This window comes from Lacrimispora struthionigena (assembly GCF_048627165.1).
Classification (GTDB): Bacteria; Bacillota; Clostridia; order Lachnospirales; family Lachnospiraceae; genus Lacrimispora.
On the sequence record NZ_JBMBWP010000002.1, the window covers coordinates 3,090,001 to 3,147,193 of the forward strand.

General features: G+C 42.2%; 64 protein-coding genes, 1 rRNA gene and 1 other annotated feature (1 of these 66 cut by a window edge). Of the genes, 58 read left to right on the forward strand and 7 right to left on the reverse strand.

The genetic code is table 11. The annotated features are described in order from the left end of the window. The first annotated feature begins 216 nt into the window (after positions 1-216). The 3 genes from ACOAOT_RS23450 (at position 217) to ACOAOT_RS23460 (ending at position 4,923) form a co-directional block, all read left to right on the forward strand. Positions 217-3,108: ribosomal RNA gene (locus ACOAOT_RS23450) — 23S ribosomal RNA — on the forward strand. A gap of 177 nt (positions 3,109-3,285) precedes the next feature. Beyond that, a complete protein-coding gene (locus ACOAOT_RS23455; RefSeq protein ID WP_420219148.1) occupies positions 3,286-4,416 on the forward strand; it encodes a CobW family GTP-binding protein in 1,131 nt (376 codons plus the stop codon). A 39-nt stretch (positions 4,417-4,455) separates the two neighbouring features. After that, entirely contained in the window at positions 4,456-4,923 is a 468-nt protein-coding gene (locus ACOAOT_RS23460; RefSeq protein WP_420219149.1) for a low molecular weight protein-tyrosine-phosphatase, read from the forward strand. A 61-nt stretch (positions 4,924-4,984) separates the two neighbouring features. On the opposite strand, the gene ACOAOT_RS23465 is transcribed toward ACOAOT_RS23460, so the two are convergent. Beyond that, a complete protein-coding gene (locus ACOAOT_RS23465; protein WP_420219150.1) occupies positions 4,985-6,055 on the reverse strand; it encodes an HD-GYP domain-containing protein in 1,071 nt (356 codons plus the stop codon). Between the two features lie 318 nt (positions 6,056-6,373). Between ACOAOT_RS23465 and spoIIID the strand changes: the two genes are divergently transcribed. The 12 genes from spoIIID to ppnP all read left to right on the forward strand — a co-directional run bounded on the left by spoIIID (position 6,374) and on the right by ppnP (position 17,793). Continuing rightward, positions 6,374-6,649: a sporulation transcriptional regulator SpoIIID gene (spoIIID, locus tag ACOAOT_RS23470; RefSeq protein ID WP_104439224.1), complete on the forward strand. Its 276-nt coding sequence runs from the start codon at positions 6,374-6,376 to the stop codon at positions 6,647-6,649. Between the two features lie 498 nt (positions 6,650-7,147). Next, entirely contained in the window at positions 7,148-8,599 is a 1,452-nt protein-coding gene (locus ACOAOT_RS23475) for an aminotransferase class I/II-fold pyridoxal phosphate-dependent enzyme (protein WP_170820520.1), read from the forward strand. A 31-nt stretch (positions 8,600-8,630) separates the two neighbouring features. After that, on the forward strand, positions 8,631-9,488 hold the full coding sequence (gene speE / locus ACOAOT_RS23480; protein WP_420219151.1) for a polyamine aminopropyltransferase: 858 nt from the start codon (positions 8,631-8,633) through the stop codon (positions 9,486-9,488). Further along, on the forward strand, positions 9,485-10,759 hold the full coding sequence (locus tag ACOAOT_RS23485; protein WP_420219152.1) for a saccharopine dehydrogenase family protein: 1,275 nt from the start codon (positions 9,485-9,487) through the stop codon (positions 10,757-10,759). The genes speE and ACOAOT_RS23485 overlap by 4 nt, the downstream gene beginning before the upstream one ends. Positions 10,760-10,761: 2 nt before the next feature. Beyond that, on the forward strand, positions 10,762-11,883 hold the full coding sequence (nspC, locus tag ACOAOT_RS23490) for a carboxynorspermidine decarboxylase (protein ID WP_420219153.1): 1,122 nt from the start codon (positions 10,762-10,764) through the stop codon (positions 11,881-11,883). Positions 11,884-11,907: 24 nt separating this feature from the next. Further along, positions 11,908-13,062, forward strand: coding sequence for an agmatine deiminase (gene aguA, locus ACOAOT_RS23495; protein ID WP_420219154.1), 1,155 nt, complete (start codon positions 11,908-11,910; stop codon positions 13,060-13,062). Beyond that, the gene (gene aguB / locus ACOAOT_RS23500) at positions 13,010-13,894 is read left to right on the forward strand and encodes an N-carbamoylputrescine amidase (protein ID WP_420219155.1); all 885 of its coding nucleotides are present in this window, start codon (positions 13,010-13,012) and stop codon (positions 13,892-13,894) included. The genes aguA and aguB overlap by 53 nt, the downstream gene beginning before the upstream one ends. A 142-nt stretch (positions 13,895-14,036) precedes the next feature. After that, positions 14,037-14,420, forward strand: a complete 384-nt coding sequence (locus ACOAOT_RS23505) for a protease complex subunit PrcB family protein (protein WP_242980329.1) — start codon at positions 14,037-14,039, stop codon at positions 14,418-14,420. A 135-nt stretch (positions 14,421-14,555) separates the two neighbouring features. Next, the gene (gene cysE / locus ACOAOT_RS23510; RefSeq protein WP_420219156.1) at positions 14,556-15,215 is read left to right on the forward strand and encodes a serine O-acetyltransferase; all 660 of its coding nucleotides are present in this window, start codon (positions 14,556-14,558) and stop codon (positions 15,213-15,215) included. Positions 15,216-15,294: 79 nt separating this feature from the next. Beyond that, positions 15,295-16,866: a DUF3794 and LysM peptidoglycan-binding domain-containing protein gene (locus tag ACOAOT_RS23515; protein ID WP_420219157.1), complete on the forward strand. Its 1,572-nt coding sequence runs from the start codon at positions 15,295-15,297 to the stop codon at positions 16,864-16,866. A 281-nt stretch (positions 16,867-17,147) separates the two neighbouring features. After that, complete coding sequence (locus tag ACOAOT_RS23520; protein ID WP_420219158.1) at positions 17,148-17,402, forward strand: GIY-YIG nuclease family protein; 255 nt, start codon at positions 17,148-17,150, stop codon at positions 17,400-17,402. A gap of 73 nt (positions 17,403-17,475) precedes the next feature. Then, a complete protein-coding gene (gene ppnP / locus ACOAOT_RS23525) occupies positions 17,476-17,793 on the forward strand; it encodes a pyrimidine/purine nucleoside phosphorylase (RefSeq protein ID WP_420219159.1) in 318 nt (105 codons plus the stop codon). A 63-nt stretch (positions 17,794-17,856) separates the two neighbouring features. On the opposite strand, the gene trhA is transcribed toward ppnP, so the two are convergent. Then, entirely contained in the window at positions 17,857-18,504 is a 648-nt protein-coding gene (gene trhA, locus ACOAOT_RS23530; protein WP_277405751.1) for a PAQR family membrane homeostasis protein TrhA, read from the reverse strand. A gap of 202 nt (positions 18,505-18,706) precedes the next feature. Between trhA and ACOAOT_RS23535 the strand changes: the two genes are divergently transcribed. The 9 genes from ACOAOT_RS23535 (at position 18,707) to ACOAOT_RS23575 (ending at position 29,020) form a co-directional block, all read left to right on the forward strand. Continuing rightward, on the forward strand, positions 18,707-19,462 hold the full coding sequence (locus ACOAOT_RS23535) for a nitroreductase family protein (RefSeq protein WP_420219160.1): 756 nt from the start codon (positions 18,707-18,709) through the stop codon (positions 19,460-19,462). Continuing rightward, positions 19,452-20,153, forward strand: coding sequence for an RluA family pseudouridine synthase (locus ACOAOT_RS23540; RefSeq protein ID WP_420219161.1), 702 nt, complete (start codon positions 19,452-19,454; stop codon positions 20,151-20,153). Before ACOAOT_RS23535 ends, ACOAOT_RS23540 begins: the two co-directional genes overlap by 11 nt. A 97-nt stretch (positions 20,154-20,250) precedes the next feature. After that, on the forward strand, positions 20,251-21,366 hold the full coding sequence (locus ACOAOT_RS23545; RefSeq protein WP_420219162.1) for an AI-2E family transporter: 1,116 nt from the start codon (positions 20,251-20,253) through the stop codon (positions 21,364-21,366). Further along, a complete protein-coding gene (locus ACOAOT_RS23550) occupies positions 21,363-21,941 on the forward strand; it encodes an HD domain-containing protein (protein WP_420219163.1) in 579 nt (192 codons plus the stop codon). Before ACOAOT_RS23545 ends, ACOAOT_RS23550 begins: the two co-directional genes overlap by 4 nt. Continuing rightward, positions 21,934-23,022: a M20 metallopeptidase family protein gene (locus ACOAOT_RS23555; RefSeq protein ID WP_420219164.1), complete on the forward strand. Its 1,089-nt coding sequence runs from the start codon at positions 21,934-21,936 to the stop codon at positions 23,020-23,022. The genes ACOAOT_RS23550 and ACOAOT_RS23555 overlap by 8 nt, the downstream gene beginning before the upstream one ends. Positions 23,023-23,447: 425 nt before the next feature. Beyond that, the gene (proS, locus tag ACOAOT_RS23560; RefSeq protein WP_420219165.1) at positions 23,448-24,881 is read left to right on the forward strand and encodes a proline--tRNA ligase; all 1,434 of its coding nucleotides are present in this window, start codon (positions 23,448-23,450) and stop codon (positions 24,879-24,881) included. A gap of 35 nt (positions 24,882-24,916) precedes the next feature. After that, on the forward strand, positions 24,917-26,122 hold the full coding sequence (locus ACOAOT_RS23565) for a CCA tRNA nucleotidyltransferase (protein WP_420219472.1): 1,206 nt from the start codon (positions 24,917-24,919) through the stop codon (positions 26,120-26,122). Between the two features lie 104 nt (positions 26,123-26,226). After that, a complete protein-coding gene (locus tag ACOAOT_RS23570) occupies positions 26,227-27,204 on the forward strand; it encodes a spore coat protein CotS (protein WP_420219166.1) in 978 nt (325 codons plus the stop codon). A 79-nt stretch (positions 27,205-27,283) separates the two neighbouring features. Further along, the gene (locus ACOAOT_RS23575) at positions 27,284-29,020 is read left to right on the forward strand and encodes a phospho-sugar mutase (protein ID WP_420219167.1); all 1,737 of its coding nucleotides are present in this window, start codon (positions 27,284-27,286) and stop codon (positions 29,018-29,020) included. A gap of 44 nt (positions 29,021-29,064) precedes the next feature. Here ACOAOT_RS23575 and ACOAOT_RS23580 read toward each other — a convergent pair whose 3' ends face one another. Continuing rightward, entirely contained in the window at positions 29,065-29,949 is an 885-nt protein-coding gene (locus tag ACOAOT_RS23580; RefSeq protein ID WP_420219168.1) for a putative ABC transporter permease, read from the reverse strand. 172 nt (positions 29,950-30,121) lie between these two features. Between ACOAOT_RS23580 and ACOAOT_RS23585 the strand changes: the two genes are divergently transcribed. From ACOAOT_RS23585 to rplL, 16 genes are all read left to right on the forward strand, one after another. Next, positions 30,122-31,678 carry an ABC-F family ATP-binding cassette domain-containing protein gene (locus ACOAOT_RS23585; protein ID WP_420219169.1) on the forward strand — a complete coding sequence of 519 codons (1,557 nt, stop codon included), beginning with the start codon at positions 30,122-30,124 and terminating at the stop codon, positions 31,676-31,678. A gap of 411 nt (positions 31,679-32,089) precedes the next feature. After that, a complete protein-coding gene (locus tag ACOAOT_RS23590; protein ID WP_349667511.1) occupies positions 32,090-33,100 on the forward strand; it encodes a rod shape-determining protein in 1,011 nt (336 codons plus the stop codon). An 82-nt stretch (positions 33,101-33,182) separates the two neighbouring features. Next, a complete protein-coding gene (gene recD2, locus ACOAOT_RS23595; protein WP_420219170.1) occupies positions 33,183-35,408 on the forward strand; it encodes an SF1B family DNA helicase RecD2 in 2,226 nt (741 codons plus the stop codon). Between the two features lie 66 nt (positions 35,409-35,474). Then, on the forward strand, positions 35,475-36,185 hold the full coding sequence (locus ACOAOT_RS23600; RefSeq protein ID WP_420219171.1) for a double zinc ribbon domain-containing protein: 711 nt from the start codon (positions 35,475-35,477) through the stop codon (positions 36,183-36,185). A gap of 53 nt (positions 36,186-36,238) precedes the next feature. After that, entirely contained in the window at positions 36,239-36,730 is a 492-nt protein-coding gene (locus ACOAOT_RS23605; RefSeq protein WP_420219172.1) for a GNAT family N-acetyltransferase, read from the forward strand. A gap of 38 nt (positions 36,731-36,768) precedes the next feature. Next, complete coding sequence (locus ACOAOT_RS23610; RefSeq protein ID WP_420219473.1) at positions 36,769-37,950, forward strand: MerR family transcriptional regulator; 1,182 nt, start codon at positions 36,769-36,771, stop codon at positions 37,948-37,950. Positions 37,951-38,035: 85 nt separating this feature from the next. Continuing rightward, positions 38,036-38,917 carry a glucose-1-phosphate thymidylyltransferase RfbA gene (gene rfbA / locus ACOAOT_RS23615; protein WP_349667485.1) on the forward strand — a complete coding sequence of 294 codons (882 nt, stop codon included), beginning with the start codon at positions 38,036-38,038 and terminating at the stop codon, positions 38,915-38,917. Positions 38,918-38,929: 12 nt separating this feature from the next. After that, the gene (gene rfbB / locus ACOAOT_RS23620; protein WP_420219173.1) at positions 38,930-39,952 is read left to right on the forward strand and encodes a dTDP-glucose 4,6-dehydratase; all 1,023 of its coding nucleotides are present in this window, start codon (positions 38,930-38,932) and stop codon (positions 39,950-39,952) included. A gap of 25 nt (positions 39,953-39,977) precedes the next feature. Then, a complete protein-coding gene (gene rfbD, locus ACOAOT_RS23625; RefSeq protein WP_420219174.1) occupies positions 39,978-40,823 on the forward strand; it encodes a dTDP-4-dehydrorhamnose reductase in 846 nt (281 codons plus the stop codon). Positions 40,824-41,054: 231 nt separating this feature from the next. Beyond that, positions 41,055-41,204 (forward strand): 50S ribosomal protein L33, encoded by a 150-nt coding sequence (gene rpmG, locus ACOAOT_RS23630; RefSeq protein ID WP_013271142.1) that lies wholly within the window; start codon positions 41,055-41,057, stop codon positions 41,202-41,204. Between the two features lie 19 nt (positions 41,205-41,223). Beyond that, positions 41,224-41,427 carry a preprotein translocase subunit SecE gene (gene secE / locus ACOAOT_RS23635; RefSeq protein WP_420219175.1) on the forward strand — a complete coding sequence of 68 codons (204 nt, stop codon included), beginning with the start codon at positions 41,224-41,226 and terminating at the stop codon, positions 41,425-41,427. A gap of 23 nt (positions 41,428-41,450) precedes the next feature. Beyond that, positions 41,451-41,966 (forward strand): transcription termination/antitermination protein NusG, encoded by a 516-nt coding sequence (gene nusG, locus ACOAOT_RS23640; protein ID WP_104439195.1) that lies wholly within the window; start codon positions 41,451-41,453, stop codon positions 41,964-41,966. An 85-nt stretch (positions 41,967-42,051) separates the two neighbouring features. Continuing rightward, entirely contained in the window at positions 42,052-42,477 is a 426-nt protein-coding gene (gene rplK / locus ACOAOT_RS23645; RefSeq protein WP_097002672.1) for a 50S ribosomal protein L11, read from the forward strand. A 156-nt stretch (positions 42,478-42,633) separates the two neighbouring features. Next, positions 42,634-43,329, forward strand: a complete 696-nt coding sequence (rplA, locus tag ACOAOT_RS23650; RefSeq protein WP_104439194.1) for a 50S ribosomal protein L1 — start codon at positions 42,634-42,636, stop codon at positions 43,327-43,329. Positions 43,330-43,369: 40 nt separating this feature from the next. Then, positions 43,370-43,513 (forward strand) — a sequence feature (ribosomal protein L10 leader region). Positions 43,514-43,667: 154 nt separating this feature from the next. Then, positions 43,668-44,162 carry a 50S ribosomal protein L10 gene (rplJ, locus tag ACOAOT_RS23655; protein WP_277405759.1) on the forward strand — a complete coding sequence of 165 codons (495 nt, stop codon included), beginning with the start codon at positions 43,668-43,670 and terminating at the stop codon, positions 44,160-44,162. Between the two features lie 122 nt (positions 44,163-44,284). Beyond that, a complete protein-coding gene (gene rplL / locus ACOAOT_RS23660) occupies positions 44,285-44,656 on the forward strand; it encodes a 50S ribosomal protein L7/L12 (RefSeq protein ID WP_104439192.1) in 372 nt (123 codons plus the stop codon). A gap of 34 nt (positions 44,657-44,690) precedes the next feature. Here the strand turns inward: rplL and ACOAOT_RS23665 are convergent, their stop codons facing one another. After that, on the reverse strand, positions 44,691-45,818 hold the full coding sequence (locus ACOAOT_RS23665) for a tyrosine-type recombinase/integrase (protein WP_420219176.1): 1,128 nt from the start codon (positions 45,816-45,818) through the stop codon (positions 44,691-44,693). Positions 45,819-46,158: 340 nt separating this feature from the next. Between ACOAOT_RS23665 and ACOAOT_RS23670 the strand changes: the two genes are divergently transcribed. Then, positions 46,159-46,302, forward strand: coding sequence for a hypothetical protein (locus ACOAOT_RS23670; RefSeq protein ID WP_420219177.1), 144 nt, complete (start codon positions 46,159-46,161; stop codon positions 46,300-46,302). Between the two features lie 29 nt (positions 46,303-46,331). Here the strand turns inward: ACOAOT_RS23670 and ACOAOT_RS23675 are convergent, their stop codons facing one another. The 3 genes from ACOAOT_RS23675 to ACOAOT_RS23685 all read right to left on the reverse strand — a co-directional run bounded on the left by ACOAOT_RS23675 (position 46,332) and on the right by ACOAOT_RS23685 (position 47,840). Next, positions 46,332-46,934, reverse strand: a complete 603-nt coding sequence (locus ACOAOT_RS23675) for a hypothetical protein (protein WP_420219178.1) — start codon at positions 46,932-46,934, stop codon at positions 46,332-46,334. Between the two features lie 24 nt (positions 46,935-46,958). Then, positions 46,959-47,369, reverse strand: coding sequence for a helix-turn-helix domain-containing protein (locus ACOAOT_RS23680; RefSeq protein ID WP_420219179.1), 411 nt, complete (start codon positions 47,367-47,369; stop codon positions 46,959-46,961). A 195-nt stretch (positions 47,370-47,564) separates the two neighbouring features. Beyond that, positions 47,565-47,840, reverse strand: coding sequence for a helix-turn-helix domain-containing protein (locus ACOAOT_RS23685; protein WP_420219180.1), 276 nt, complete (start codon positions 47,838-47,840; stop codon positions 47,565-47,567). A gap of 51 nt (positions 47,841-47,891) precedes the next feature. On the opposite strand from ACOAOT_RS23685, the gene ACOAOT_RS23690 reads away from it, so the two are divergent. The 17 genes from ACOAOT_RS23690 to ACOAOT_RS23770 form a co-directional block, all read left to right on the forward strand. Then, the gene (locus tag ACOAOT_RS23690) at positions 47,892-48,104 is read left to right on the forward strand and encodes a hypothetical protein (RefSeq protein WP_420219181.1); all 213 of its coding nucleotides are present in this window, start codon (positions 47,892-47,894) and stop codon (positions 48,102-48,104) included. A 35-nt stretch (positions 48,105-48,139) separates the two neighbouring features. Further along, positions 48,140-48,325 (forward strand): hypothetical protein, encoded by a 186-nt coding sequence (locus ACOAOT_RS23695; RefSeq protein ID WP_420219182.1) that lies wholly within the window; start codon positions 48,140-48,142, stop codon positions 48,323-48,325. Positions 48,326-48,339: 14 nt separating this feature from the next. Beyond that, positions 48,340-48,516: a hypothetical protein gene (locus ACOAOT_RS23700; RefSeq protein WP_420219183.1), complete on the forward strand. Its 177-nt coding sequence runs from the start codon at positions 48,340-48,342 to the stop codon at positions 48,514-48,516. Positions 48,517-48,772: 256 nt separating this feature from the next. Then, positions 48,773-49,558, forward strand: coding sequence for a rolling circle replication-associated protein (locus ACOAOT_RS23705; protein ID WP_420219184.1), 786 nt, complete (start codon positions 48,773-48,775; stop codon positions 49,556-49,558). Between the two features lie 12 nt (positions 49,559-49,570). Then, positions 49,571-49,801, forward strand: coding sequence for a hypothetical protein (locus ACOAOT_RS23710; protein ID WP_420219185.1), 231 nt, complete (start codon positions 49,571-49,573; stop codon positions 49,799-49,801). After that, complete coding sequence (locus ACOAOT_RS23715; protein ID WP_420219186.1) at positions 49,783-50,040, forward strand: hypothetical protein; 258 nt, start codon at positions 49,783-49,785, stop codon at positions 50,038-50,040. The genes ACOAOT_RS23710 and ACOAOT_RS23715 overlap by 19 nt, the downstream gene beginning before the upstream one ends. A 120-nt stretch (positions 50,041-50,160) precedes the next feature. Beyond that, positions 50,161-50,349, forward strand: coding sequence for a hypothetical protein (locus ACOAOT_RS23720; RefSeq protein WP_491711672.1), 189 nt, complete (start codon positions 50,161-50,163; stop codon positions 50,347-50,349). Continuing rightward, positions 50,349-50,708, forward strand: coding sequence for an RNase H family protein (locus tag ACOAOT_RS23725; RefSeq protein ID WP_420219188.1), 360 nt, complete (start codon positions 50,349-50,351; stop codon positions 50,706-50,708). The genes ACOAOT_RS23720 and ACOAOT_RS23725 overlap by 1 nt, the downstream gene beginning before the upstream one ends. A gap of 41 nt (positions 50,709-50,749) precedes the next feature. After that, on the forward strand, positions 50,750-51,211 hold the full coding sequence (locus tag ACOAOT_RS23730; protein ID WP_420219189.1) for a hypothetical protein: 462 nt from the start codon (positions 50,750-50,752) through the stop codon (positions 51,209-51,211). Further along, positions 51,208-53,103: a PcfJ domain-containing protein gene (locus ACOAOT_RS23735; RefSeq protein WP_420219190.1), complete on the forward strand. Its 1,896-nt coding sequence runs from the start codon at positions 51,208-51,210 to the stop codon at positions 53,101-53,103. The genes ACOAOT_RS23730 and ACOAOT_RS23735 overlap by 4 nt, the downstream gene beginning before the upstream one ends. Before the next feature lie 12 nt (positions 53,104-53,115). Continuing rightward, entirely contained in the window at positions 53,116-54,522 is a 1,407-nt protein-coding gene (locus tag ACOAOT_RS23740) for a hypothetical protein (RefSeq protein ID WP_420219191.1), read from the forward strand. After that, on the forward strand, positions 54,515-55,657 hold the full coding sequence (locus tag ACOAOT_RS23745; protein ID WP_420219192.1) for a DUF4317 domain-containing protein: 1,143 nt from the start codon (positions 54,515-54,517) through the stop codon (positions 55,655-55,657). The genes ACOAOT_RS23740 and ACOAOT_RS23745 overlap by 8 nt, the downstream gene beginning before the upstream one ends. After that, on the forward strand, positions 55,657-55,905 hold the full coding sequence (locus ACOAOT_RS23750; RefSeq protein WP_420219193.1) for a hypothetical protein: 249 nt from the start codon (positions 55,657-55,659) through the stop codon (positions 55,903-55,905). The genes ACOAOT_RS23745 and ACOAOT_RS23750 overlap by 1 nt, the downstream gene beginning before the upstream one ends. Positions 55,906-55,953: 48 nt before the next feature. Next, positions 55,954-56,139: a hypothetical protein gene (locus tag ACOAOT_RS23755; RefSeq protein WP_420219194.1), complete on the forward strand. Its 186-nt coding sequence runs from the start codon at positions 55,954-55,956 to the stop codon at positions 56,137-56,139. Further along, a complete protein-coding gene (locus ACOAOT_RS23760; RefSeq protein WP_420219195.1) occupies positions 56,102-56,548 on the forward strand; it encodes a single-stranded DNA-binding protein in 447 nt (148 codons plus the stop codon). The genes ACOAOT_RS23755 and ACOAOT_RS23760 overlap by 38 nt, the downstream gene beginning before the upstream one ends. Positions 56,549-56,775: 227 nt before the next feature. Beyond that, on the forward strand, positions 56,776-56,967 hold the full coding sequence (locus ACOAOT_RS23765; protein WP_420219196.1) for a hypothetical protein: 192 nt from the start codon (positions 56,776-56,778) through the stop codon (positions 56,965-56,967). A 33-nt stretch (positions 56,968-57,000) separates the two neighbouring features. Continuing rightward, positions 57,001-57,193, forward strand: the 5' portion of a protein-coding gene (locus ACOAOT_RS23770; protein WP_420219197.1) for a hypothetical protein. 290 nt of this gene lie beyond the right edge of the window; 193 of the gene's 483 nt are visible here — the first part of the coding sequence; its start codon is at positions 57,001-57,003; its stop codon lies beyond the right edge, outside the window.

The following is a 57,193-nucleotide window of genomic DNA, read 5'->3' on the forward strand; positions in this document are numbered from 1 at the left end:
GCATGTACCTTGAAAACCACATATTGAAATATATCTAGATAGAGTCTTTGCAAAAAGACAATATCAAGACATCCGAGGTGTTACATCGAAAGATGTAACCAAATAAAAACTCGTTCAATTACCGTGACGTACGGTAAACGAACAAACCTAAGACCATAAGATACAACGCTATGTATCTTAGATGAGTAGCCCGCACCCGCAGGTGAAAGTCGTATTGGTTAAGCTATAAAGAGCACAAGGTGGATGCCTTGGCACTAAGAGCCGATGAAAGACGTGATAAGCTGCGAAAAGCTTCGGGGAGGAGCAAATATCCTTTGATCCGGAGATATCTGAATGGGGAAACCCAGCTGAGCAAACCTCAGTTGTCGTATGGTGAATCCATAGCCATACGTCGGGAACCCGGGGAACTGAAACATCTAAGTACCCGGAGGAAAAGAAAGAAAACTCGATTTCCAAAGTAGCGGCGAGCGAAATGGAAAGAGCCTAAACCAGCGTGCGTGCATGCTGGGGTTACGGACTGCAATAAGTGAGACGATTTGTTACCAGAACGGTCCTGGAAAGACCGGCCATAGAAAGTGAAAGCCTTGTATGGGAAAACAATAGTCAGCGAGCAGGATCCAAAGTACCACGAGACACGAGAAACCTTGTGGGAATTCGGGGGGACCACCCCCCAAGGCTAAATACTACTTAGTGACCGATAGCGCATAGTACTGTGAAGGAAAGGTGAAAAGGACCCCGGGAGGGGAGTGAAAGAGAACCTGAAACCTTGTGTTTACAAGCTGTGGAACCACGTTTAAAGTGGAACCGCGTACTTTTTGTAGAACGGTCCGGCGAGTTACCGTTACTGGCAAGGTTAAGCACTGAATGTGCGGAGCCGAAGGGAAACCAAGTCTTAATAGGGCGTTAAGTCAGTAAAGGTAGACCCGAAACCGGGTGATCTACCCATGTCCAGGTTGAAGCTGCCGTAAAAGGCGGTGGAGGACCGAACGCACATCCGTTGAAAAGGGTGGCGATGAGGTGTGGGTAGGGGAGAAATTCCAATCGAACCCGGAGATAGCTGGTTCTCCTCGAAATAGCTTTAGGGCTAGCCTCGTATTAGTCTGCCGGAGGTAGAGCACTGAATTTCCTAGGGGGCGTCAAAGCTTACCAAAGAATATCAAACTCCGAATGCCGGTCAGATGATGTACGGGAGTCAGACTGCACGAGATAAGTTGGGCAGTCAAAAGGGAAAGAGCCCAGACCACCAGCTAAGGTCCCAAAGTGCGTGTTAAGTGGAAAAGGATGTGAGATTTCAGAGACAACTAGGATGTTGGCTTAGAAGCAGCCACACATTCAAAGAGTGCGTAATAGCTCACTAGTCGAGAGGTCTTGCGCCGAAAATGTCCGGGGCTAAAACACGACACCGAAGCTGTGGAATGTATCGTATGATACATTGGTAGAGGAGCATTCTTAATGCGCAGAAGCATTACCGTAAGGAGATGTGGAGCGTTAAGAAGAGAGAATGCCGGAATGAGTAGCGAGATGGAAGTGAGAATCTTCCAGGCCGAATATCTAAGGTTTCCAGAGTAAAGCTGATCTGCTCTGGGTAAGTCGGGACCTAAGGCGAGGTCGAAAGACGTAGTCGATGGACAACAGGTTGAAATTCCTGTACCGCATATTATCAGAACTGTGGGGACACAGAACCGAGAGAGAACCCGGGAATGAAAAGACCGGGGCAAGCATTGGACTGGTTAAGATGGAAAATCCGCTTAACAACAGGAAGGTGTGACGCGTACCGAACAAAAGTAGGGAAGTCTCTGTAGGGGCTGTCAAGAAAAGCCGCTATTGTGTAATATGTGCCCGTACCGTAAACCGACACAGGTGGATGAGGAGAGAATCCTAAGGCCGGCGGGAGAAGCATTGTTAAGGAACTCGGCAAAATGACCCCGTAACTTCGGGATAAGGGGTGCCTGAGAAATCAGGCCGCAGAGAATAGGCTCAAGCAACTGTTTAGCAAAAACACAGGTCTATGCAAAACCGAAAGGTGAGGTATATGGGCTGACGCCTGCCCGGTGCTGGAAGGTTACGAGGAGGGGTTAGCGGCAACGCGAAGCTCTGAATTTAAGCCCCAGTAAACGGCGGCCGTAACTATAACGGTCCTAAGGTAGCGAAATTCCTTGTCGGGTAAGTTCCGACCCGCACGAAAGGCGTAATGATTTGAGCGCTGTCTCGACAATGCACCCGGTGAAATTGAAATACCAGTGAAGATGCTGGTTACCTGCGCCAGGACGGAAAGACCCCATGGAGCTTTACTCCAGCTTGATACTGGGATTCGGTGCTGCATGTACAGGATAGGTGGGAGGCAACGAAGATAGGACGCCAGTCTTATCAGAGCCGATGTTGGGATACCACCCTTGCGGTATTGGATTTCTAACCTGCAGCCATAACCTGGCTGGGGGACAATGTCAGGCGGGGAGTTTGACTGGGGCGGTCGCCTCCGAAAGAGTATCGGAGGCGCTCAAAGGTTCCCTCAGAATGGTCGGAAACCATTCGAAGAGTGCAAAGGCATAAGGGAGCTTGACTGCGACACCGACGGGTGGAGCAGGTAGGAAACTAGGACTTAGTGATCCGGTGGTATAAAGTGGGATTGCCATCGCTCAACGGATAAAAGCTACCCTGGGGATAACAGGCTTATCACTCCCAAGAGTTCACATCGACGGAGTGGTTTGGCACCTCGATGTCGGCTCATCGCATCCTGGGGCTGTAGTAGGTCCCAAGGGTTGGGCTGTTCGCCCATTAAAGCGGTACGCGAGCTGGGTTCAGAACGTCGTGAGACAGTTCGGTCCCTATCCGGCGTGGGCGTAGGATATTTGAGAGGAGCTGTCCTTAGTACGAGAGGACCGGGATGGACTGACCTCTGGTGTATCTGTTGGTGATCAACACCATGGCAGAGTAGCCAAGTCGGGAAGGGATAAACGCTGAAGGCATCTAAGCGTGAAGCCCCCCTCAAGATGAGATATCCCATCGCAAGAGTAAGACCCCTTGAAGACGACGAGGTAGATAGGGCAGAGGTGGAAGCATGGTAACATGTGCAGCTGACTGTCACTAATAGGTCGAGGGCTTAACCAGGTTGGTTTAGGTAAGAGGAAGAACGGATGAAAGATATATAACAATGTGTGGTTTTGAGGGTATATGTATTATATGTAATACTGCTTAAAATAGGAATGCGTAAATCCAGGTGTGGGTTTGCGCTTTTTTTGCTTTTGAAAGAACTGTTACCAATCATGGAAAAGTGAGATGATTAGAATGAATAAAAATGTAAATAAGAAAATCCCTGTCATATTGATTACAGGATATCTTGGTTCAGGGAAAACCACACTGCTCCAGGGATTGCTGGAAAGCGGTGATAACAGCGGTCTTGCACTGGTTATTAATGATATGGGCAGTGTGAATGTGGATAGTAAGCTGATAAAAAATGAAGATTCTTCACAACAGACTGCAAAAATGGTGGAATTGCAGAATGGATGCATCTGCTGTACTTTGCGGGAAGAATTTATGAACCAGATAGAAGAACTTTCTAAGGATCAAAGGGTGGAAAAAATAATAGTGGAGGCATCTGGAATCAGCAATCCAGCGTCCATAGCGGAGGGGTTTCTGATGTCTGAAGAAGAACCAGATTCTTCAGGTGTATACTTACAATCCATTATTACAGTCGTGGATGCGCATCGGCTTTATTATGAATTCCTGGATGAGATGGAAGAACAGATGAATGAGGAGGGGGAAGAGGAACCTGATATCATTAACCTGGTTATGGATCAGATTGAATTTTGCAGTACAATTATTTTAAATAAGTGTGATTTATTGAATTCTATTAAAATAGAACAGGTAATTAGTACAATAAAGCAGATTCAGCCTGAGGCAGAAATTATTCGGACTGCATGGGGAAAAGTAGATACCAGGCTCATATTTGATGGGAAAGAGTTCGATTATGACAGAGTTATGAATTCTTCCTCTTTACAAAAAGCACTTGCCAGAGAGAAGCAGCTTGATGATTCTGGTACAGATGATTATGGAGTTACTTCTTTTGTTTATGAAGAAAGAAGGGCGTTTAAACGGGAAAGTTTTATGGAATTACTGGAAAATAATTATCCGGAAACAATCATACGGGCGAAAGGTTATATCTGGTTTTCTGATGATTCAGTACATGCCCAGCTGTTTGAACAGGCGGGAAAAAATGCTTCCGTTTCAGAAGCTACCAGTTGGGTGGCGGCACTTCCAAATGACGAGAAAGAGGAGATCTTTTACAATTATCCGGATGTGTTAGGAGATTGGGATGAGATCTATGGTGACCGTATGAATCAGATCGTATTTATTGGCAGGAATTATGATAAGTTAGAGATGATAAGCGTTTTAAACAGTTGTATTGATAAAGAATAATAAAATTATACCAGAGCGTAGTGGAAGGAGAAATATTGGATGATCAAAGTACTATTCGTCTGTCTTGGTAATATTTGCAGATCACCTATGGCAGAGTTTGTAATGAAGGATTTGGTAGAAAAGGAAAATTTAGCATCAGAATTTTATATTGCATCCGCGGCTACCAGTTCAGAAGAAATTGGCAATCCGGTTCATCATGGTACGAGGAATAAATTAAAGGAATTAGGGATTTCAACAGCAGGCAAGTGCGCGGTTCAGCTGAAAAAGAAAGACTATGAAGATTATGATTATATATTGGGAATGGAGCAGAGAAACATTGCCGGAATTATGAGAATTATAGGGAGTGACCCAAAGAGGAAAATAAAGAGGCTTCTTGATTACTCTCCCAATCCAAGAGATATTGCTGATCCGTGGTATACCGGTGATTTTGATGTAACCTATACCGATGTAAAAGAAGGCTGCGAAGCATTACTGGATACGATTCTTAAGGCTGAAGGCATCAGGTAAACATAAAGCAGGTGGCGTTTCCCGGATTCTTTGGTGAACGTCCACCTGTTTCATTTATTTGTTAATCATCCATGTCTATAATGGTGATATTTAGGGCTTCACTTGATAAATTGATTTCCTTGCCTGCCACACCGTCAGGATTAATGAATCGGATGATTGGCCGGAGTGCAAATCCTGGAGTATTATCTTTGACGACAGCCGTGCTTCCATCGCTTAATCTGACAATTGTACCAATAGGGTAGGCAGAAACACATTGGAAAAAGGCGGATAATAGTTCCGGATCAAAATGGGAATTACAGCAGCTGGTCAGATAATCAAATATCTTTCTTGGATTCCATGCTTTTCGGTATGGTCTCGTGGCACTTAAGGCATCATAAACGTCTGCAATAGCAAGGATACGTCCGTATAGCGGAATATTCTCCCCTGCAAGACCAAATGGATAACCGCTTCCGTCATATTTCTCATGATGGGTCTGAATTCCCTGAAGCACTGCCTGGGAGATGGAATTACAGTCAAACAGCTTATCATAGGAAAGGCTGGGGTGCTGCTTCATAACCTCATACTCTTCGTTGGTCAGAGGCCCTGGCTTATTGGTGATTTCAATTGGAATATCAGTCTTTCCGATATCGTGGAGAAGTCCGCACAGAGCCAGGTCATTCAGCTTGGATATAGGGAGTCCGATATAACGCCCGATGAGTACACTTAAAATTCCCACATACAGGCTGTGAGAATAGGTATAGCTGTCATAGTCTCTGATGTCAATCATCTGAAAAAGATACTTGTCCATGTTTAAAACATTCATAACCACGGTTTTGGCTACGTTGGCAATATTCTCATATATCTGTCTGCTGGTCTGAAAGGTGACTTTTTTCAGGCTTTCTTCAAATGTTTCCTGTATGCTGATCAGCATTTTGGCCTTTAATTCAGGTTCCACAATATCTACTGGCTCAATTCCTTCAGTCAGTTCAGTCTGAATATAAGCCCCCTGAATTCCAATACTCATCATTCTGTTTATCGTGCGATCATTCAGGACGTAGCCAGTTACGGCGAAAGGCAGCATTGGGTTTAAACCTGGTATGTTGCGGGCTAATTCCATACCTGCAGTCAATTTCTCAATTGGTAAATAAATCAATTCTTTGCACCTCAACAGACTATATGGCAGTCTCTTCTTTCTGTTCAGTAGTTTCCTTTATGTGTTAGAATTAGAAATAATTGTATATTAATATCTTAAATTATAGTTGGATTTGCCAAATGCGTCAATGAAAATTTGCTATCTGACAGGCGGATTATTGTAGAAAATTGTGGTTTCATTTTATACAATTATATTATACGGTGGTAAATTATGGTAATTTTAATATAAAATTAATTCATAAGAAATTAAAATAGAACCATTCATACTTGACCGTCATCCTGCATAAGTATGTAAAAACGTCCTAGCAGGGGGATTTTCTTGAAGGAATATATTGAAGAACGCGCGGTTGCGATCGCCAACTACATCATAGACTACCATGCAACCGTTAGGCAGACAGCAAAGAAATTTGGGATATCCAAATCTACGGTACATAAGGATGTGACAGATCGTTTAGAGCACATCAATCCGTCCCTGGCAGCCCGGGCCAGGGTCATCCTGGACATTAACAAATCCGAGCGCCATATCAGAGGCGGCCTCGCCACCAAGGAAAAGTATCAGCACCGCCTTCAGATGTGCAGTAAAAAAGATTTATAAACAAAAGAGTGGGGAGACAGCCGCTGTTTGAGAAATGGTAGACGTTCTCAGACAGCGGCTGTTCTATTTCATGAAAGACAAAAATTTTACAAAAAACTGGTTGACATGAATCCGTAAAATATGTTATTCTTTACCCCAGTATGAAGAGACATTATCGTTTTCATGCAAATATTGACCACTTCGTAAGAAGTTAAGCCCAGACGGACAGGCGGGTCAGCTGCCGAACGTGGGAAACCACATTATTGATTGAGTTAGAAGCTCAAATTTTATAAGTTGATTACTTTATAATCAGTGCATCTGCACATCATCTTGTGAAACGATCAATAATAGCAGGGACAGTATATTTGCTATGTAGACTCGAAAACGGTAATTGTCATGAATAGAAAGCAGACGGAGGCTGACTCCGTTAAAAGATTCATGAAATTTCAGGCAGGTGATGTACATTCACCTGCTTTTTTTGATTGTAAGGAATTTTATTGCAGAGAGGTAATTTGCCATATGAACAGAGACGATCAGATGAGAGCTCCGATTTATGATGCTCTTGAGACATTTAGAAAGAAAAGAGTAGTGCCCTTTGATGTACCCGGGCATAAACGGGGAAGAGGAAATCCGGAGCTGGCACAGCTTCTTGGTGAGCGTTGTGTGGGGCTTGATGTGAATTCCATGAAGCCGCTTGATAATTTATGCCATCCCGTGTCAGTGATCCGGGATGCGGAACGACTGGCTGCAGAGGCTTTTGGAGCGGCAGATGCGTTCTTGATGGTAGGAGGAACTACTTCGGCAGTACAGAGCATGATTCTATCTGTCTGCAAAGCCGGAGATAAAATTATTCTTCCGAGAAATGTCCATAAAAGTGCGATTAACGCTTTAGTGCTTTGTGGAGCAGTTCCTGTTTATGTTAATCCAGAAGTAAACAGTATGCTTGGGATTTCCCTGGGAATGGAGATCAGCCAGGTTGAGAAGGCAATTGAGGAAAATCCTGATGCAGTGGCGGTGTTTGTGAACAATCCCACTTATTACGGAATCTGTTCCGATATCCGTTCCATTGTGCGTCTGGCTCATGCACATGGTATGAAGGTTCTGGCAGATGAAGCTCACGGAACCCATCTTTACTTCGGTAAAAACCTGCCTGTTTCCGCTATGGCGGCAGGGGCAGACATGGCCGCAATTTCCATGCACAAATCAGGAGGAAGTCTGACTCAAAGCTCACTTCTCCTGCTAAATACCGGTGTGAACGGGGATTATGTGCGTCAGATCATTAACTTAACACAGACGACCAGTGCGTCCTATCTTCTTCTTTCCAGCCTTGACATTTCCAGACGGAACCTGGCGCTCAGAGGAGAAGAATCCTTTGCAAAGGTGACAGAAATGGCAGAGTATGCCAGGGAAGAAATCAATTCCATTGGGGGATATTATGCATATGGCAGAGATTTGATAAATGGTACCAGCATCTTCGATTATGACGTGACCAAGCTTTCCGTTTATACCCTGGGAAATGGTCTGGCAGGAATTGAAGTGTATGACCTCCTTCGGGATGAATATGATATTCAGATTGAATTCGGAGATATCTGCAACATCCTTGCCTATATTTCCATTGGAGACAGAATACAGGATATAGAGCGCCTGGTAGGTGCTCTGGCAGATGTAGAGCGTCTTTATAAAAAAGACCGGACAGGTATGCTATCAGGAGAGTACATAGCACCAAAAGTGGTGATATCTCCCCAGAAGGCATTTTATTCAAAGAAGGTATCTGTTCCGGTAAAAGAGTCAGCTGGCAAGATCAGCGGAGAGTTTGTGATGTGCTATCCGCCTGGAATCCCGATTTTAGCGCCTGGAGAGATGATTACGGAAGAAATTGTGGAATATATCGTATACGCAAGAGAGAAGGGATGCTCCATGCAGGGAACAGAAGATCCGGCAGTGGAGAATTTAATGGTACTGACAGAGTAATTTCCGGTAAGTGGGAAAGATGGAGGAAAATATGGAGATATGGTTTTCGGAATTGCATACATCCAATGTTAAGCTTTCCGTCCGGATTGACAAGCAGCTTTTTTCCGGCGAAAGTGAATATCAGAGAATCGATGTATTTGAATCCCAGGAATTCGGAAAGTTTGTGGCTCTTGACGGAGACATTGTTTTTTCGGACAAAGATGAATTTATTTATGATGAAATGGTTACCCATGTACCCATGGCAGTTCACCCCGATGTTAGGAATGTGCTGATTATCGGTGGAGGTGACGGAGGTGTGGCGAAGGAGCTTTTACAGTATCCTTCCATTGAATCCATTGATGTGGTTGAAACAGATAAACTGTTTGTAGATGTATGCCGGGATATATTTCCTGAGGTGGCATGTGGTCTGGATGATCAGAGGGTAAAGGTTTATTACGATGACGGACTTCGTTTCCTGAGAAATAAAAAAGAAGAATACGATCTGATTATCAACGATTCCACCGATCCGTTTGGACATACTGAGGGACTTTTCACCAAAGAGTTTTATGGAAGTTGCTATAAGGCGCTTAAGAGCGATGGAATCATGGTTTATCAGCATGGCAGTCCTTTTTATGACGAAGATGAGCTGGCTTGCAGAAGCATGCACAGGAAGGTTTACCGTTCCTTCCCTATCAGCCGTGTTTATCAGGCTCATATTCCAACCTGCCCGTCAGGTTACTGGCTGTTTGGTTTTGCATCAAAAAAATATCACCCGATTAATGACTTTAAACCCGATAAATGGAACAAAATGAAAATAGAGACGTGGTATTATACCACCAATCTTCACACAGGAGCATTTATGCTTCCAAAATATGTGGAAGATCTACTGGAAGAGGAGGAAAAGGAATGAGCAGATTATTAGTAATCGGATGCGGCGGAGTTGCCGCAGTAGCAATCAACAAGTGCTGCCAGAACAGCGAGGTATTTACAGACATCTGCATAGCAAGCAGAACAAAGGAAAAATGTGACGCGTTAAAGGCAAAGCTGGAAGGAAAGACAAAAACAAGAATTGAAACAGCAAGAGTTGATGCAGATCATACAGAGGAAGTCATTGCCTTAATTAAGAGCTATCAGCCCGATGCCGTGTTAAATGTGGCACTTCCCTATCAGGATCTAACCATTATGGATGCCTGCCTGGCTGCAGGGGTGGATTATATCGATACGGCTAACTATGAGTCGGAAGATACGGAAGATCCCCAGTGGAGAGCGATCTATGAGAAACGGTGTGAGGAGCTTGGTTTTACCGCCTATTTTGATTATTCCTGGCAGTGGAATTACAGGGAGAGATTTGAAAATGCAAATATTACGGCTCTTCTTGGAACCGGATTTGATCCTGGCGTTACCAGTGTATTTTCCGCTTATGCTCTGAAACATTATTTTGATGAAATTCACACCATCGATATTTTAGACTGTAACGGCGGTGATCACGGATATCCATTTGCAACAAACTTTAACCCTGAGATTAATTTAAGAGAAGTATCTGCCAACGGATCTTACTGGGAGGATGGCCACTGGATTGAGACCAAACCTATGGAACTGAAATCTAAGTACAATTTCCCGGAGGTGGGTGAGAAGGACATGTATCTCCTTCATCATGAAGAGATCGAATCTCTGGCTAAGAACATTCCTGGAGTTAAGAGAATCCGCTTCTTTATGACCTTTGGACAAAGCTATTTAACACATATGAAATGTCTGGAGAACGTTGGAATGCTTTCAACAGCTCCCATTGAATTTAATGGCCAGAGCATTGTTCCGATCCAGTTTTTAAAGGCACTTCTTCCTGATCCGGCGTCCCTGGGACCAAGAACAGTTGGTAAGACCAACATCGGATGCATTTTTACAGGTATTAAAGACGGAAAAGAGAAAACCATCTACATTTACAACGTATGCGATCATCAGGAGTGCTACAAAGAGGTGGAATCACAGGCAATTTCCTATACAACCGGAGTTCCGGCTATGATCGGTGCCATGATGGTGGTGACAGGACAGTGGAAAAAGCCAGGTGTGTTCAATGTTGAGGAATTTGATCCCGATCCATATATGGAGGCTTTAAATAAATGGGGACTTCCCTGGGTAGTCTGCGAAGATCCTGAGACCGTAACTGTGTGGAGACAGGAATAATCATGAAGATAGAGGAACTAAAGACTCCCTGCTACGTAATTGATGAGGGCAGGCTGATTGATAATTTGAAGATTTTAAACGGGGTGAAAGAGAGAACCGGATGCAGCATTCTTCTTGCACAAAAGGCATTTTCCTGTTTTGCAGAGTATCCGTTAATTGCAAAATATATTGATGGAACTACTGCAAGCGGTCTGTATGAAGCCAGACTCGGCAAAGAGGAGATGGGACTTTCAAACCATGTTTTTGCCCCTGCATATAAGGAAGCGGATTTTAAAGAACTGACAAAAATCTGTGACCACATTGTATTTAACTCTTTTTCCCAATTGAAAAAGTATAAGGACTGCCTAAAGGGTGTAAATGCCGGCATCCGGGTAAATCCACAATGCTCCACACAAGATGGGCATGCGATCTATGATCCCTGTGCACCCGGCTCCAGGCTGGGTGTGACAAGGGAGCAGTTTGAGGAAGAATATCTGCCTTATATCTCAGGCATTCATTTTCATACTCTTTGTGAACAGAATGCAGATGCGCTGAAAACCACTCTGGATGCAGTGGAAGAACAGTTTGGAGAATATTTTCCCCGGTTATCCTGGATTAATATGGGCGGAGGACATCATATAACCAGAGAGGATTATGATCTGGAGCTTTTGGAATCCTGTATTAAAAGAATTCAGGACAAGTACGGGCTTCGTGTTTATTTAGAACCTGGAGAGGCAGTTGCTTTAAATGCTGGTTATTTAGTGACAGAAGTGCTTGATGTGGTGGACAACGGAATTAAAACCTTAATTCTTGACGCTTCCGCATCCTGTCATATGCCGGATGTACTGGAAATGCCTTATCGTCCGCCGTTAAAGGACAGCGCAGAACCGGGAGAGAAGCCTTTTAATTACCGCCTGTCTTCCTGCACCTGCCTGGCTGGAGATGTAATTGGAGATTATTCCTTTGACCATGAGATAAACCCTGGAGATAAACTGTATTTTATGGACATGGCTATTTACTCCATGGTGAAAAACAACACATTTAACGGTATGCCCCTTCCTTCCATAGCGGTTATGGATCAGGACGGAGAATGCCGCATTATAAAAGAATTTGGATACGAAGATTTTAAAAACAGGCTGTCTTAATGTGCCTGATATGAGGAATGAAATATGAGAAAGCGATCCACACTGCCGGCAGAGGAAGGATTTTACATGCCGGGGGAATTTGAACCTCACAGAGGCTGCATCATGATCTGGCCCAGAAGACCGGGCTCCTGGCCATATGGGGCGGTAAAAGCAAGAAAGGCTTTTGCGGAAATTGCAGAAGCCATTGCAGACAGTGAACAGTTAATTATGCTGACCCATGAGGATACTTATGACAATGCCAGAGCCATGCTTTCTGATCGGATTGAAGTGATGGTGATGGAATCTGACGATGCTTGGGCGAGAGATGTTGGTCCTACTTTTGTGAAAGATAAGTCAGGCCGTGTCAGGGGAATTGACTGGCAGTTTAATGCCTGGGGAGGTTCCTTTGATGGCCTGTATCAGGACTGGGAGAAGGATAACCTTCTTGCAGGCCGGTTTTGTGAAAAGCTGGGATATGAAGTTTATGATGCCGGACATTTCGTTCTGGAAGGCGGTTCCATTCATTCAGATGGAGAAGGGACGGTACTGGTAACAGAAAGCTGTCTCTTAAGTAAGGGGAGAAATCCACTTCTGACCAGGGAGCAAATCGAGGCAAAGCTAAAGGAATATCTGGGAGCAGAGAAAATTATCTGGCTGAAGTATGGCATCTATCAGGATGAAACCAATGAGCATGTGGATAATGTCTGTGCATTTGTGCGTCCCGGTGAAGTGGTATTAGCCTGGACTGATGACAGGGAAGATCCTCAGTATGAAATGTCAATGGAGGATTTACGGATTCTTGAGAAAGAGACTGATGCAAAGGGCCGCCATTTTGTTGTTCATAAGCTGCCCATTCCTAAGGTTCCTGTCTGTATTACGAAAGAGGAACTGGCTGGCTTTGCCTTCGAACCAGGTGAAGATGAACGGGAACCTGGTGAACGGCTGGCTGCCAGCTATGTGAATTTTTATATTTCAAACGGAGGGGTAATTGTCCCTCAGTTTGAAGATGAAAATGACAGGGAAGCAGTCCGTATTCTATCTGACTGTTTTCCCGACAGAAAGATTTATCCGGTCTATGCCAGAGATATTATTGCAGGCGGAGGAAATATCCACTGCATCACGCAGCAGATACCAAAAGGAGAAATAGATGAGAAAGGTAACAGTTGCGGCAGTTCAGATGAAGTGCTGCCAGGACGTTGATAAAAATATTGCCAGTGCAGAGAAGCTTGTAAGGAAGGCAGCAGCAGAGGGAGCAGAAATCATACTGCTTCCGGAGCTGTTTGAACGTCAATATTTCTGTCAGGAGAGACGCTACGAATATTATGAATATGCGAAACCAGCTGAGGAAAATGATGCAGTCATTCATTTTTCCCGGATTGCAGCAGAGCTTTCTGTGGTAATTCCGGTCAGCTTTTATGAACGGTCTGGTAACACCATGTTTAATTCCGTTGCAGTTCTTGATGCAGATGGGACGAATCTGGGTATTTACCGGAAAACCCATATCCCCGATGACCACTATTATCAGGAGAAGTTTTATTTTACTCCTGGAGATACCGGATTTAAAGTATTTGATACGAGATACGGAAAAGTAGGGATTGGGATCTGCTGGGATCAATGGTTTCCGGAGACAGCAAGAAGCCTTGCACTTTTGGGTGCAGAACTTATTTTTTATCCCACTGCCATTGGAAGTGAGCCCATACTGGAATGTGACAGCATGGAACACTGGAGACGCTGTATGATGGGGCATTCTGCCTCAAACATTATACCAGTCATTGCCGCAAACCGTATCGGAGAGGAATCGGTATCACCCTGTGAGGAAAATGGCAATCAGAGTTCTTCTTTAAAGTTTTATGGATCATCCTTTATTACAGACAGTACAGGTGCTTTGATTCAGTCTATGGGAAGAGAAGAGGAAGGCGTGATTCTGGCAGAGTTTGACCTGGATGAGATCAGCAGAGACCGCAGAAACTGGGGACTTTTCCGGGACAGAAGACCGAAAGAGTACGAAATTATTTCAGGAATGATTAAATAGCAGACGGGTAGTTCCCTTCTTTGATAAAAAAGTTTCATAAAAATGGCTTACTCCCCATATAAATAGTAATAATCAATAAGTTGGGGAGTGCGCTATGAAGAGACTGTTTAACAGAAAATGGATGATTTTTTTCGGCCTCGCTATGTGGGTGCTGGTAGTTCGTACCTTAAGCGGGTGTACAGTAAACGGGGATAATGGAAACAAGGTACGGGATCTGGATTTCACTGTGGTTGCAGATACGGATATACCGCAGGAACTCAAACAGATAATAGCAGAAAAACAACAGTCACCCTTTAAACTGACTTACAGTGATGATAAAAATCTTTACATAGTAGTAGGATATGGAAAGCAGGCCAGCGGTGGTTACAGCATAGCAGTCAATGATCTTTATCTCACTGACAATTCCATCGTCCTTGATACGGAATTAATCGGTCCGGATAAGGGCGAGAACACAGGAACAGAACCATCTTATCCATTTATTGTGATCAAGACGGAGATGTCCGAACTTCCAGTTGTATTTCAATAAGGAATTATGTAAGAAAATAGCTGTTCTGTAAATAAGTTGCAGAGCAGCTATTTTAAATTTCTCTTTTTTCTTTTGCCGCCATATGATATACTACATCAAACAGGAGTCGAAAGTAAGGAGAAGAGGAAGGTTCGTATGATATTAAAAGATATATGGCTTGATGTGAAGGCAGTAAAGCAGCGGGATCCGGCAGCCAGGAATGAACTGGAAGTCCTGCTTTTGTATCAGGGGGTTCATGCGCTCATCTGGCATCGCTTTGCCCACTGGTTTTATCAGCACAGGATGTTTTTTATTGCAAGAATGATTTCCCAGACTGCCAGATTTTTTACACTGATTGAGATTCACCCCGGTGCGAAAATGGGGCATGGAATACTGATTGATCACGGTTGCGGCGTGGTAATTGGGGAAACTGCGGTTGTAGGGGATAACTGTACGATTTATCAGGGCGTTACTCTTGGTGGCGTTGGTCTAAATAAAGGAAAGCGCCATCCTACCCTTGGGAACAATGTGACGGTGGGAGCAGGAGCTAAGATTCTTGGTTCTTTTGAAGTAGGAGATAACTGTACCATAGCAGCCAATGCGGTACTTTTAAAGCCTCTGGAGAACAATGTGACGGCAGTGGGAATTCCCGCACGCCCGGTAAAAATTGACGGAGTTCCCATACCAAAGAAAGAAAGCAATATGGTTACCATGGAGCATTACTGCATGATGGAAGAACGTGTAAAGGTATTGGAAGAGAAACTTCATAAACTGGAAAACCCGCTTTCAGAAAAAGAGGAGAAATCCCAGGATTAGAATAAAAAAAGTATATTGGAACATGCACCTGCATACACTTTCTTAAAGGAATAAAAGAAGGTAAGGCAGGTGCTTTTTCATGTTGGAGCTGGTGAAGAAAAACATACATATGAATCGTTGGAAAGGAAACGCCACATCCCAGATCACGCTTGACGATGATTTCATTGTCCCTGACAGCATGGATGATGTGGAGCAGATTATTCTTAGTTCCGGTGAGATTACCATGGATTCCGTTAAGAACCAGGCGGAGCGGGTAGTAGTCCGGGGAAAGATGGATTTTACCATATTGTATCGGGGAGCAGAGGGCGGACTTTGTACGTTAAGCGGGAGCATTAATTTTGAAGAACCAATTAATGTACCGGGACTTGATGAGAAAGATTTAGTTTCAGTTACTTGCGACTTGGAAGATTTAAACGCAGGGATCATCAATTCCAGAAAATTAAGTGTAAAGGCGATTGTTACGCTTCAGGTAAAGGTTGAGACCCTTTGCGACGTAGATGCTGCCGTAGAAGTGGACACGAAACCCACCTCAGGTGATGCTCCCAGTGTAGAAACTCTTCGCAAAAAGGTGGATGTTGCAACAGTTGCTCTTCACCATAAGGACACGTTTCGGATAAAGGATACCATCAGCCTGTCTGGGAATAAGCCTAATATTGATCATATATTGTGGAATGAAATGATATTAAGAGGCGTAACCACCAGGCCTACCAGCGGAAAGATGATGCTTGACGGCGAACTGATGGTCTTTATTATTTATCAGGGAGAAGGGGAAAATGCTCCCGTTCAGTGGATGGAAGAAAGTATTCCATTTTCGGGAGAAATAGAGGTTCCGGATGTAACTGAAGACATGGTGCCGGTAGTTACCGTTCGGCTGATTCATAAGGATATTGAGGCGAAGCCTGATTCAGACGGTGAGATGCGTGAAATTGATGTGGATGCAGTTCTGGAACTGGATATGAAGCTTTATAAAGAAGAAAGTATGGAGCTTTTAAATGACTTATATTCGACTAACCGTGATCTTGCGCTCCAGACCGGAGAAGCCTGTTTTGATAAGATCCTGACCAAGAATATGAGTAAATGTAAAATAGTTGAGAAAATAACCCTGGATCAGGCGGATAGGATCCTTCAGATCTGTCATAGTGAGGGTACCGTTAAAATTGACGATACGGAAGTGAAGGAAGACGGACTTCATGTGGAGGGAGTTCTGGAAGTTAAGATCCTTTATATGACCTCTGATGATACACAGCCCATTCAATGTGCAGTAGAGGATATTCCGTTCCATTTCCTGATCGAGGCTCCTGGAATTAATGATTCCACCATCTGTCAGTTAAATCCTGGGCTGGAGCAGCTAAGTGCCGTTATGATTGGCGGAGGAAACGTTGAGGTGAAGGCAACCATTTCCCTTGATCTTCTGGCCTTACAGCCGGTTTGCGAACAAATTATTACCGGAGTAACGGATTCCCCAATGGATTTCAATAATTTGCAAAAACTTCCTGGAATTGTTGGTTATATTGTTCAGCCTGGCGATACTCTGTGGAAAATTGCTAAAAAATTCCATACAACTGTTGATACCATTATGACCACCAATGGTCTTACGGAAAGTACCATTAAGCCAGGAGACCGCTTAATTCTGGTAAAAGAAGTTTCATAAAATAAGTGCCAGACAAAAGCACCTGCTTTTGTCTGGCACTTTTGACAAGGATCTGCTGAATGATTTTAATAAAACAGGGTAATATAAATATTGTTATTCACATATCGGCAAGTCCTGTTATATAATATATTATAGCTTAAGCTTTGTTCAACCATCGACGGCGCCATAACGCATCCAGCTGGTGCTTAAGATAGATGACAGGTTAGCCTGGGCGGTAGTGACGCGATTGCAAGGCGTTATTACCGTTTACATAGCATCATATTTACAGATGGAGAAGGAAAATGAATTATACTTATTTGGTCAAATGTGCGGATAATACCCTCTACTGCGGATGGACAAACCATTTAGAAAAAAGAATGGAAGCCCATAACCAGGGAAAGGGTGCCAAATACACAAAGACAAGGAGACCGGTGGAACTGGTTTATTATGAATCTTATCCAACAAAGGAAGAGGCTATGCGCCGTGAAGTGCAGATTAAAAAGCTTTCCAGAAAGGACAAGCTGTTCCTGATCGAAAAATCTGATAGTCTCCATTGACTTTTTTACTTTCTTACTTTAGTATAGTAAATTATTACATCAAGGAAAGACTATATTGACGGAGGAATCTGGAATGGATCAGTTTGAACGTGTATCAGTTATAAAGAAAGCAAATATCTACCATGGCGGAAAGGTAACCAGCCGTACTATTTTGTTTGAAGACGGAACCAGAAAGACCCTGGGAATCATTTTACCGGGAGAATATGAGTTTGGTACAGATGAGAAAGAGCTCATGGAAATTCTTGGTGGTAACTTAAAAGCCCTTCTTCCAGGCAGCGATAACTGGGAAATTTATGAGGCAGGACAGGCTTTTACAGTACCCGCTTCCAGCAGATTTAAAGTTTCAACGGATGAAGTAACGGATTATTGCTGTTCCTATATAAAGGAATAGAGAAAAAAAGAAGACTGATCAGGCATTCTGGCTGAATGCACTCAGTCTTCTTTCTATTTTGAGTTAAGCCACAAAGTGATACATGAGAATGTAGTGGCAGAAACTTCCTCCCATTACAAACAGATGAAACAGTTCATGATTGCCAAAGCTCTTATGTCTGGATTGAAACAGAGGAAGCTTTAACGCGTAGATAATGCCTCCAATTGTATAAATCAGTCCCCCTGCAAGAAGCCAGATAAAGGCAGCAGGAGGAAGTGCTAATACGATTTTACGAAAAGCCAGGACACAGATCCAGCCCATGGCAATATAAATGACGGATGAAAACCACCTTGGACACATTACAAAGAACGCTTTAATAATCATTCCTAAGATGGCAATGCCCCATACAAGAGCGAGAAGGCTTAAACCGGTTTTGTCACCCAGAACAATTAAACAGACTGGAGTGTAGGTTCCTGCAATCAGAATAAATATCATCATGTGATCTAATTTTTTTAGCAGCTTATTAATTTTAGGTGAAATATCAAGGGTATGATAAATGGTGCTGGCTGCGTAGAGAAGCACCATACTGATGCAGAATACCGCCAGGGCCGCAAGATGAAGCTCTCCGTCTGCAGAAGCTTTTATCAGTAGTGGAGTAGCGGCAATCAGGGCGAGAAGCATGGCTATAAAATGAGTGCCTGCGCTAACGGGATCTTTAATTTTTATGTTCATAGTAAAACCTCCTTGCATGAGAAATAAGAACGTGTGATGTAGTAATGAAAACTATGTTATGTCTTTTTATATACTATACACTTTTGAGGAAAAGAATGCAAGTATTTTTTGAGTTTCAAAGTAAAAATCTTCATTGCTATTATTGACCATTTGAAATATAATCAATGAAACAAAAGTGTTAAAAAGAGAGGAATATAACCATATGAACAATACGGTGAAGGAACTGATGGAGAGAAAGTCAGTCCGTGTTTATGAAGACAGGCAGATTGAGCAGGAAAAGAAGGCGGCTATCGTGGAAGCAGCACTGCAGGCACCTACGGCTGGTAATATGACCTTATATTCCATTATAGATGTGACAGATCCAAAGTTAAAACAGAAGTTGTCTGTAACCTGTGACAATCAGCCATTTATTGCAAAGGCTCCTATGGTTCTTGTGTTTGTGGCAGATTATCAAAAATGGTACGATCTTTTTTGCAAGTATGAGGATACAGTCAGAACTCCCGGAATGGGGGATTTTATGCTGGCAGCCGATGATGCGTTAATCGCAGCACAGAATGCGGTTGTTGCAGCGGAGTCAATGGGAATTGGATCTTGTTATATTGGGGATATTTTAGAACAGTATGAAACTCACCGGGAATTATTCTCTCTTCCCAGATATGCTGTGCCAGCTGCAATGGTGGTTTTTGGCTATCCTGTTCCCCAGCAAACAGAGAGAGAGAAGCCCAAACGATTAAGACCCGAGGCGGTTGTTTTTGAGAATACATACCGCCGTATGAAGCCGGAAGAATTTCAAGATGAATTAAATAAGGTCACAGACAGAGGCGAAGATTTTGAACGGTGGATCCAGGCATTCTGCGCGCGCAAATGGAATTGCGATTTTAGTATTGAAATGAGCCGCTCTGTTAAGGCTATGATGAATCAGTGGGAAAATAAGGAGCAGCAGACGGATGAAGCTTAATATATTATTTGAAGATGATGATATTCTTGTGGTGGAAAAACCGGCAGGAATTGAGTCTCAGTCCGGGAAGACGTTTGAACCGGATATGGTCAGTGAAATAAAGAAACATATCAACATAAAATCCACAAAGAATGGGGAGCCATATGTGGGAGTTATCCACAGACTGGACAAACCTGTTGGCGGCGTAATGGTTTATGCAAAATCTAAAATTGCCGCAGAGGCTTTAAGCAGACAGGTTTCCGGGCATCAGATGGAAAAAATTTATTATGCTATTGTTTGTGGAAAACCTGTGGATAACTTTTCCACTTACGTGGATTATTTGTGGAAAGATGGAAAAAACAATTGCTCAAAAATTGTGGAAAAGGGGATAAAAAGTGCAAAACCTGCAGAACTGGATTATTGGTTTGTGGACAGCAAAATTTTAGATGGTAAGGAAGTGAGCCTTCTTAAAATAAAGTTAAAAACCGGGCGGCATCACCAGATCCGTGTACAGATGGCAGGTCATGGCACACCTTTGTGGGGAGACCGTAAGTATAATCCTGAATTTCAGAATCATTTTACAAAAGGAAATGTTGCTCTTTTTGCATCCGGTCTCTCATTTATTCACCCAAAAACAAAAAAGAAAATGACATTTTCCATAAAGCCAAAAGAAGGATTGTTTGAGCTTTTTTCATGGCAGGATGCATTTTAAAAGGAATTTTTTACTATCATGGTTTCTGCATATTTTTCGCCGTTTGATTCATAATAACAGTGTACAAAAGAAGTACAAATCAGAAACAGGTGAGTCCATGGAGAAACCGAGCAGGAAACTGAAGAAAACAATTTTAATATTGGGAGTTACAGGGGCGGTCTATTTAAGCTTTCGATTTTTGCTGCCTCTTGTGATTCCCTTTTTGATTGCATATGTATTTGCCCTTTCTCTCCGGCCCTCTGCCCTTTGGATTGAAAGGAAAACCAGGTTTAATTATAAAAAAAGAGTGATTTCTCTCCCTCTTGCCCTGATTGGAGGAATTGAAATCTTACTTTTTATGATGGTTCTTGGCGTATTTCTTTATTTTGCAGGCAGAAAGCTTTTTTTAGAGGCAAAGCTGTTGTTAGAAAATCTTCCTAAAATATTAGATGGTATCAACGCCTGGCTTATGGATAACTGTTCCTTTGCAGAACGGTTTTTAAAGCTGCCTGAGGGGTATATGGTAAACGTGGTCAGTGATATTTTAATTGGTGGGGAAGCTGCCGTAAAAAGCAGGGCTATGCCTTTTTTAATGTCAAATTCCATGACTGTGTTAAAATGGGTGGTTCAGCTGACTGTTATCTTGGTGATTTTAATGATTGCTACTGTTTTATCTCTGCAGGAGATGGATGATATCCGCACCCGGCGGGATAATTCCATGTTCTGTTACGAATATGCAATGCTTGGTAACCGTCTGATGACAGTAGGCAGTGCATGGTTAAAGACTCAGGCAACCATTATGCTGTTTACAATGATAATCTGTTCTGTGGGATTGTTTCTTTTAAAAAACCCATATTTTATTCTGCTGGGAATAATAATTGGATTACTGGATGCCATGCCTATATTCGGAACCGGAACTGTTTTAATACCCTGGGCACTGATTGCTCTTGTTGAAAAAAAATGGCTTACCGGAGTAGGCCTTATAATTATTTATATTATCTGCTATTTTATAAGAGAAATAATGGAAGCTAAGATTATGGGAGGAAAGGTGGGGTTAACACCTTTGGAAACTCTTGTTGCCATGTATGTGGGGCTGCAGCTTTTTGGAATTCTGGGGTTTATTCTTGGACCAATCGGGCTTTTGATTATTGAAGATATCGTGGAGCTTTATGAGGGAACGTGCTATAATGACCAAAAGAATGACAGGAAAAATGAAAGAGGAGAGGTGCCATGAACCCGGAACAATTAATAGAATTTTTAGGAATCCTGGAAAAATTAAAATGCAACACCCGGCATAACTGGACGACGAACGGAAGGCAGGAAAGTGTGGCGGAGCACAGCTGGCGGCTGGCTGTGCTTGCGATGCTGATGGAAGATGATTTTCCTGAGCTAGATATGAATAAGGTTATCCGCATGTGTCTGATCCATGACTGGGGGGAAGCTGTCACCGGAGATATACCAGCATTTATTAAGACAGAGGCGGACGAAGAAAAAGAGGCTGATGCGATAGAAATACTGCTAAAGAATCTGCCGGAAACGATTTCTTCTGGTTTTTTGACCATGTTTAAGGAAATGTCGGATCTTACCTCAGATGAAGCCATACTGGTAAAGGCTCTTGACAAAACAGAAACATTAATACAGCATAACGAAGCAGGTTCCGGTACATGGCTGCCTCTGGAATACGAACTGAACTTAACTTATGGCAATGAAGTCTGCGGGCATTTTGAAAAGACGCAGCAGCTTCGTGACAAAGTAAGAGAGCATACGTTACGGATTATCAATGAGGAAAGAAGAGAACATCGTGAGTGATACATATGATCAGATATTGAAAGAAATAAAGAACTTAAGAAAAGAACTTCATGGCTGTCCGGAAAAATCCGGATCTGAGAAGGAGACCATGATGCGTTTGAGAGATTTTTTGAAAACCAGGACTTCTCTTAAGCTTGTAGATTGTGATACGTGGTTCTACGCTGTACATGAGGAAGAGGGAGCCTGGACCAGCAAGGCATTCCGAGCTGATATAGATGCGGTGATGGGAGAGGACGGCCGGCTTTTTCATGGCTGTGGGCACGATGGTCACAGCGCCGTATTGGCCGGATTATGTCTTCTGCTGGAGGGAAGAAAGACGGGAAGCAATGTATATGCAATTTTTCAACCAGCAGAAGAAACCGGTCAGGGGGCCAAGATCTGCAGCAGACTTCTGGAGGAGAAAGGAATTCGGGAAATATACGGATTTCATAATCTGCCTGGATACCCCGCAGGAAAAGCAGTGGTGAAAAAAGGAACTTTTGCCTGTGCTTCCAGAGGGCTCATACTAAATCTGGAAGGCAGGCAGTGCCATGCCGCCTATCCCGAGGAGGGGATCAATCCTGCATGGCTGATTGCTGAATTGATCAGCAGTCTGCCATCACTGACAGAAAAGGCTGGTTCTCAGGGAATGGTGCTTGCTACTATTATTGAAGTGAAGGCAGGAGGAGAAAACTTTGGAGTTTCTCCTGCTGACGGGAAGCTGGCATTAACCATCCGTGCAGAGCGTTTGTCGGAATTAAACCGACTTCAGTCTTCCATACTTTCGCTTGCCCAAAAGCGTGCGGTTGAAGGAGGATTAAAGTTTCAGTATCAGATATTGGACGAATTCCCTGATACATACAATGAACCTGATATAGCTGATGCCTGCAAAAGGAGATTTGAGGAAGGGAAAATCCCTTATCTGGAAGAGAACGCGCCTTTTCGCTGGTCAGAAGATTTTGGCTGGTATTTAATGAAAACTCCTGGATTGTTTTTTGGTGTGGGAGCAGGAGAGGACTGTCCGGGTCTTCATACGGCTGCTTATGAATTTCCAGATGAGATTATGGAATCTGCAGTACGGGCGTTTGAAGCACTTTTATAGGAAATGTCTGGGAAAATGCTTTGTCCTCCTCTTGACAAACATATTTAAATAACGTAAAATCAACCATACGATCTATAAAATTATAGGAAATATGACGTTGAAGAGGATTAATAAGTAATGATGTATCACAGAGAGAAGGCCCTTAGCTGAAAAGCCTTTATACCACTCATCACCCAACCTGCCTCGGAGTCCCGCAGAAAACTGCGGCGCGTATCCGGCGTTATCGGATTCAAAGTGAGCCGCATGAAAGCAGCGGTTAAATTGGGTGGCACCGCCGAGCTGTTCGGTCCCTTTTATAGGGATTGGATGGCTCTTTTTGTATCCATCTACGCCCAAAGAGCGTGGGGGGGAATAATGAAACACCCTACGGGTATCCCTTTATGCCCAAAAAGCATGGGCTTAAATAGTGAAAGGAGAGATTAGTCATGGCAAAGGACAAGAAATTAGTAGAGGCGATCACATCCATGGATGTAGATTTCGCACAGTGGTACACAGACGTAGTTAAAAAAGCAGAATTAATCGATTACTCCAGTGTAAAAGGCTGTATGGTAATTAAACCAGCAGGTTATGCAATCTGGGAAAATATTCAGAAGGAACTGGATTTCAGATTTAAGGAAACAGGCGTAGAAAATGTTTATATGCCTATGTTCATTCCGGAAAGTTTATTAGAGAAAGAAAAAGATCACGTAGAGGGATTTGCTCCGGAAGTTGCCTGGGTAACTCATGGTGGACTGGAACCATTACAGGAGAGACTTTGTGTAAGACCTACATCTGAAACCTTATTCTGTGATTTTTATTCCAGAGAGATTCAGTCTTACCGGGATCTTCCAAAGTTATATAACCAGTGGTGCTCCGTAGTACGCTGGGAAAAAACAACCAGACCATTCCTTCGTTCCAGAGAATTTTTATGGCAGGAAGGTCATACTGCTCATGCTACTGCGGAAGAAGCTGAGGAAAGAACAGAAATGATGCTGAACTTATACGCTGATTTCTGCGAAGAAGTTCTTGCAATGCCTGTCATCCGCGGACAGAAAACGGAAAAAGAAAAATTTGCCGGTGCAGAGGCTACTTATACAATTGAAGCCCTGATGCATGACGGAAAAGCTCTGCAGTCTGGAACCAGCCACAACTTCGGAAGCGGATTTGCAAAGGCTTTCGAGATTCAGTATTCAGATAAGGAGAATAAGCTTCAGTACGTTCACCAGACCTCCTGGGGATTAACTACCAGACTTATCGGAGCTATTATCATGGTTCATGGTGATGACAACGGGCTTGTACTTCCTCCAAGAATTGCTCCGGTTCAGGTTATGATCGTTCCCGTTCAGCAGCAGAAGGAAGGCGTTCTTGAGAAAGCGTATGAATTAAAGAATGTTCTTTCTAATTATAAAGTAAAAGTTGATGATTCAGATAAGAGTCCCGGCTGGAAATTCAGCGAATCTGAGATGAGAGGTATCCCGGTTCGTGTTGAGATCGGACCAAGAGATATTGCTGAAAATCAGGCTGTTCTTGTCCGTCGTGATACTCATGAAAAAATGACAGTATCCTTAGATGAATTAAATGAAAAAGTTGGAGAGCTTTTAAATACCATTCAAAGCGATATGCTTGCCCGTGCCCGTGCTCATCGGGATGCCCATACTTATGAGGCTGTGGATATGGACAGCTTTGTAAAAACTGTGGAAGAGAAGCCAGGCTTTGTTAAGGCAATGTGGTGTGGATCCCAGGAGTGTGAGGATAAGATCAAGGAACTGACTGGCGCCACATCCAGATGTATGCCATTTAAGCAGGATCATCTGTCCGATACCTGCGTTTGCTGCGGCAAGCCGGCAGTAAAAATGGTTTACTGGGGCAGAGCTTATTAATCAGGAAATATAAAGAAGCAGGAGGAAATGCAGTGATAACAATTCAGGTACCAGATGCAGCAGGAAAGATCATAAAACAACTGAATACCCATGGGTTTGAGGCATATGCGGTGGGCGGATGTGTGAGAGACAGCCTGCTTTTACGGGTACCAAAGGACTGGGATATCACCACCTCTGCAAAACCGGAACAGGTTAAGGAAATATTTGCAAGAACAGTTGATACGGGGATTTTGCACGGAACAGTAACCGTTTTGATGGAACACGAAGCCTATGAAGTGACAACTTACCGCATTGATGGAGAGTATGAAGACGGAAGACACCCCAAGTCTGTGGAATTTACCGGCAATCTGCTGGAAGATTTAAAACGAAGGGATTTTACCATCAATGCGATGGCATACAGTGAAAGAGACGGGTTGGTAGATGCCTTTGGCGGAGTCAGGGATCTGGAAGCCGGGATTATCCGTTGTGTGGGAAATCCCCTGGATCGTTTTAATGAGGATGCTTTGCGGATTCTCAGGGCCATCCGGTTTTCTGCACAGCTGGGATTTGAGATTGAAGAGGAAACCAATAAAGCCATTTCCGCAATTGCACCAAATATGGAGAAAGTCAGCAAAGAGAGAATTGCTGTGGAACTGACAAAGCTTCTTCTCTCTGACTATCCTGAAAAAATGGGAGCTGTATTTGAAAGTGGGATTGCACCTTATGTTTCCCAGCATTTTAATACGGCTAAAAGAGGTCTCTTTCAGCTTGAAAAGCTTAAAATGCTGCCCTCCAGCAAGCATGTACGCTGGTCGGGTCTTTTGCGTTTCTTAGACCCCAAGGGGGCAGCAGGAATTTTAAAAGAACTGAAACTGGACAATGATACTGTTGATCAGGTTAGAATCCTGGCTGAACTATGGAAGAATGAAATTCCTGCGTCAAAGCCCGAAATCAGAAAAGTTATGAGCAGAATTAATGCTCCTTTATTTGAAGATCTCCTGGATTTCCAAACTGCATTTTTAAACGGTTCTTATCTGGAACAGCTAAAAACCGTGAGACAGTATGCCGGGGAAATCATTGATGATGGAGATTGTATCTGCCTGAAGGATATGGCAGTAACCGGAAGGGATCTGATTGAAGCAGGTGTAAAACCCGGTCCCCAAATGGGTGAAATACTGGAAGTATTATTTAACCAGGTCTTAAAAAATCCGGAATATAACAACCGTGAATATCTTCTGAATTATTCCAAAGATCTCTTCTGAAAACAGACCTGGGCATGGATAACTTTCCCTTGGAGTTTGCATATTTTTTTCCGCCCCTTCATACCCTAGAAGTAGCTGATTAGCTAAGAGTTGGAGGGGTGGTTGTGAACGAGAAATACACAGAGGTGCTTTCGCAGTATGAGCTTGAAATTCTGGATGTGAAACGCGGCCGGGGCGCCTGGCTGTGTGAAACAGATCAGGGGCTTAAGCTGCTGAGGGAATATAAAGGAACCATCAAGCGCCTGGAATTTGAGGATCAGGTATTTTTACAACTGGAAGAAACCGGCCACCTGAGTGTGGATCGCTACATTAGAAATAAAGAAGGTGAAATTCTTTCCAGTGCAGAGGATGGCACCAGATGGATTGTGAAAAACTGGTATTCAGACCGGGAATGCAATTTAAAGGATAGTAAAGAGGTGCTTTGCGCTATTGAACGGATTGCTTTATTACATAAAATGTTTCGCAAAGTAAAGTTTAAAGAAGAATGGAACTTAGGCTCCATTCTGGTACAGCAGCCGGCTGAGGAGATGGAACGTCACAACAGGGAACTGATACGAGCCCGCAGTTTTATCCGCAGTAAAAGAAAAAAGTCCGAATTTGAACTATGTGTCATGGGAAATTATGACGTGTTTTTTGATCAGGCTATGGAAGCCTGTAAAGGACTTGCAGGCTTTTGCGAGGAATGCGGGATTGGGGAGGGGTATTTGTGTCATGGGGACTTAAACCAGCATCATATTCTGATGTGCACCCATGACGTTGCAATTGTAGAATTTAACCGGATGCACAGAGGCATGCAGATGGAGGATCTTTATCACTTTATGAGGAAGGCTATGGAAAAGCATGACTGGAATTTAAAGCTGGGTATGTCCATGCTTGATACTTATTCCAAAGTGCTTCCTTTATCAGGTGCAGACAGGACCTGCCTGTATTATCTGTTTTTGTATCCGGAAAAATACTGGAAGCAGATTAACTTTTATTATAATGCCAATAAGGCATGGATACCGGCCAGAAATATTGAAAAACTAAGGGATTTGGAGATTCAGCAGCCTATGCGAAATCTCTTCCTGTCGAGAATAAAATAATGGGAATCTGCTTTCCTTTTGACATGTTATGATTTATAATAACCATAATATGAAGTGGAGAGAAGGGAGCATTTTGCTTATGAAAGATTACAGAAGCATCTATGAAGAATGGCTGTCAAATCCATACTTTGATGAGGCGACGAAAGAAGAACTCCAAAGAATTAAAGATGATGACAATGAAATCAAAGAGCGTTTCTATCAGGATCTGGAATTCGGTACCGCCGGTTTAAGAGGCGTGATCGGAGCAGGCATTAACCGCATGAACATTTATGTGGTCAGGAAAGCCACCCAGGGTCTTGCAAATTATATCATAAAACAGGGCGGAGCCCACAAAGGCGTAGCCATAGCATATGACTCCAGACATATGTCTCCGGAATTCGCAGAGGAGGCTGCACTGACACTTGCTGCCAATGGTATCAAAGCATATAAGTTTGAATCTCTGCGCCCTACTCCGGAGCTTTCGTTTGCTGTGAGAAAACTGGGCTGTATCGCAGGTCTTAATATTACCGCCAGCCACAATCCTCCGGAATATAACGGATACAAGGTTTATTGGGAGGATGGCGCACAGTTTACACCTCCTCATGATCAGGGAGTTACTGCTGAGGTTTTAGCGATCACAGATATTTCTACGGTTAAGACCATCACAAGAGAAGAAGCTGTTGCAGCAGATAAATATGAGATAATCGGCGGGGCAGTGGATGATGCATACATTGCGCAGGTTAAAGCTCAGGTTATGAATCAGTCTGCAATTCATGAGATGAAGGATGAACTTTCCATTGTTTATACCCCTCTCCATGGTACAGGCAATGTTCCGGCCAGAAGAGTCTTAAGTGAGCTTGGATTTACCAAGGTTTATGTGGTGCCAGAGCAGGAACTGCCAGATGGAGATTTTCCCACTGTCAGCTATCCCAATCCAGAGGCGGAGGAAGCCTTTCAGCTGGGCCTTTCCCTGGCAAAAGAAAAGGATGCAGATCTGGTTTTAGCCACAGATCCCGATGCAGACCGTCTGGGTGTTTATGTAAAGGATTATAAATCAGGAGAGTATATTCCGCTCACCGGCAATATGTCCGGTTCCCTGCTCTGTGAATATGTATTAAGCCAGAGACAGGAACGTGGTGATATCCCATCTGACGGACAGGTGGTAAAGTCCATCGTAACCACTAATCTGGTAGATGCAGTGGCTAAGTCTTACGGATGTGAACTCATTGAAGTTCTCACTGGATTTAAGTATATCGGGCAGCAGATTTTAAAAGAAGAGGCTACCGGTTATGGTACCTATCTGTTTGGTCTGGAAGAAAGCTATGGATGCCTGATCGGCACCTATGCCAGGGATAAAGATGCAATCTCTGCAACGGCCGCTCTCTGTGAGGCTGCCGCTTATTATAAGACAAAAGGCATGAGTCTCTGGGATGCCATGATTGCGATGTATGAGAAATATGGATACTATAAAGATGCGGTTAATTCAATCGGATTAAAAGGCATTGAGGGCCAGGCAAAGATCCGTGCAATTATGGAAGCTATGAGAAGTAATACACCAGCGGTGTTTGGTGGATATAAAGTTCTTTCAGCAAGAGATTATAAGGCAGATACGGTAAAGAATATGGAAACGGGAGCTGTTAAACCCACCGGCCTGCCGTCTTCTGACGTGCTTTATTATGAACTGGAAGAGGATGCATGGTTATGCGTCAGACCTTCCGGAACAGAGCCTAAGATTAAGTTTTATTATGGGATTAAGGGAAGTTCCATGGCAGATGCAGAAGAGAAATCTGCGAAGCTGGGGAAAGCTCTTATGGAAATGGTAGATCAGATGGTTTAAATACAAAAAAGAAGGATATTCTCAATGGATATCCTTCTTTTTTACTATTTTTTAAATTTTTTTGAATATTCCTTCAATTCTCGAAGCGCTTCCCCAAACATACGGGATGAAGCAGAAGGATTTCGTCTGAGAAGACCTTTCGGGTAAAATGTAAGCCGGCTGGTTAATTTTTCCCTTGTTTCAGTCAGGGCCTGAAGCCGCTCTGCCAATGTGGATTCCCTGATCACATTGGTGGTTTCTGTTTTAAGAGAAGTAAGCTTTACCATGGTTTCTTCTTTTACAAAAGCTGCCTTTTGCATAGTCTCTGATTTTAACTCAGAAACCTTCTGGGCGGTCTCTGCTTTTAACAGTGACATCTGTACCTGAACCTCTTCCAGTTCTGCTCTGATTTTAGTTAAGGATTCCAGTACCTTGCCCAGATCAAGAGCTGCCTTGGTGGCTTGAACGGTGTCATAGACAAACAGGATGCCAATCCCGGTTACCAGGAAGATGCATGTGGTTGCACTCTGGCGAAATACCAGCCATTCTAAAGGACGGTGTACTACTTCTGTAAGAAGAATGGTGAGAAAGCCCCAGGCGATGGAAGTGCCCAGACACACATATCCGTTTAAATTTAAAGGGTTATTACTGTAATCCCAGTATTTCATTTTAAATAATCGTTCCATGATATAACCGGTTAAGTACTCAAGAACAGAAGCACCGACCATACCAAAGAGAAAAACGAGAAGCAGGTTACCTTTCACAGGAAGAGACAGAAAAAGCATAAGGATTGCGCCGCTGCCATAGAGAGGGAGTAAGGGAAGTCTTAAAAATCCACGGTTTACGAAATGAAAGCTCTTTACGGAAACATAAGTCGATTCGATTACCCAGCCGATAAAGCAGTAAATGAAAAAAAACAGCAGCCACTGATACCATGTATATACGTACATGCTTGGATTCCTTTCTTCATGTATTGATGTTGGATCTATCATATACGGTTTTGTCCGTTTTTGCAACCAGAATGCGCAAGGGAAAGGTAAAATATGCTTGCCTTAATTGCTCGGTTCATGTAGAATTATGATGTTTCGGTTAGTGGAATTGCACTTATGAAGGAGTTTTTTGATGAGTATATTAAACGTAGAACATTTGACCCATGGATTTGGAGACCGCGCCATCTTTCAGGACGTGTCATTCCGGTTATTAAAAGGAGAGCACATCGGCCTGATCGGAGCCAATGGAGAAGGCAAATCCACATTTATGAATATCATAACGGCGAAGCTTCAGCCGGATGAAGGAAAAGTTGAGTGGGCAAAGAGAGTCCGTGTGGGCTATTTAGATCAGCATACTGTATTGGAAAAAGGGATGACCATCCGCGACGTATTAAAAAGCGCATTTGCTTTTTTGTTTCAGATGGAAGAACAGATGAATGAGATCTGCGACCGCATGGGAGAGGCAGACGAAGAGACCATGAATTCCATGATGGAAGAGCTTGGTACCATTCAGGATTTATTAATGGCACATGATTTTTATATCATTGATTCCAAAGTGGAAGAAGTGGCCAGAGCATTGGGATTAAGTGATATGGGTATTGATAAGGATGTAACGGAACTGAGCGGAGGCCAGAGAACCAAGGTTCTTTTGGGAAAGCTGTTGTTAGAGAAGCCGGATATCCTTCTTTTGGACGAGCCTACCAATTACCTGGATGTACAGCATATTGAATGGCTGAAACGTTATCTTCTTGAATATGAAAATGCGTTCATTCTCATATCCCACGATATTCCGTTCTTAAACAGTGTGGTAAATATTATCTATCATATGGAAAATCAGGCATTAGACCGTTATGTAGGTGATTATGACAAGTTCCAGGAAGTTTATGCTGTAAAGAGGGCTCAGCTTGAATCAGCTTATAAAAGGCAGCAGCAGGAAATCGCAGAGCTGGAGGATTTTGTGGCGCGCAACAAAGCCCGGGTCTCCACCAGAAATATGGCCATGTCCAGACAGAAAAAGCTGGACAAAATGGATGTAATTGAGCTTTCAAAAGATAAACCAAAACCTGAGTTTCATTTTATGGAAGCCCGTACTGCAGGAAAACTGATATTTGAAACAAAGGAACTGGTGATTGGGTACGAGGAACCATTATCAAAACCACTGAATCTGATCATGGAAAGAGGAGAAAAGGTAGTTTTATCAGGAGCCAACGGCATTGGAAAGACTACTTTATTAAAAAGCATTCTGGGACTGACACCTTCTTTAAAAGGAAACGTGGAACTGGGAGATTATCTGTCCATTGGTTATTTTGAGCAGGAGATGGCTCCTGGAAATACCACTACCTGTATTGAAGAGATCTGGAAAGAGTTTCCTTCCTATACCCAGTATCAGGTTCGCTCTGCTCTTGCCAAATGCGGACTTACCACCAATCATATTGAAAGCCAGGTTCGGGTGCTCAGCGGAGGAGAACAGGCAAAGGTCCGTTTGTGCAAGCTGTTAAACAGAGAGACCAATGTTCTTTTGCTGGATGAGCCGACCAACCATCTTGATGTGGAGGCAAAAGAAGAGTTAAAAAGGGCGCTGAAGGAATATAAGGGCAGTATCCTTTTGATCTGCCATGAGCCGGAGTTTTATGAGGGAGTTGCAACGAAAGTAATTGACTGCCGGGAATGGGCGTTAAAGCTATCCTGATAATACAAAAAGACGGGATTTGATTTCTTGAAAAAGAATCAAATCCCGATTTTGAATAAAAAAAAATCCGCTTCCGCCATTGGGAAACAGACTGGTTAATTCTTTTAGGGGGGCCGGACGGTTTGCACCGTCCGGTATGAGTATGAAAAAGCTTTGTGATTTCAAGTAAGTTACTTGAAACAAAAGGCCCGTCATCCTTTCGGATAACGTATTATCAGTATATGATATAATTGTGAAGAAAATGTGTCCTGTACATTAAAAAAACATAAACAAAATAAAAATTAAAAAAACCCTTTCAAAACGTAATGTTATTGTATATAATAAGATAGAAAATGCGACTTCATTTACCAATTAACATAAATTTGAAGATAAAGGAAACCCTGGGAACAGGATACAGCGAACAGGAGGAAGATTATTATGATGATGTCTAATGACATTGGAATTGATTTAGGTACAGCAAGCATACTGGTTTATATTAAAGGAAAAGGTGTGGTTTTAAAAGAGCCGTCAGTTGTGGCCATAGACCGTGATACCAATAAAATAAAGGCAATCGGAGAAGAAGCAAGGCTGATGATCGGAAGAACACCCGGTAATATTGTAGCAGTCAGACCTTTGCGCCAGGGTGTTATTTCTGATTACACAGTAACAGAAAAGATGCTGAAGTATTTTATCAACAAAGCAGTAGGAAAGAAAACATTAAGAAAGCCTAGAATCAGTGTCTGCATTCCCAGCGGTGCCACTGAAGTTGAAAAGAAAGCAGTAGAAGATGCAACTTATCAGGCAGGAGCCAGAGAAGTTGCGATTATTGAAGAACCGGTTGCAGCAGCGATTGGAGCTGGAATTGATATTTCCAAGGCATGTGGCAATATGATCGTTGATATTGGCGGCGGTACTTCCGATATCGCAGTGATTTCATTAGGCGGTACAGTTGTCAGCACTTCCATTAAAGTGGCTGGTGATGATTTCGATGAGGCACTTGTCCGCTATATGCGTAAGAAGCACAACCTTTTAATTGGTGAGAGAACAGCAGAAGAGATTAAGATCAACATCGGTGCTGCTTACCGCAGACCAGAAGTTTTAACGATGGAAGTAAGAGGAAGAAACTTGGTGACAGGTCTTCCAAAAACCATTGTAGTAACTTCGGACGAGACTCTTGATGCGTTAAAAGAGCCGGCGATGCAGATTGTAGACGCCGTTCATAATGTTCTGGAGAGAACTCCACCAGAACTGGCTGCCGATATTTTTGACAGAGGAATTGTTTTAACAGGAGGCGGTTCTTTATTAAGCGGATTAGATGCACTGATCGAAGAGAAGACAGGCATTACAACTATGATAGCAGAGGATCCGCTGACTGCAGTTGCCATTGGAACCGGTAAATTTATTGAATTTATGCATGGCGGAAACAATAAAACAGAATTTTAACTGCTCTTAACAGCCCTGGCGGTATCCATTGATTCCGGCAGGGTTCCTTTTGCGGCAGTCTCTTACCATTTACGGAGGAAACATGGCGACAGTCTGCGGATTTGTAGAAAAAATTAAATACAGGAACGAAGACAACGGCTATACAGTGCTGAGCCTTTCAGAAGACGGTGAGGAGTATACGCTGGTAGGCAATTTTCATTATATCAGTGAAGGGGAACGGATTGAAGCGGTTGGGATATTAACGGAACACCCCGTTTATGGGGAGCAGATGTCTGTGGAAAGCTATGAAATTAAAGCTCCTGAGGATACTGCTGCCATGGAACGTTACTTAGGTTCCGGAGCGATTAAGGGTGTGGGTGCTGCTTTGGCGGCCAGAATTGTCCGCCGCTTTAAAGCCGATACCTTCCGGATCATGGAAGAAGAGCCGGAACGCCTTTCCGAGGTTAAGGGTGTCAGTGAAAAGCTTGCCATGTCTATTTCCAATCAGGTGGAACAAAAGAAAGAGATGCGCCAGGCTATGATGTTCCTTCAGGAATATGGCATTTCCATGAATCTTGCAGTAAAGATATACCAGGAATATGGCCCCAGGCTTTACAGCATTGTGAAGGAAAATCCTTATCAGATGGCAGATGATATATCCGGCGTGGGATTTAAGATGGCGGATGAGATAGCCAGAAAAGCAGGTATTTTTACAGATTCAGATTTCCGTATTAAATGCGGAGTTTTGTATACCCTTTTGCAGGCGACTTCAAACGGTCATACTTATCTGCCGGAAGAGGAGCTTCTTTCGTCTGCCTCAGAGCTGCTGAAAGTGGAGCAGTCATCCATAGAAAAGCATCTGATGGACATGCAGCTGGACAAACGTCTCGTGATCAGAGAGACGGACGGAAAGCGGACTGTCTATGCCTCCCAGTATTACTACATGGAACTGAATGTGGCAAAGATGCTTCATGATTTAAATATAAGAGGAACCATGCCTGAGGACGAGATCAGAACCAGGCTTATTAAGATTCAGGAAAAAGAGCAGATTGAGCTGGATGAAAAGCAGGTGATGGCGGTAGTAGAAGCGGTAAATAGCGGTCTTTTAATTATAACGGGAGGACCTGGAACCGGAAAAACCACTACCATTAATACCATTATCCGTTTTTTTGAAAGCGAGGAGATGGAGATATTGCTGGCAGCTCCTACGGGCAGGGCAGCAAAGCGTATGACAGAAGCCACCGGTTACGAGGCGCGGACCATACACCGGCTGTTAGAACTGTCCGGTGTTCCGGGAGATGAACGTTCCGTATCCATGCATTTTGAACGGAATGAAGAGAATCCTTTGGATGCCGATGCTGTGATCATCGATGAGACATCCATGGTAGATATTCATCTGATGCAGTCTCTTTTAAAAGCCATAAACCCTGGAACCAGGCTGATACTGGTGGGTGATGTGGACCAGCTTCCCAGCGTTGGACCCGGGAATGTGTTGCGGGATTTAATTGAATCCCAAAGTTTTAATGTGGTAATGCTGACTAAGATTTTCCGTCAGGCGAACCAGAGTGATATTGTAGTCAATGCTCATATGATTAACCGGGGAGAAACAGTTCCTCTTGGGAAAAAGAGTAATGATTTCTTATTTATTAAAAGGGAAGAACCGAATACTATCATCAATGCCATGATTACACTGGTACAGAGTAAACTTCCTTCCTATGTACAGGCAGATCCCTTTGATATTCAGATTATGACACCTATGAGAAAAGGTGCCATGGGAGTGGAGCGGCTCAATACCATTCTTCAGGAATATTTAAATCCGCCTTCCGAGGCAAAGCAGGAACGGGAATCGGCAGGCGTGATTTACCGGACCGGCGATAAAGTGATGCAGATTAAGAACAACTATAATATGGAATGGGAAGTCAGAAACAAGTATGGGATTCCGGTGGAAAAGGGAACCGGAATTTATAACGGAGATATAGGAATTATTCGTGAGATGAATTCCTTTGCCGAGCTTGTGACTGTGGAATTTGACGAGGGACGGCTGGTGGAATACAGCTATAAGCAGTTAGAAGAATTAGAACTTGCTTATGCCATAACCATCCACAAATCCCAGGGAAGTGAGTATCCGGCAGTGGTAATTCCTGTTTTCCCCGGACCAAGAATGCTGATGACGAGAAACTTAATCTATACAGCGGTTACCCGTGCAAAGACCTGCGTCTGCCTGGTTGGTCTGCCAGGTACGTTTCAGGATATGGTAAACAATGAAATGGAACAGCGCAGATATTCCGGTTTAAAAGATCGTATCTGCGAAATATATAAGCTGCCTTAAATTCTTTGGGCAGACAAGGATCTATGTCTGCCCGTCTTTCCATTCTTAAAAGGAGAACCAGTCCTTATGCAATCCTCTTTTATTATCGACCTTCTATTTCCAAGAAGATGCCCGGTCTGTGACGGAATTGTCATGCCAAAAGGCAGGCTGATCTGCCCTGATTGTGTCAGAGTGCTTTCCTTTGTAAAGGATCCTGTATGCAAAAAATGCGGAAAGGAACTTTTTAGCAGTGATATGGAATACTGTTTTGACTGCGTAAAGCACAGAAGAACCTTTGAGTATGGCAGGGCTCTGATTAATTATGATGAGCACGCAAAAACCTCAATGGCAAAAATAAAATATAAAAACAAACGGGAGTATCTGGATTTTTACGGTGATGCCATAAGTCTGCGTTATGAGAAGCTTATAAGACGTATGGAGGCCGACGGTCTGGTCCCCGTTCCGGTTCATCCTTCGAGAAAAAAAGAGAGAGGATTTAATCAGGCGGAAGTTCTTGCACAAAAAATTGGAGCAAAACTTAACATTCCCGTCTTTCCTGATATTCTGGTAAGAAATAAAAAAACCATGCCTCAGAAAGCCCTTAATCCTACAGAACGTTTAAAGAATCTGGAGGAAGCTTTTATGCCGGGAAAAATAGTTGCTGGTGTAAAAAATGTGATTTTAATTGATGATATTTATACCACTGGAAGTACGGTAGAAGCATGTACCCGTGTACTGAAAAAATCGGGAATTAATAAGGTGTATATTTTAACAATTTGTATTGGACGAGGGCAGTAGTTTGATGTATGATACTAAAATAAATAATACTGATTAACTCAGGAGGAACGGGAATGAATATCAGGACCGCAGAAGAAAAAGATATGCAGCAGCTCTTGGATATATATAATTATGAGGCAGAACATGGTTTTGCAACCTTTGATTTTACTCCAAAAACCATGGAGGAACGTATGGTCTGGTTTCGCGAGCATAATGTGAAAAATCACCCCTTGATTGTGGCAGAGGAAGACGGGAAAGCAGTTGGTTATGCAAGCCTCTCCGCTTATCGCCCAAAAGAAGCATACAAAGAAACAGTAGAACTTTCTATATACGTGGATAAGGATTACCGCAGAAGAGGAATTGCCGGAAAACTGGCGGTGGCGATTCTTAATATGGCCAGAGAAAGAGAAGATATTCATACAGTTGTATCCGTAATTACAGGAGGAAATGATGCAAGTATGAAACTTCACGAACAGCTTGGTTTCGTCCATTGCGGGACAATACGTGAAGTTGGGAAAAAGTTTGGAAAAATTCTGGATATAGAAAATTATCAGATCATTCTGTAATATGGGTAAATGGAGAGGGGGAGAAGAATATGAGTCATATGGAAGGGTATTATACTTCCGGGGAGTTTGCAAAGAAGGCCAGTGTCTCCATAAGGACAATCCGTTATTATGACAAACAGGGACTGTTAAAGCCGGCTAGCATGAGTGCAGGCGGATACCGGCTTTATACTGATTCGGATTTTGCTAAACTGCAAAAGATACTGTCTCTCAAATATCTTGGATTTTCACTGGATGAAATCCGCTCCATTACCATTAATGATAAGGATCATGATTACGTGGGAGAATCAATCAAGCTTCAGCTGAGTCTGATTCGTAAGAGAATTGAACATTTAAAACTGGTAGAGCAGACGTTAACAGAAACCTCAAAACTGGTGGAAGACCACCAGGCTGCAGACTGGAATAAAATCCTTCACTTAATCCATATTACAAATATGGAAAAGACTCTGGTGGAACAATATAAGGATGCAGCCAATGTGAGCATACGAATTGGTCTCCATAAAAAATATGCCACCAATCCCGAGGGCTGGTTCCAGTGGCTTTATAAACAGATGGAGCCTTTAAATGGCAGGCATATCCTGGAACTTGGCTGTGGAAATGGAGAATTATGGCGGGTAAATAAGGAACGGATTCCCGCCGATGCAGTGCTATGTCTTACGGATGTATCCAAGGGAATGGTACGTGATGCCCAGGAAAACCTAAAACAGGTAAAGGGGCAGATAACATTTGAAGTTCTGGACTGCAGACAGATTAAAAAACCGAAGGAGAGCTTCGATACTGTCTCTGCCAATCATGTGCTGTTTTATTTAACCAATCTGGATGCTGCATTGACACAGGTTACCGACGTCTTAAAAAAAGACGGAATCTTTTATTGCAGCACCTATGGCAGAGATCATATGAAGGAGATCAGACAGCTGGTGATGGAATTCGATTCCAGAATTGCTCTTTCTGAGGTAAATCTTTATGATGTGTTTGGACTTGAAAATGGAGAAGAAATTTTAGGAAAACATTTTAAATCTGTGAGAAAAGAAATATATGATGACCATCTGGAAGTGACGGATGCAGGTGCATTAATGGAATATATATTATCCTGCCACGGCAATCAGCAGGAGTTTCTTAGCGACAGATATGAAGAATTCCGGGACTATCTGGAAAAGAAGATGGGAAAAAAGGGATATATTCCTATTACAAAGCAGGCAGGGGTATTTATTTGCAGAAAATAAGAAAAAAGTAATAGAAAAAGACTTGACCGTGACGTTACGTCACCCTTTATGATAGCTGTATGAATGAATATGGAGGAAACAAATAATGAAGGGAATAATACTTGCCGGGGGGTCCGGTACCAGGCTGTATCCACTTACCATGGTAACGTCGAAACAGTTACTGCCGATCTATGATAAACCCATGATTTACTATCCACTTTCCGTTTTAATGAATGCAGGAATCCGGGATATTCTGATTATATCCACTCCTGATGATACACCACGGTTTGAGGCGCTGTTAGGAAATGGCTCACAATTTGGAATTCAGTTAACTTACGCAGTGCAGCCTTCTCCCGATGGTCTTGCCCAGGCGTTTGTTATCGGAGAAGAATTTATCGGAGACGACAGCGTTGCCATGATTCTTGGAGATAACATCTTTGCAGGCCACGGACTTACCAAACGACTTCTTCATGCAGCAAATAAAAAAGATGGAGCAACCGTTTTCGGTTATTACGTGGATGATCCGGAGCGTTTTGGTATTGTGGAATTTGACTCTGAAGGAAAAGCAATTTCCATTGAAGAAAAGCCATCTGCTCCTAAGAGCAATTACTGCGTGACAGGACTTTATTTCTACGATAATAAAGTTGTGGAATATGCGAAGAACTTAAAGCCTTCCGCCCGCGGTGAACTGGAGATTACAGATTTAAACCGCATTTACTTAGAAGAGGGAATGCTTGATGTGGAACTTTTGGGTCAGGGCTTTACCTGGCTTGACACAGGGACTCATGAGTCTTTGGTAGATGCCACTAATTTTGTTCGTACCATGGAAACCCATCAGCACAGAAAAATTGCCTGTCTGGAGGAGATTGCTTATTTAAACCACTGGATCACACAGGATCAGCTGGAAAAGAGCATAGAACCTTTAAAGAAGAATCAGTATGGACAGTATCTGATGGATGTACTTGCAGGAAAATATATCGATAAGTAAAGGAGCAAATCAATGAAAATAATTGTAACCGGAGGAGCTGGATTCATCGGCGGAAACTTCGTACATCATATGGTAAATAAATACCCGGACTATGAGATTATCAATCTGGACCTCTTAACCTATGCAGGTAATTTAGAGACTTTAAAACCGGTAGAAGATAAACCGAATTATCGCTTTATCAAAGGTGATATTGCAGACAGAACCTTTATTTTTGAACTGTTTGAAAAAGAAAAACCAGATATGGTGGTTAACTTTGCAGCAGAAAGTCACGTAGACCGTTCTATCACAGATCCTGAAAGCTTTGTAAGAACCAATGTAATGGGTACAACCACATTACTTGACGCATGCCGCACCTATGGCATTAAGCGTTACCATCAGGTTTCCACCGATGAAGTTTATGGTGATTTACCCCTTGACCGCCCGGATTTATTCTTTACAGAAGAAACTCCGCTCCATACATCAAGTCCTTATTCTTCCTCAAAAGCCAGTGCTGATTTATTTGTTCTGGCATATCAGAGAACGTTCGGACTTCCTGTTACTATCTCCAGATGCTCCAATAACTACGGCCCCTATCATTTCCCTGAAAAACTGATTCCGCTTATTATCAGCCGTGCGCTGGCAGATGAGGATCTTCCGGTATATGGAACAGGAGAGAATGTAAGAGACTGGCTTCATGTATCGGATCACTGCGAGGCGATTGATTTAATCATTCACGAAGGCAGAGTAGGAGAAGTCTATAATGTAGGCGGACACAACGAGCGTACCAATTTAGAAGTAGTAAAAACTATTTTAAGAGAACTGGATAAACCGGAAAGCTTAATCAAATATGTAACAGACCGTCCGGGACATGACAGACGTTACGCCATTGACCCGAAGAAGCTGGAAACAGAGCTTGGCTGGAAGCCGAAATACAATTTTGACACCGGAATCCGCCAGACCATTCAGTGGTACCTGGATCATGAAGACTGGTGGAAACATATTGTAAACGGAGAATACCAGAATTATTTTGACAATATGTACGGAAAACGTTTATAAATTCCAATGGTAAAGTGAGGCAGCGATGAAAGTATTAGTTACTGGCGTAAAAGGCCAGCTTGGATATGACGTAGTAAATGAGCTGAAAAAACGAGGCCATGAGGCAGTGGGCGTGGACATTGAAGAGATGGATATCACGGATGAGGAAAGCGTAAACCGTGTGATCCGGGAAGCTGCTCCTGATGCAGTCATTCATTGTGCCGCATATACAGCTGTAGATGCAGCAGAGGACAACGTGGATTTATGCAGAGCTGTGAATGCCAGGGGAACCGGAAATATTGCCAGGGTGTGTAAAGCACTGGACATCCGAATGATGTATATCAGTACTGATTACGTATTTAACGGTCAGGGAACCCGCCCCTGGGAGCCTGACGATCAAAGAGAACCGTTGAATATCTACGGACAGACCAAGTACGAGGGAGAGCTGGAAGTAGAAGAGAACCTTAAGAAGTATTTCATCGTACGAATTGCCTGGGTATTTGGCGTAAATGGCAAAAACTTTATAAAGACCATGCTGAATCTGGGAAAAACAAGGGATAAGCTGAGTGTGGTAGCAGACCAGATTGGATCTCCTACTTATACCTTTGACCTTGCCCGCCTTCTGGTGGATATGATTGAAACAGAAAAATACGGCCGTTACCATGCGACCAATGAAGGACTTTGCAGCTGGTATGAATTCGCCTGTGAGATTTTTAAGCAGGCAGGAATGAATGTTACAGTTGAACCCGTTACCTCGGATCAGTTCCCGGTCAAGGCAAAACGACCCATGAACAGCCGTATCAGCAAGGATAAGCTGATGGAAAACGGTTTTCAGCCTCTTCCTTCCTGGCAGGATGCGTTAAGGCGGTATCTGACAGAGATCGAGTATTAAAAACAGACACGGGAAACTTTAGGCTTGCTTTTTTAAGTTTCCCGTGTTATAATGTCTGAATCCTACAATTTAGCAGGTTTTACAAAAAAAGATTGACGAATCCAGTCCCATATGTTATAGTAATTGGGCGAATGGAAGAGCTTAGGTCTTTTTTTTATGCTCAAAATTTCTTGAAGCAGAAAAAAAGGGACTGAAAACACAACAACGATAATTTAAGTGGAGGTGGAAGTCGTGCGCACAAAAATCACACTGGCATGTACTGAATGTAAACAGCGTAACTACAACATGACCAAGGATAAGAAGACTCATCCGGACAGAATGGAAACCAAGAAGTATTGCCGATTCTGTAAGAGCCATACAATGCACAAAGAAACGAAGTAATTAGTTTAGGAGGCAGTTTATGGGAGATACAGTGAACAACGAGGGAGTTCAGAAGAAAAGCTTTTTTGCAGGCGTAAAGTCTGAATTCTCCAAAATCGTTTGGCCTGACAAAGATACCGTAACGAAACAAACAATCGCTGTAACGTCATCTGCGGTTGCTCTAGGACTGATTATTGCGATTCTTGATCTGATCATCAAGTTTGGTCTCAGTTTTATCTTATAATTCGTAAGGGTTAAGGTGAGTTTATGTCAGAAGCAAATTGGTATGTAGTCCATACCTATTCAGGTTATGAAAACAAAGTAAAAGTTGACATTGAAAAAACAATCGAAAACAGAAACTTGCAGGATCAGATTCTGGAAGTATCGGTTCCTCTTGAATCCGTCATCGAACTGAAGAATGGCGTGGAGAAAAAGGCCGATAAAAAGATGTTCCCCGGTTATGTGCTGATACACATGTTCATGAATGATGATACATGGTATGTTGTACGTAATACCCGTGGTGTGACAGGCTTTGTAGGTCCTGGATCAAAACCGGTTCCTCTGACAGAAGATGAGATGCAAAAGCTTGGATTCAAGAATGAAGAAGTCATTGTTGGCTTTGAAGTGGGAGATACCGTTGTGGTAACTTCCGGTGCATGGAAGGATACTGTTGGTGCTATCAAGTCCATCAACGAAAGTAAGAAAACCATCACCATTAACGTTGAGATGTTTGGCCGGGAGACTCCGGTGGAACTGAACTTCAGCGAGATAAAGAAGATGTAACAAGTAAAAGCGGCTTATACCGTTGTATAGGCTCGTGGGAGGGAAATCCCCGACAATACCACATTTATTTAGGAGGTGCCTAATTATGGCAAAGAAAGTAACGGGATATATCAAATTGCAGATTCCAGCAGGAAAAGCTACACCAGCTCCTCCTGTAGGTCCGGCACTTGGACAGCATGGTGTAAACATCGTACAGTTTACAAAAGAGTTCAATGCAAGAACAGCTGACCAGGGAGATTTAATCATTCCGGTTGTTATTACTGTTTATGCGGACAGAAGCTTCAGCTTCATTACCAAAACTCCGCCAGCTGCTGTATTACTGAAGAAAGCTTGCAAGCTTAAATCAGGATCTGCAGTTCCAAACAAGACAAAAGTAGCTACCATTTCCAAGGCTGAGTTACAGAAGATTGCTGAACTTAAGATGCCAGATTTAAATGCTGCATCTGTTGAAGCAGCTATGAGCATGATCGCTGGTACCGCAAGAAGTATGGGTATCACAGTAGAGGCTTAAGCTTCTTATCAAAGCCAAGTATAGCGCCGGCAGAGTTTCGTAACTCATGCCGTTCGGTGAGCCGCGAAGCAAATCGGACTTCCTTTATCTTGGATGGCGATGTTTTGTAACGTGGGAGGGAAAATCCCCGACAATACCACTAGGAGGTTATTTAGAATGAAAAGAGGAAAAAGATACGCAGAGGCAGCTAAGACAGTAGATCGTGCTGTTCTCTACGATGCACCAGTAGCAATCTCTTTAGTTAAGACGAATGCAAGTGCTAAATTTGATGAAACCATTGAAGCTCATATCAGAACCGGTTGTGACGGACGTCACGCAGACCAGCAGATCCGTGGTGCCGTAGTACTTCCTCACGGTACAGGTAAGACTGTTCGCATCTTAGTTTTCGCTAAGGGTCCTAAGGCTGATGAAGCACAGGCTGCAGGAGCAGACTACGTTGGAGCAGAGGAATTAATTCCGAAGATCCAGAACGAAGGCTGGTTGGATTTTGATGTAGTTGTTGCAACTCCAGACATGATGGGTGTAGTTGGTCGTTTAGGACGTGTCCTTGGACCTAAGGGCTTAATGCCAAACCCAAAAGCTGGTACAGTTACCATGGATGTAACAAAAGCAATCAATGATATCAAAGCTGGTAAGGTTGAGTACAGACTTGATAAAACAAATATTATCCACGTGCCAGTTGGAAAAGCTTCTTTTACAGAAGAGCAGTTAGCGGACAACTTCCAGACGCTTGTTGATGCAATCGTTAAAGCAAAACCAAGTACAGTTAAAGGTGCTTATTTAAAGAGCGTTACCCTTGCTTCCACAATGGGACCTGGCGTAAAGCTGAATGTAGCAAAGTTAATGAACTAATTTTGCTTTGTGGTTGACATGTATTATATATAATGTTATACTATTTTAGTATTAACTGCCGAAGACAGCAGGTGCCGCAAGGCATAAGGTGATAACGCCTGCCGAGGAATGTACAAGAATCATTTTTTGTAAATGAATTGTAAACCTCTCTGTCCATTTGGCGGAGAGGTTTTTCTTTGGTATATTTTTCTAAGTGAGGTCATGCGCAAGCGTTGACTGGGTTTGGAAAAATAACCGTTCAGTTAGCCCTCTGGGCTAATCGGACTTCCTTTGCAGTTTATACGAACAGGCTTTTGCAGGCAGCTGCAAGGCTTAGACTAAACAGGAGGTAAACCATAATGGCAAAAGTTGAATTAAAACAGCCAGTAGTAAGCGAGATTAAGGAATTACTGGAAGGCGCTGAGACTGCAGTAGTTGTAGACTACCGTGGTATCACAGTTGCTCAGGATACAGAACTTCGTAAGAAATTAAGAGAGGCTGGAATTTCTTACAAGGTATATAAAAATACCATGATCCGTTTCGCTGCTAAGGGAACAGATTTTGAAGCACTGGGTCCAGTTCTGGAAGGACCTACAGCAATCGCTGTATCCAAGACAGATGCGACAGCTCCAGCTAGAATTCTGGCTGAATTCGCAAAGAAAGCTCCAGCTCTTGAAATCAAGGGCGGCGTTGTAGAAGGCGTATTCTATGATGCAAAAGCTATGGAGAAGATCTCCAATATTCCTTCCAGAGAAATTCTTCTTGGAAAGTTACTGGGAAGCATCCAGTCTCCTATTACAAACTTTGCACGTGTTCTCAAGCAGATTGCAGACGGACAGGGCGCAGAAGCATAATTTTCTTAATGAAAGCAAGCCAAACGCAGCTTGAATTTAGAAAATTAGCTGTTCAGTGAGCCAAAGGCGAGCTGAACTTCCATTAAAAAAATCAAACATATTAATTACGGAGGTATATTATCATGGCAAAGTTAACAACAGCTGAATTTATCGAAGCGATCAAAGAATTATCTGTATTAGAATTAAACGAATTAGTAAAGGCATGTGAGGAAGAATTTGGTGTATCTGCAGCAGCAGGCGTAGTAGTTGCAGCAGCAGGCCCAGCAGCAGAAGCTGAAGAGAAGACTGAATTCGACGTAGAATTAACAGAAGTTGGTCCTAACAAGGTTAAAGTTATCAAAGTTGTTCGTGAAGCTACTGGCTTAGGCTTAAAAGAAGCTAAAGACGTAGTTGACGGAGCTCCTAAGGTATTAAAGGCTGGCGCTTCCAAAGAAGAAGCAGATCAGATCAAAGCTGCTTTAGAAGCAGAAGGCGCAAAAGTTACTTTAAAGTAATTAAAGAGAGCCATATCCCTTTGAAACAACGCATTTATGCGTGTTTCAAAGGGATTATTTTTTTGCCTGACTGTTTGTTGACTGTCTCATAATATGATTCAAGCTTGTCAATTTTAACATCCACGTACCCAAAATGCGTATAAGTGTCTAAGGTTGTTTTTATATCATCATGTCCTAGAAGATATTGTGCCTGCTTAATATCAACACCGGCCTTATATAGATCACTCGCGTAGGTGTGTCTGAAAGTGTGTGCAGTGATATCATCGGGCAGAACACCATCGTATACGGTCTGAAGTTTTTTAATGATTTGTTTCCATCTTTTAAAGAAAGCACTTGATCCAACGTAGCCACCGCTTTCAGACGGAAATAAGATACCGCTTTTTCCATTCACATAATTTTTAAGAATTGGAAAGAGTGGGGCAAGTATTGGTATTTTACGCATACCAGCTTTTGTTTTCGGATAATTCTGGAGACAATCATCAACACCTTTACTGGAAACAAGAGTTTTACAAACATTAATATTTTTTTTATCGATATCTATATCAGATACATTTAGAGCAAGAGCTTCACTTTTTCGTAGCCCTGTGTACAAGAGCAAATTAATAAAACAATATTCAAATTCATTTAAGTCCGCTTTTGCAATTGATTGACGCTCCTCAGGAGTGAGAGATCTCTTTTCTTTTAATCCGCTGTATTTGATCCGAGGCATTCCATCTGTGATATCATTCGCTATAATATTTTTATGAACTGCATATTTTACAATCGATCTGATAGTTGTAAGCCCTTTGTTATATTGATCAATTTTCCCCGACTCTATCTGAGCTTTCCTTATCTCTTCAATGTGGCTCTGCTTCAAATCTTTCACTTTAATATGGCCAATGTATGAGTTGATATTTTTCAGCTGGCATTTTAGATTTGTTATCGTCTGATCCTTGACACTGCCGGTTTTTTCATTGACAATCCATAAATCACTCAACTCTTTAAACGTCATATTTTCCTCTTGCAGGATAATCCCCTTATCCTTAAGACTCATAAATTCTCTGTAATTCTTATCCAGTTCCTTTATTGTTTTGCCATATAGTGTTTTTTTGACGGGTTTTCCATCTTTTATGCCTATTGTTACTTGCTTCGAATATCTCCCGTCTTTTCTTTTCTTGGGCATAGCAATTTCCTCCTTAAAAAGAACATATGTTTGTATTTTGGTTGCGATTTCATAAAAGTAGTATTATAATAAAGTGGCAGGCAAAAGCGTAATTTCACTTTCCCTTTAACCTTTTGTCAAAATGCTGAAATTTTAGATCAAAGGTTCAGCGAACGTATTAAATGTTTCAGCGAACGTAAATAGACACTGATATAATAAACAAAAACAGTACATTTATAGCTTGATTAAAAATAAAATGGAAGATATATCCATGGTAAAAATTTCCATATTTTACTATAATCTTACTATAATTAAAAAAAACAAGAATTAACAGAAAAATGGACTTGCAAGGGGGATACATATGCAAAATAGTAAGGAATACAAAAAAATAAGCGTAGTCGAAAAAAAGGAGCAGCACATTGCAAAAATATTAAAATTGTTGCAGTCTGCCACCCTAAACCAGTTAGAAAACCTGGAAGCATTTATAATAAGTTACCTTACTTAATTGGTAGGCCAGTTCACACTGGCCTATTACTATTCTTTTAGTGTATCTGTTTCATAATCATATAATGGAACATCTATATTCATACCACTATTTAAATAATACCAGTGTAGATTATCGTAATCTTTGATTCCAACGAACGTCCACTCCCCGGTATTGTTAAAGTAATAGAGGCTGCATGAGACTTTTCGTAAACTGGTTTTAAATATTAAATCAATACGAAAGCCGGAATTTTCTTTCCCTTTATCACCTTCAGTTTTTTCGTAATTTTCAAACCCTAAAAAATCTAAGTCTTTGGTGCCGATACCTGCATCTATAAAAGCTACACCTGCAGCTGAAAGCATTTTCTTAAGAGCTTCTTGATCATTTTGAAGAAATTCAGGTAACTCACTTGTGCTTACTGTTTCGTGCTTGCTAAAATCGGCATATTTTGTTTTCTGTTCTGCGTTTGCCTTGGATTCCTCCAGAGAAGCGTTTAAATTTTCGAATGATTCTTTCAAATTATTCACTTCGCTCTCTGCTTGGTTTGCTCTTGCTTCAAGACTTTCATATGCTTCTTTAGATACACTGGACTGACAAGCAGTTAGAAGCACGGTGGTCATTGCCAGTACTAATGCTAAGCTGTTCTTTTTCATAGTTAACCCCTTTTATTTTATATTTTAGTTAGGTTTATTTGATTGACTTTTATTTATATTATCTAAATATTTTTGTGCCACACTTTCAAGCACCTTTTTGCTAGAATCATCTAACTGTTCGTAAGTAACAATGAAATTTTTTATGGCTTCTGCGATAACGGAATCCGTATCTTTGAGGAGCATAGCGGTATATTTCATAATTTTTTGTTGTTCTGTCAATTCTTCGAATATTTCACCTTCACCATACAGAAGCCAATTTCTATTTACATTAAATTCTGAGCAGATGTCTGAAATAACTCTATCAGTAACTTTTACACGGTCAATTTCAATATTACTTATATTTCCCCTACTGATTTTTAACTTTGCAGCAAATTCTTCTTGCCTCATATGTAAAACTTCTTTTCTAAGAATCTTTATGCGTTCATATACTTCCAAATTTTCACCCCTTTTTTTGTGATATTCGTGAATAAGTATAGCATTTAAAAAAATGCGTGTCAAGCGCATAAAAATATATTACATGCTTGACAAGCGCAATAAATACTGCTAAAATGCAATTAACACGCAAAGAGAGGTGAGAATAAAAACGGTGGCAGTAGAACCGCATGATATCCGTATTCAGTCCTACGCTATTTACACAGTAACATCTTTGCCACAGAGGAAGTCAGCAGAAACATTAAGTGTATCAGAAAGAATTATCAAGTTTCTATGTCTCGGTTCGAAAGTGCCGTTGAGCCAGCGCTTTACAGTTATGTGTGAGACATTCGTAAGTTTTGCTAAATCATAAGTTCCCATGTTGCGCTTTTTCATTGCGTCCTCTAAACGTATGGAAAAAGACGGGAAGAAGTAAAAGAAAAAGAAGAAGAAGACAATCACCCCCTCTCTATAGGGGAAGAATAGGGATATCATGCGGTCTATAAATATTTTATCACATAACAAATAAAAAAGGAGGTGCAAATCATGAGGGGATCAAACGCAGAGATAAAGCAGGAGATTGGTACAATGATAGATCTGGAAGAGAAAAAAGTACAGGAAATTAATACCATGGTATCTGTACTGAAACAACTTGATCTTACTGGTATTCAGATATTATCAATGAATGCCAGTACGTTGTTAGCTCTTAAGATGGAGCTTGAACGGCAGCAGGATACAAAAGAGCGGAGACTGGCATAATGTGGCCGAGTTACTTTAAATAAAGAGGTGCAATTGTGGAGAAAAAACAGATTTTAACTATTAAAGATTGTATGTCTAGGCACGGAAAGAGTTATGACGTGATAGCGGCCCTTTTCAAAAGGAAAGGGTCCCCGGCTTTTAGAGTAGGCCGGGAGTGGCAAGTGGATGCTGAAAGATGGGAGCAGTACCTGATGAAGCTCGCAGATTCAGATAAGGGGTAAAAAAGGGGGATACAATGCAGAAGCACTTTGAAAATTTGATTGGTTTTAAAGCAGGTGATAATATGCCAGAGGTCGATTGGATAGAGCGGTTGCTTAATGGAATATTTGCAACAGCTGGATCTGCGATACTTGCCTACATAGTTTTATTAATGATGCAGTTTTATATGCGGTGGAACATTGTAAACTTGTAGCCGGATAAGATGGACAAGCACTATTATGTAAACCGAGGTAAATAAAAAATGAATTTTATGACAAAGAAAAGCACCTGCCATTATTCCAGTAATGACAGGTGCAAAACTTTAAGTACAGTTATAAAAAAACTCACATTTTTATTATAAACTGTGCATGCCATAAAGTCAATAAAATCAAGGGTTTGGACCCGTTTTTCTAAAAAGATAAAAGGATTAAACTTAGAAGATTTTACCATGTAAAAACCAGGAGAGGTATATGCACAGAATTAAGTTTAAACAGATTGAGTATAAAGCAGGTATTACTGTTGAGGTAATAAAGTGTATGCCAGGGAAAAAGGGGAGAGGAGATAGAAAAACCACACCGGAGGAAATAGCAGAGGCCAATATGAGACAAGCTGCCAGGAAACTGGCCAGAAAGATAAATGCCAACTTTAAACCCGGTGACTGGCATGTGGTATTGATGTATAAGTCTGACAGCAGACCGGATCCGGAGCAGGCTCAGAAAAATATTAAGAAATTATTGGACGGGCTGAGGGATCGGTATAAAAAGAATGGATTTGTCCTGAAATATATTCATGTCACAGAATATTACAAAAAAGCTATCCATCATCACTTGATTATCAATAATGTAAACGATGGAAAAAAGACAACAACAGAATACATCAGGGAATTGTGGAAGGGTGACGGAAAGGGAAGCAAACATTTCACCTCACTCTATGAGGATGGCGAATACAGGAAATTAGCAGATTATTTCATCAAGGAAACAGAAAAGACCTTCCGAGACTCAAACAGCCCATTCAAACAAAGATACTCATGCTCCCGTAACCTGATAAATCCTAAACCTCAATGCAGGACCAGAGAAACAAAATCAGGGTGGAAGCTGGAACCAAAACCGCGGCCCGGATATTACATAGATCCTGAAAGTTTGTATAACGGGACTGATCGGCTGGGCCGTCCGTATCAGCGTTATGTAATGATCAAACTGAACCCAACGGAAGCAGACTGGGAACCCTGCGCAGGATTTCCGGATACAGGAGATTAAAGGGGGTGTTATATGTCGGTACCAGATGGAATTGCACCAGAGCTGCAGATCGCCTGGGAACAAGCTTACTCCTCCTGTGATCTGCCGGCCGGGGAGTACTTAGGATCAGTAGACACAGGCAGCAGGACATATTATTTCTACAAGAAAGGTCCTGACTACTTGTATCAAACAGATTATGACCGTGAAATGGAACTGTTGCTTAAAAAGAGGAGGGATGACAAGAGGTGGAAAGACAGAAATTAACATATAAACCAAGAATAACTATAAAAGATTTGGTTGAATTAAGGCGTACTCTGAAAGTTGGTAAAAAAATTGTAATGCCAAATTATGGGGAAGTAATTGTTGTTAAAAAATATCCTTATTTAGTAACTGTTAGGCATTCTCGTGTAACTAGAATGCCTTTGGAGACTATGACATATACGCAGATCTTATTTCAGAAACATGGAATGAAGTGGGATAGCGGCACAGATGGGAAGGAGTAGTTATGAGTAATCGGTTAAGAAGCGAGGCAACGGAACAAGAGGATGTGATTTCCTGGTGTTTTTATCGTAGTACCGGACCTGCATTTACCAATTGCAAAAGGGAAGTACATAGGTCTTTACATAGAAATGAAATACGATAAAGGCAGGATCCAGAAGACACAGGAGGAGTGGATTGCAGGAATGGTGGCAGCAGGGCATTACGCATGTGTTTGCTATGGGTATGATCCCGCTGTAAAGGTCATTGAAATGTATATGCAACTTCTTCCCGGTCAAGAAATGAAATTTGAGAATGGAGTGATCCTAAAATAATGTATACAGTCACTATTGAAATCCATGCAACGTCCAGTAATTACTGGGGGAAAATGGAATTTATAGACAAGTCAGGCAATCTTCACGAAAGGAACATACAGGGAGGACAGAAGGCTACAGTAAACAGTAATGCTCTGCAGGCTGCTATTGATGCTTTAGGGGTTATAAACGGCATCTGCCTTCTGGATATCCATACAGATAATGATTACCTGATTGGATCTGTCAGGAATGGCTGGCTTGCATCCTGGCAGAAGAATGACTGGAAAACAGCGAAGGGTAAAAGTGTCAGGAATGTGGACCAGTGGAAAACTCTTTATGCTCTTCTGGCCAGACATTCAGTACGATTCTATAAAATATAAGCTGCGGATTGAAATGCAGCCAAAGGAAAAGGAAGGTAAATATGTTTGATGTATTTGGAGAATTTGACTCTGTAGAAGAACTGAACAGGGCTGCTGAAGGACTGTTTAATGAAAACGATATGGATAATATCATCGTATTGGCAAAGGAGAACGGAATACCGGAGGATTTTGCCAGTATGTACATAGCGGGAGATATTCCGGAACTGGCCGATGTATCCATGGCAGCCATGGGAAAGATTGATATGGAACTTACGGAAGCAGTAAAAGCTTATGGAGGCACAGCGGAGTGCGTGGGCGAATATGTGAAAAGCCTCTGTGATCGTGATACGTTTGCTTCCATGGTCCGTAAAAAAGGAAGATCACTTATTGCCTGTATAAAAAATATGGAAGATAAAGCAAGGAAGCAGGTAAAGACACAAAGCGGCTGTCAGTGTGCCTGTATTCCTCCATCAGAGGGATTTAAGATGATACGGGAATATTACGAAGGAGGCAAGGGGAAATGAAACGGAAAGCCATTGAAGCGGTCCCGATCTTAGAACGGAAGCTTAAACCAACGAAAGAGGAGTACACGGCATTTTCACAGGTTCTTGAAGTTAAAGGGGAGAAGATCCTGATTCTTGATTTGTATGACACTTCACATATTACCAAGATCCAGAAAATAATGCCCAAAAAGCGCTATGTAACTAATACTAAGGAATTCGAGACATATACCCCAAATAATCTAAATCCATGGGGTAAATCAGGGCTTGAAACTGACTGGTACCATGTACCGTCTATGCACTTTCCAAAAGGAGAGGAAGCTGAAATATATGAGGTTTTACCTAAGCCCAGGTGGAGCGATAGTATAAAAGAGCGTTTGTATGAGAATGAACAGAATATAAAAAATAAAATTTCAGCAAAGAAAAGGCAATATCATCAAAATAGTATAGACAGACAGATGCAGCTCGTTAAAGAACTTCCAAAAGGGACTAGAAGGTGGATGACAAACCTTTTCAGAAAAGACCACTTTATTTTTTATGAGACTCTGACTGAAAAGAAGGCAGCAGGAGTATGCTCTTCTTGTTCTGCAGAAATTGATTATAACAGAGATCAGGAGAAGCCTAGGCATAACGAACCGTGCCGGTGTCCGATCTGCAATAAGCCGGCAATTTATAAGGCAAAAGGAAAACAGAATCATGTACAGATGAAGAAAAAAGCCATAGTAATGCAAAAAACGGAAGAGGGATTTGTAAGCCGGTATTTTGAACTTGATTATACAGCAAATCCGACAGGAGAATCAATAAAAATGTGTGAAGAGGCGAGGACTATGTATAACGGAAAAAGTAAGAAAGATTATTTTTCATATTCATATGGTTCGGGGCAGCGTTGGACAGATGCAAATAGTTATCAGACGGTGAAAGGTACTGGGTACGTATATACTAAAAATCTTAACGAAGTACTGGACGGGACACCATTTAAGTATTGCGCTATGGCGGAACTTCAGGAGAACACAGATGGACCAATTCATCACACCAAACTGCTGGAACGTTTTGAATACCATCCGTTTATTGAATACATGATTAAAATGCGCTTGTATAGACTGACAAATGAATATCTGGAACGGCCATATGAAACTGATCTTGATTATGAGCAAAAGCGCCCGGATAAGTTGCTTAAACTGCCAAAGGATAAAATAAATGAATTGGTTCGTATTAATGGAGGCATATCAGCACTGCACCGGTTGAGAGTGGAAAGTACCATGAAAAGGTCATTTACTGCAGAGGAAGCGGCCATAATAGATCGGTACAAGGTGAATATAAATAATCTTATTGAGATCGAACAATATACCGGTATGACAAAGTTTCTCAGATATTTAAAAAATCAGATTGGAAGAAAAAAAGAGAGCGGGTATTTTGTCAATGACTGGAAGGACTATATCCGTATGCTGCAGGCTGATGGGTTGGAACTTACTACCGCAAATATGTTCCCAAGATGCCTAAAGGATGAACATGACAAAATGCTGAAAGCTATTGAAACCATGAAGAATGTAGAAAAGAATGAGAAATATCGAGAAATAGTTCCTCAGTATAAGGAACAATATTCTTTCTCCTACAAGGGGTTATTCATTGCAGTACCGGAATCACTGGAAGATATCGTAAGGGAAGGCAATGAACAGCACCATTGTGTAGCCTCCTATGTAGATCGTGTGGCAGCAGGAAGTACCTGTATACTTTTTGTAAGGCAGGAGGAAACGCCTGATCAGCCATTTTATACCATGGAAATCAAAGATGTAACGATCGTACAGTGTAGGGGAAAATACAACGAGAGTCAGACTCCGGAAGTAAAGAAATTCCTTGAAAAATTCAGGAAAGAGATAGAGAAGCGCAAGGAAGTAGCCATAAGAATACCGGCATAAGGGAGGCATGTAATGAACGAAGTAATGAGTTATCAGAACAGGAAAGAAGAAATCCGGAAAAAACTCCGTGAAACAGCGGAAAACTTTGTTTATATCGGATACCAATTAAAACAGGTAAGGGAAAGCCGGGAATATGAGCAGGACGGGTATTCGGATATTCTGGAGTTTGCACAGAAAGAATATGGTTTGCAAAAAGATGATACATACCGGTTTATTCGGATAAATGACAAGTATTCCATTGGGGGAAACTCCACGGAGCTGGCGGAATCATTCAAAGGTATGGCACAAACCAAGCTTTCTGAAATGCTTAACTTGCCAGATGAAGATATGAGCCTGATTACCACGGAAACTACCAGGGAAGATATAAGAGAACTGAAACGCTTTAATAATCAGCCTCCGGAGACTGTTCCGGAAACAGAAGGAAGCGATCTGCAGAATATTATCATGGAATTTTTCCGGCCGGCAGCAGGACGACCTGCGGAGCCATTACATGAGCTGTTACTGGAATTAATGGAGATCGTGGAAGGAAAGCTTCAGGATCCGATCTTGACACAGGAAGAACTTGTCCAGGAGAAATTGAACCCAAAGGGAAACGGAACATTCCGCGCTGGCAGGTACATGCTCTTTCTTTATGATGCCGCCCATGGCATGAAATACAAGACGTTTGGACAAAGTGAGAATCAGCAAGTCAGCTATTTATCATTTGCAAAAACTGTACACCTGATTTTTAACAGTAAAATTCAGAAAGAAGGTATGGATCCGTGGGAAAATATATATGGAAAAGTACCTGATCCGGAGCCTGAAAAAACAAGATCACCGGAACCCAGGCATGAAGTGAAGCAGTCACACCCAGAGGTGGAAACCAATGTGGATAAAGAGGAGACTGTGATAAAAGAAGAGGAAAAACCAGAGAGTTTTCCACAAAAAAACACGGAAATCAGCGAAAAAGCGCCGGCGCAACTGGAGAATGAAATTGATCCAGAGTTAGATCCGGAATCCGGAGAAATTCAGGACAACAAAGAGACGGTGAATCCTCCGGATCCGGATACAGAAGATGAAACCACGGAGGATCAGGAAGGTGGACAATGGCAGCAGGAGCAGCAGGAGCCGGAGAAAAATCAGCAGGAAGATCAAGAAGACACTGGATCTGAGGAAGTAAAACAGATGGATATTGAAAATTATCCTGAGTATCTTCCTGAAGGTTATATAAAGTGCCACGATGGGAGCGAGGTTCAGGAGACAGAAACCTATAAAAAGTGGAAAGATATCCAGACATTTATTAAAGACCTGCATATGCAGATAACGAGCCGGGAAGAGCCAGATCTGGAGACATGCCGAAAAATAAACTCAGGAGTCAGCTATTTAAAAACGATTATGGAAGATTTAATAAGCATGAAGGAGGAGCAGGAAGATGAATAAAAAGGAGATCAATGAGATAAGAAAGCTGTTTACACCTGAAAATTGTTCTATCAGACGTATTTGCGGTTGTTATGTAGATGCGGAGAAGCAGCGAAGAACAGAGATAAAAGAGGCGTTTTTATCTCTGCCGGAATTAGAGACCTTTAAATATTTTACAATTTTTAAAGATACCCTGTCCGGGACCGTAGGAAAGAACATGATTAATATGGAGTTTCCCATGGCAGCGGAAGAAAGAGGAGGCGCGCAGGAATTCCTCCTTAACCTGCGGGACAGCGGATTAAAGAATGAGGTCGTGGTGGAGCAATTCTATGATAAGGTAATTGAAAGCTATGACTACGGGGAGAATTATTACATAATCTTGATTCACTGCATTTATGACATTCCAGGAAAGGCACAGGACGGGACCGTGATGGAAGATGCCTCAGATTATGTCTATGACTTCATTCAGTGCGTAATATGCCCTGTAAAGCTGTCAAAGGCCGGGTTATATTACAACACAGAAGCAAACGCCATAGAAAACAGAAATCGTGATTGGTTGGTTGAAGCGCCGGCGGCAGGTTTCTTGTTTCCGGCATTTAATGACAGGAATACAGATATTCACAGTTTGCTATTCTGCATCAAAAATCCGGATCAGATGCCGGAACGGTTTGTCAATGAAACACTTGGCTGTGCCGTACCAATGTCGGCGCAGGATCAGGCTCAGACTTTTCAGGGAATTGTGGAGGAATTCATGGGGGACAGCTGCAGCTTCGGTGCTGTGAAAAGTATACATGAGAATCTGCATGAATTGCTGGAAGAATCCAAAGATGAAACACAGCAGATTACTATTAATCCTGAACAGATTAAGAAGATCCTGGAGAATAACGGAGCTGAGGAAGAAAAACTCAAAGAATTTGAAAAGCGATATGAAGGATTTGAAGCACAGCAGCAGGAGTTTATTCTTTCAAACATTACCAATCAGAAGAATTTTGAAGTCAAAACTCCAGATGTAAGTATAAAAGTAAAGGCAGACAAGACCTATCTGGTGGAATCCCGTATGATTGATGGTCGCCCCTGTATTGTGATCGGGACCGATGGCCATGTCGAGGTAAACGGAATTGAAGTAAAACCGATTGAAGCGGTAGCGGAGGAATGATGGCAGATCAAAATGAAATGGATATAGTCATAGAAAATATGATGGGCTATGTATGTGATTGCATTTGTCAATATCCTGCAAAAGCTTCAAATGAAGAAGAACTATCGGAGATATGCAGGAATTGCCAGATGGGAAGGCATGTCTATAATATTTTGAATACATATAATGGGCAGACAGTTACTCAGCTGCAGGATCAGGATATAAACTGGAAAAATCATATATTAGACAGATTTTCAAAAGTTATTTAAGCAGTAGATTAATGGAGCAGCCGGACGGCAGCAGGAAGGAGATTAAGCATGACAGAGTGGTTAGCACAGCAGACGCTTGCAAAAATGAGATTCGATCTATCCCTATCAAGACCTGGAAGCGCACTCAATGAAAAAATGGCCTTAGAAATGGCAATAAATGCATTAGGGAAAAAGCAGCAGGAGGGAGAAAGGCAGAATGAACAGAGTAATCCTTATGGGCAGATTGACCCGTGATCCAGAAGTAAGATATTCCCAGGGCGAGCGAGCTATGGCCATTGCAAGGTATACCCTTGCTGTTGATCGCAGAAGCCGCAGAAGTCAGGACGGCAATGAGCAGACCGCTGATTTTATCAACTGCGTTGCATTTGACAGAGCAGGTGAGTTTGCGGAGAAGTATTTCCGTCAGGGTATGAGAGTACTGATTTCCGGAAAGATCCAGACGGGAAGCTATACAAACCGGGACGGAGTAAAAGTATATACAACAGATATTGTGATTGAAGATCAAGAGTTTGCAGACAGTAAAGGCGCAGCGGCGGAAGGGGACGGATATCAGCAGACCAACAGGCAGGAGCCGTCAATTATTGGGGACGGATTTATGAATATTCCTGCTGGAGTAGAAGATGAAGGGCTACCATTTAATTAAAAATAGCTGTCCTATCGGCAGTACGGGGCAAGGCTGACAAGGAACCTTGTAAAAAAGTCTCAGGAGCAAAAACCTGATAGACAATAAAAAAGATTGGTGAGCAGATAACAGCCGAAAGTCAACGGGTGCGCCGTTACCAAAAGCGGACGGAAGCCGGGGCCGTTGTTAGGGCGAAAGCCGAAGCTGGAAGCCAGTACCGGATATTAAAAATATTTGGAGGATTAACAATGTTTGAGACTCATGAAATAAAGGGTAGTGATAAAGTTTCTATAAGAATTCCAGGGATAGATGAATGGAGTCTATCTGATCTTAAAAAATGTTGTAAGAGAAATAAGGTAAAGGGATACACGAAAATGTCAAAAGAGCAGCTTCAGGAAGCCGTAAAGGAAATTGTAAAGGGAATTACTGAAAGGAAGTAAACGCAGGTTTACCGGAGAAAGGAGCAATAAAAAATGCTGATAAAAGTATATCTCAAAACAGCAGGAATGTTTGACAATCATGATCCAAATGAAACGGATTATGAATTATGGAAATCAATAGCTGAGTATATGAACGGAGAGGAAGCATGCGTTATTGACCATTATAAGGAGGACGGAACTTTTACATATCTTTTCTTAGGGAATGAAGAAAAGAATAAGGAACTTG

Coding starts and splice junctions, on each gene's coding strand:
- ACOAOT_RS23455 (WP_420219148.1), top strand. CDS start 3,286: ATGAATAAAAATGTAAATAAGAAAATCCCTGTCATATTGATTACAGGA.
- ACOAOT_RS23460 (WP_420219149.1), top strand. CDS start 4,456: ATGATCAAAGTACTATTCGTCTGTCTTGGTAATATTTGCAGATCACCT.
- ACOAOT_RS23475 (WP_170820520.1), top strand. CDS start 7,148: ATGAACAGAGACGATCAGATGAGAGCTCCGATTTATGATGCTCTTGAG.
- speE (WP_420219151.1), top strand. CDS start 8,631: ATGGAGATATGGTTTTCGGAATTGCATACATCCAATGTTAAGCTTTCC.
- ACOAOT_RS23485 (WP_420219152.1), top strand. CDS start 9,485: ATGAGCAGATTATTAGTAATCGGATGCGGCGGAGTTGCCGCAGTAGCA.
- nspC (WP_420219153.1), top strand. CDS start 10,762: ATGAAGATAGAGGAACTAAAGACTCCCTGCTACGTAATTGATGAGGGC.
- aguA (WP_420219154.1), top strand. CDS start 11,908: ATGAGAAAGCGATCCACACTGCCGGCAGAGGAAGGATTTTACATGCCG.
- aguB (WP_420219155.1), top strand. CDS start 13,010: ATGAGAAAGGTAACAGTTGCGGCAGTTCAGATGAAGTGCTGCCAGGAC.
- ACOAOT_RS23505 (WP_242980329.1), top strand. CDS start 14,037: ATGTGGGTGCTGGTAGTTCGTACCTTAAGCGGGTGTACAGTAAACGGG.
- cysE (WP_420219156.1), top strand. CDS start 14,556: ATGATATTAAAAGATATATGGCTTGATGTGAAGGCAGTAAAGCAGCGG.
- ACOAOT_RS23515 (WP_420219157.1), top strand. CDS start 15,295: ATGTTGGAGCTGGTGAAGAAAAACATACATATGAATCGTTGGAAAGGA.
- ACOAOT_RS23520 (WP_420219158.1), top strand. CDS start 17,148: ATGAATTATACTTATTTGGTCAAATGTGCGGATAATACCCTCTACTGC.
- ppnP (WP_420219159.1), top strand. CDS start 17,476: ATGGATCAGTTTGAACGTGTATCAGTTATAAAGAAAGCAAATATCTAC.
- trhA (WP_277405751.1), bottom strand. CDS start 18,504: ATGAACATAAAAATTAAAGATCCCGTTAGCGCAGGCACTCATTTTATA.
- ACOAOT_RS23535 (WP_420219160.1), top strand. CDS start 18,707: ATGAACAATACGGTGAAGGAACTGATGGAGAGAAAGTCAGTCCGTGTT.
- ACOAOT_RS23540 (WP_420219161.1), top strand. CDS start 19,452: ATGAAGCTTAATATATTATTTGAAGATGATGATATTCTTGTGGTGGAA.
- ACOAOT_RS23545 (WP_420219162.1), top strand. CDS start 20,251: ATGGAGAAACCGAGCAGGAAACTGAAGAAAACAATTTTAATATTGGGA.
- ACOAOT_RS23550 (WP_420219163.1), top strand. CDS start 21,363: ATGAACCCGGAACAATTAATAGAATTTTTAGGAATCCTGGAAAAATTA.
- proS (WP_420219165.1), top strand. CDS start 23,448: ATGGCAAAGGACAAGAAATTAGTAGAGGCGATCACATCCATGGATGTA.
- ACOAOT_RS23575 (WP_420219167.1), top strand. CDS start 27,284: ATGAAAGATTACAGAAGCATCTATGAAGAATGGCTGTCAAATCCATAC.
- ACOAOT_RS23580 (WP_420219168.1), bottom strand. CDS start 29,949: ATGTACGTATATACATGGTATCAGTGGCTGCTGTTTTTTTTCATTTAC.
- ACOAOT_RS23585 (WP_420219169.1), top strand. CDS start 30,122: ATGAGTATATTAAACGTAGAACATTTGACCCATGGATTTGGAGACCGC.
- recD2 (WP_420219170.1), top strand. CDS start 33,183: ATGGCGACAGTCTGCGGATTTGTAGAAAAAATTAAATACAGGAACGAA.
- ACOAOT_RS23600 (WP_420219171.1), top strand. CDS start 35,475: ATGCAATCCTCTTTTATTATCGACCTTCTATTTCCAAGAAGATGCCCG.
- ACOAOT_RS23605 (WP_420219172.1), top strand. CDS start 36,239: ATGAATATCAGGACCGCAGAAGAAAAAGATATGCAGCAGCTCTTGGAT.
- ACOAOT_RS23610 (WP_420219473.1), top strand. CDS start 36,769: ATGGAAGGGTATTATACTTCCGGGGAGTTTGCAAAGAAGGCCAGTGTC.
- rfbA (WP_349667485.1), top strand. CDS start 38,036: ATGAAGGGAATAATACTTGCCGGGGGGTCCGGTACCAGGCTGTATCCA.
- rfbB (WP_420219173.1), top strand. CDS start 38,930: ATGAAAATAATTGTAACCGGAGGAGCTGGATTCATCGGCGGAAACTTC.
- rfbD (WP_420219174.1), top strand. CDS start 39,978: ATGAAAGTATTAGTTACTGGCGTAAAAGGCCAGCTTGGATATGACGTA.
- secE (WP_420219175.1), top strand. CDS start 41,224: ATGGGAGATACAGTGAACAACGAGGGAGTTCAGAAGAAAAGCTTTTTT.
- nusG (WP_104439195.1), top strand. CDS start 41,451: ATGTCAGAAGCAAATTGGTATGTAGTCCATACCTATTCAGGTTATGAA.
- rplK (WP_097002672.1), top strand. CDS start 42,052: ATGGCAAAGAAAGTAACGGGATATATCAAATTGCAGATTCCAGCAGGA.
- rplA (WP_104439194.1), top strand. CDS start 42,634: ATGAAAAGAGGAAAAAGATACGCAGAGGCAGCTAAGACAGTAGATCGT.
- rplJ (WP_277405759.1), top strand. CDS start 43,668: ATGGCAAAAGTTGAATTAAAACAGCCAGTAGTAAGCGAGATTAAGGAA.
- rplL (WP_104439192.1), top strand. CDS start 44,285: ATGGCAAAGTTAACAACAGCTGAATTTATCGAAGCGATCAAAGAATTA.
- ACOAOT_RS23665 (WP_420219176.1), bottom strand. CDS start 45,818: ATGCCCAAGAAAAGAAAAGACGGGAGATATTCGAAGCAAGTAACAATA.
- ACOAOT_RS23670 (WP_420219177.1), top strand. CDS start 46,159: ATGCAAAATAGTAAGGAATACAAAAAAATAAGCGTAGTCGAAAAAAAG.
- ACOAOT_RS23675 (WP_420219178.1), bottom strand. CDS start 46,934: ATGAAAAAGAACAGCTTAGCATTAGTACTGGCAATGACCACCGTGCTT.
- ACOAOT_RS23685 (WP_420219180.1), bottom strand. CDS start 47,840: ATGATATCCCTATTCTTCCCCTATAGAGAGGGGGTGATTGTCTTCTTC.
- ACOAOT_RS23690 (WP_420219181.1), top strand. CDS start 47,892: ATGAGGGGATCAAACGCAGAGATAAAGCAGGAGATTGGTACAATGATA.
- ACOAOT_RS23700 (WP_420219183.1), top strand. CDS start 48,340: ATGCAGAAGCACTTTGAAAATTTGATTGGTTTTAAAGCAGGTGATAAT.
- ACOAOT_RS23705 (WP_420219184.1), top strand. CDS start 48,773: ATGCACAGAATTAAGTTTAAACAGATTGAGTATAAAGCAGGTATTACT.
- ACOAOT_RS23710 (WP_420219185.1), top strand. CDS start 49,571: ATGTCGGTACCAGATGGAATTGCACCAGAGCTGCAGATCGCCTGGGAA.
- ACOAOT_RS23725 (WP_420219188.1), top strand. CDS start 50,349: ATGTATACAGTCACTATTGAAATCCATGCAACGTCCAGTAATTACTGG.
- ACOAOT_RS23730 (WP_420219189.1), top strand. CDS start 50,750: ATGTTTGATGTATTTGGAGAATTTGACTCTGTAGAAGAACTGAACAGG.
- ACOAOT_RS23735 (WP_420219190.1), top strand. CDS start 51,208: ATGAAACGGAAAGCCATTGAAGCGGTCCCGATCTTAGAACGGAAGCTT.
- ACOAOT_RS23740 (WP_420219191.1), top strand. CDS start 53,116: ATGAACGAAGTAATGAGTTATCAGAACAGGAAAGAAGAAATCCGGAAA.
- ACOAOT_RS23745 (WP_420219192.1), top strand. CDS start 54,515: ATGAATAAAAAGGAGATCAATGAGATAAGAAAGCTGTTTACACCTGAA.
- ACOAOT_RS23750 (WP_420219193.1), top strand. CDS start 55,657: ATGGCAGATCAAAATGAAATGGATATAGTCATAGAAAATATGATGGGC.
- ACOAOT_RS23755 (WP_420219194.1), top strand. CDS start 55,954: ATGACAGAGTGGTTAGCACAGCAGACGCTTGCAAAAATGAGATTCGAT.
- ACOAOT_RS23760 (WP_420219195.1), top strand. CDS start 56,102: ATGAACAGAGTAATCCTTATGGGCAGATTGACCCGTGATCCAGAAGTA.
- ACOAOT_RS23765 (WP_420219196.1), top strand. CDS start 56,776: ATGTTTGAGACTCATGAAATAAAGGGTAGTGATAAAGTTTCTATAAGA.